Origin of the sequence: Kribbella sp. NPDC051620 (assembly GCF_044453825.1) — a bacterium.
GTDB lineage: Bacteria > Actinomycetota > Actinomycetes > Propionibacteriales > Kribbellaceae > Kribbella.
Genome location: NZ_JBITDB010000001.1, coordinates 1,430,520 through 1,487,739, shown reverse-complemented (window position 1 = coordinate 1,487,739; position 57,220 = coordinate 1,430,520). Strand labels below are relative to the sequence as shown.

Annotated in this window: 51 protein-coding genes and 1 pseudogene (2 of these 52 only partly in view); 24 read left to right on the top strand and 28 right to left on the bottom strand. The window is 68.3% G+C overall.

Annotated features, from left to right (window positions below):
* The 3 genes in view from ACIA12_RS06540 to ACIA12_RS06530 are tightly spaced (at most 22 nt apart) and all read left to right on the top strand, a layout consistent with a single transcriptional unit that may run on beyond the window.
* Positions 1-761 carry the 3' portion of a sugar phosphate isomerase/epimerase family protein gene (locus ACIA12_RS06540; RefSeq protein ID WP_396365780.1) on the top strand. 22 nt of this gene lie to the left of the window's left edge, so 761 of the gene's 783 nt are visible here — the last part of the coding sequence; its start codon lies beyond the left edge, outside the window; its stop codon occupies positions 759-761.
* Between the two features lie 4 nt (positions 762-765).
* The gene (locus tag ACIA12_RS06535; RefSeq protein WP_396365779.1) at positions 766-1,212 is read left to right on the top strand and encodes a carboxymuconolactone decarboxylase family protein; all 447 of its coding nucleotides are present in this window, start codon (positions 766-768) and stop codon (positions 1,210-1,212) included.
* 22 nt (positions 1,213-1,234) lie between these two features.
* Positions 1,235-1,585, top strand: a complete 351-nt coding sequence (locus ACIA12_RS06530) for a YciI family protein (protein WP_396365777.1) — start codon at positions 1,235-1,237, stop codon at positions 1,583-1,585.
* 125 nt (positions 1,586-1,710) lie between these two features.
* Here the strand turns inward: ACIA12_RS06530 and ACIA12_RS06525 are convergent, their stop codons facing one another.
* The 3 genes from ACIA12_RS06525 to ACIA12_RS06515 form a co-directional block, all read right to left on the bottom strand.
* A complete protein-coding gene (locus ACIA12_RS06525; protein WP_396365776.1) occupies positions 1,711-2,022 on the bottom strand; it encodes a hypothetical protein in 312 nt (103 codons plus the stop codon).
* Between the two features lie 274 nt (positions 2,023-2,296).
* Positions 2,297-3,346, bottom strand: coding sequence for a LacI family DNA-binding transcriptional regulator (locus tag ACIA12_RS06520; protein ID WP_396365774.1), 1,050 nt, complete (start codon positions 3,344-3,346; stop codon positions 2,297-2,299).
* A 71-nt stretch (positions 3,347-3,417) separates the two neighbouring features.
* Positions 3,418-4,140: an SDR family NAD(P)-dependent oxidoreductase gene (locus ACIA12_RS06515; protein ID WP_396365773.1), complete on the bottom strand. Its 723-nt coding sequence runs from the start codon at positions 4,138-4,140 to the stop codon at positions 3,418-3,420.
* A gap of 52 nt (positions 4,141-4,192) precedes the next feature.
* On the opposite strand from ACIA12_RS06515, the gene ACIA12_RS06510 reads away from it, so the two are divergent.
* A complete protein-coding gene (locus ACIA12_RS06510) occupies positions 4,193-4,732 on the top strand; it encodes a MarR family winged helix-turn-helix transcriptional regulator (protein ID WP_396365772.1) in 540 nt (179 codons plus the stop codon).
* A 3-nt stretch (positions 4,733-4,735) separates the two neighbouring features.
* Here ACIA12_RS06510 and ACIA12_RS06505 read toward each other — a convergent pair whose 3' ends face one another.
* Positions 4,736-6,193 carry an MFS transporter gene (locus tag ACIA12_RS06505; RefSeq protein WP_396365771.1) on the bottom strand — a complete coding sequence of 486 codons (1,458 nt, stop codon included), beginning with the start codon at positions 6,191-6,193 and terminating at the stop codon, positions 4,736-4,738.
* A gap of 117 nt (positions 6,194-6,310) precedes the next feature.
* On the opposite strand from ACIA12_RS06505, the gene ACIA12_RS06500 reads away from it, so the two are divergent.
* Positions 6,311-6,961, top strand: a complete 651-nt coding sequence (locus ACIA12_RS06500; RefSeq protein ID WP_396365770.1) for a TetR family transcriptional regulator — start codon at positions 6,311-6,313, stop codon at positions 6,959-6,961.
* A gap of 114 nt (positions 6,962-7,075) precedes the next feature.
* Positions 7,076-9,360: pseudogene (locus ACIA12_RS06495) on the top strand (excinuclease ABC subunit UvrA).
* Positions 9,361-9,459: 99 nt separating this feature from the next.
* On the opposite strand, the gene ACIA12_RS06490 reads toward ACIA12_RS06495, so the two are convergent.
* Together ACIA12_RS06490 and ACIA12_RS06485 are read right to left on the bottom strand one after the other, a co-directional pair.
* Positions 9,460-11,772: a M4 family metallopeptidase gene (locus tag ACIA12_RS06490; protein WP_396365769.1), complete on the bottom strand. Its 2,313-nt coding sequence runs from the start codon at positions 11,770-11,772 to the stop codon at positions 9,460-9,462.
* A 98-nt stretch (positions 11,773-11,870) separates the two neighbouring features.
* Complete coding sequence (locus tag ACIA12_RS06485) at positions 11,871-12,656, bottom strand: SGNH/GDSL hydrolase family protein (protein WP_396365768.1); 786 nt, start codon at positions 12,654-12,656, stop codon at positions 11,871-11,873.
* A 395-nt stretch (positions 12,657-13,051) separates the two neighbouring features.
* Here ACIA12_RS06485 and ACIA12_RS06480 point away from each other — a divergent pair, with 395 nt between their 5' ends.
* Positions 13,052-14,023 (top strand): alpha/beta hydrolase, encoded by a 972-nt coding sequence (locus tag ACIA12_RS06480; protein ID WP_396365767.1) that lies wholly within the window; start codon positions 13,052-13,054, stop codon positions 14,021-14,023.
* 2 nt (positions 14,024-14,025) lie between these two features.
* Here ACIA12_RS06480 and ACIA12_RS06475 read toward each other — a convergent pair whose 3' ends face one another.
* The 4 genes from ACIA12_RS06475 to ACIA12_RS06460 form a co-directional block, all read right to left on the bottom strand.
* Positions 14,026-14,796, bottom strand: coding sequence for an energy-coupling factor ABC transporter ATP-binding protein (locus tag ACIA12_RS06475; protein WP_396365766.1), 771 nt, complete (start codon positions 14,794-14,796; stop codon positions 14,026-14,028).
* Entirely contained in the window at positions 14,793-15,560 is a 768-nt protein-coding gene (gene cbiQ, locus ACIA12_RS06470; protein ID WP_396365765.1) for a cobalt ECF transporter T component CbiQ, read from the bottom strand. The genes ACIA12_RS06475 and cbiQ overlap by 4 nt, the downstream gene beginning before the upstream one ends.
* 129 nt (positions 15,561-15,689) lie before the next feature.
* Positions 15,690-16,721 carry an energy-coupling factor ABC transporter permease gene (locus ACIA12_RS06465; protein ID WP_396365764.1) on the bottom strand — a complete coding sequence of 344 codons (1,032 nt, stop codon included), beginning with the start codon at positions 16,719-16,721 and terminating at the stop codon, positions 15,690-15,692.
* A gap of 43 nt (positions 16,722-16,764) precedes the next feature.
* Positions 16,765-18,123, bottom strand: a complete 1,359-nt coding sequence (locus ACIA12_RS06460; protein ID WP_396365763.1) for a dihydrolipoyl dehydrogenase family protein — start codon at positions 18,121-18,123, stop codon at positions 16,765-16,767.
* A gap of 124 nt (positions 18,124-18,247) precedes the next feature.
* Here ACIA12_RS06460 and ACIA12_RS06455 point away from each other — a divergent pair, with 124 nt between their 5' ends.
* Both ACIA12_RS06455 and ACIA12_RS06450 read left to right on the top strand, forming a co-directional pair.
* Positions 18,248-18,532, top strand: coding sequence for a hypothetical protein (locus tag ACIA12_RS06455; protein WP_396365762.1), 285 nt, complete (start codon positions 18,248-18,250; stop codon positions 18,530-18,532).
* A gap of 21 nt (positions 18,533-18,553) precedes the next feature.
* Positions 18,554-19,561: a PstS family phosphate ABC transporter substrate-binding protein gene (locus ACIA12_RS06450; protein ID WP_396365761.1), complete on the top strand. Its 1,008-nt coding sequence runs from the start codon at positions 18,554-18,556 to the stop codon at positions 19,559-19,561.
* On the opposite strand, the gene ACIA12_RS06445 is transcribed toward ACIA12_RS06450, so the two are convergent.
* Positions 19,544-20,155 (bottom strand): TetR/AcrR family transcriptional regulator, encoded by a 612-nt coding sequence (locus ACIA12_RS06445; protein WP_396365760.1) that lies wholly within the window; start codon positions 20,153-20,155, stop codon positions 19,544-19,546. The genes ACIA12_RS06450 and ACIA12_RS06445 overlap by 18 nt on opposite strands.
* A gap of 93 nt (positions 20,156-20,248) precedes the next feature.
* Here ACIA12_RS06445 and ACIA12_RS06440 point away from each other — a divergent pair, with 93 nt between their 5' ends.
* Together ACIA12_RS06440 and ACIA12_RS06435 are read left to right on the top strand one after the other, a co-directional pair.
* Positions 20,249-20,986, top strand: coding sequence for an SDR family NAD(P)-dependent oxidoreductase (locus tag ACIA12_RS06440; protein WP_396365759.1), 738 nt, complete (start codon positions 20,249-20,251; stop codon positions 20,984-20,986).
* Positions 20,987-21,015: 29 nt separating this feature from the next.
* On the top strand, positions 21,016-21,780 hold the full coding sequence (locus tag ACIA12_RS06435) for a metallophosphoesterase (RefSeq protein ID WP_396365758.1): 765 nt from the start codon (positions 21,016-21,018) through the stop codon (positions 21,778-21,780).
* On the opposite strand, the gene ACIA12_RS06430 is transcribed toward ACIA12_RS06435, so the two are convergent.
* Positions 21,772-22,224, bottom strand: coding sequence for a group II truncated hemoglobin (locus ACIA12_RS06430; RefSeq protein WP_396365757.1), 453 nt, complete (start codon positions 22,222-22,224; stop codon positions 21,772-21,774). The genes ACIA12_RS06435 and ACIA12_RS06430 overlap by 9 nt on opposite strands.
* A 46-nt stretch (positions 22,225-22,270) precedes the next feature.
* Between ACIA12_RS06430 and tsaA the strand changes: the two genes are divergently transcribed.
* On the top strand, positions 22,271-22,672 hold the full coding sequence (gene tsaA / locus ACIA12_RS06425; RefSeq protein ID WP_396365756.1) for a tRNA (N6-threonylcarbamoyladenosine(37)-N6)-methyltransferase TrmO: 402 nt from the start codon (positions 22,271-22,273) through the stop codon (positions 22,670-22,672).
* 52 nt (positions 22,673-22,724) lie between these two features.
* On the opposite strand, the gene lpdA is transcribed toward tsaA, so the two are convergent.
* Positions 22,725-24,122, bottom strand: coding sequence for a dihydrolipoyl dehydrogenase (lpdA, locus tag ACIA12_RS06420; protein WP_396365755.1), 1,398 nt, complete (start codon positions 24,120-24,122; stop codon positions 22,725-22,727).
* 227 nt (positions 24,123-24,349) lie between these two features.
* On the opposite strand from lpdA, the gene ACIA12_RS06415 reads away from it, so the two are divergent.
* Genes ACIA12_RS06415 through ACIA12_RS06405 form a run of 3 tightly spaced genes read left to right on the top strand, consistent with a single transcriptional unit; the run spans position 24,350 to position 27,481 of the window.
* Complete coding sequence (locus tag ACIA12_RS06415) at positions 24,350-26,476, top strand: peptidoglycan DD-metalloendopeptidase family protein (RefSeq protein ID WP_396365754.1); 2,127 nt, start codon at positions 24,350-24,352, stop codon at positions 26,474-26,476.
* Positions 26,469-27,005, top strand: coding sequence for a M15 family metallopeptidase (locus ACIA12_RS06410; RefSeq protein ID WP_396365753.1), 537 nt, complete (start codon positions 26,469-26,471; stop codon positions 27,003-27,005). Before ACIA12_RS06415 ends, ACIA12_RS06410 begins: the two co-directional genes overlap by 8 nt.
* Positions 27,006-27,022: 17 nt before the next feature.
* The gene (locus tag ACIA12_RS06405) at positions 27,023-27,481 is read left to right on the top strand and encodes a PGPGW domain-containing protein (RefSeq protein ID WP_396365752.1); all 459 of its coding nucleotides are present in this window, start codon (positions 27,023-27,025) and stop codon (positions 27,479-27,481) included.
* Here the strand turns inward: ACIA12_RS06405 and ACIA12_RS06400 are convergent.
* Positions 27,400-28,629, bottom strand: a complete 1,230-nt coding sequence (locus ACIA12_RS06400; RefSeq protein WP_396365751.1) for an FAD-dependent monooxygenase — start codon at positions 28,627-28,629, stop codon at positions 27,400-27,402. The genes ACIA12_RS06405 and ACIA12_RS06400 overlap by 82 nt on opposite strands.
* Positions 28,630-28,729: 100 nt before the next feature.
* Here ACIA12_RS06400 and ACIA12_RS06395 point away from each other — a divergent pair, with 100 nt between their 5' ends.
* Positions 28,730-29,413, top strand: a complete 684-nt coding sequence (locus tag ACIA12_RS06395; protein WP_396365750.1) for a TetR/AcrR family transcriptional regulator — start codon at positions 28,730-28,732, stop codon at positions 29,411-29,413.
* Here the strand turns inward: ACIA12_RS06395 and ACIA12_RS06390 are convergent.
* Positions 29,400-30,278 (bottom strand): AraC family transcriptional regulator, encoded by an 879-nt coding sequence (locus ACIA12_RS06390; RefSeq protein ID WP_396365749.1) that lies wholly within the window; start codon positions 30,276-30,278, stop codon positions 29,400-29,402. The genes ACIA12_RS06395 and ACIA12_RS06390 overlap by 14 nt on opposite strands.
* 125 nt (positions 30,279-30,403) lie before the next feature.
* Here ACIA12_RS06390 and ACIA12_RS06385 point away from each other — a divergent pair, with 125 nt between their 5' ends.
* Genes ACIA12_RS06385 through ACIA12_RS06370 form a run of 4 tightly spaced genes read left to right on the top strand, consistent with a single transcriptional unit; the run spans position 30,404 to position 36,312 of the window.
* A complete protein-coding gene (locus tag ACIA12_RS06385) occupies positions 30,404-33,199 on the top strand; it encodes a family 78 glycoside hydrolase catalytic domain (RefSeq protein ID WP_396365748.1) in 2,796 nt (931 codons plus the stop codon).
* Between the two features lie 15 nt (positions 33,200-33,214).
* A complete protein-coding gene (locus ACIA12_RS06380; protein WP_396365747.1) occupies positions 33,215-34,537 on the top strand; it encodes an ABC transporter substrate-binding protein in 1,323 nt (440 codons plus the stop codon).
* A gap of 3 nt (positions 34,538-34,540) precedes the next feature.
* Positions 34,541-35,464, top strand: coding sequence for a carbohydrate ABC transporter permease (locus ACIA12_RS06375; RefSeq protein WP_396365746.1), 924 nt, complete (start codon positions 34,541-34,543; stop codon positions 35,462-35,464).
* A complete protein-coding gene (locus ACIA12_RS06370; protein ID WP_396365745.1) occupies positions 35,461-36,312 on the top strand; it encodes a carbohydrate ABC transporter permease in 852 nt (283 codons plus the stop codon). The genes ACIA12_RS06375 and ACIA12_RS06370 overlap by 4 nt, the downstream gene beginning before the upstream one ends.
* Positions 36,313-36,317: 5 nt before the next feature.
* Here the strand turns inward: ACIA12_RS06370 and ACIA12_RS06365 are convergent, their stop codons facing one another.
* Together ACIA12_RS06365 and ACIA12_RS06360 are read right to left on the bottom strand one after the other, a co-directional pair.
* On the bottom strand, positions 36,318-37,175 hold the full coding sequence (locus tag ACIA12_RS06365; protein ID WP_396365744.1) for an NAD(P)-dependent oxidoreductase: 858 nt from the start codon (positions 37,173-37,175) through the stop codon (positions 36,318-36,320).
* Between the two features lie 89 nt (positions 37,176-37,264).
* On the bottom strand, positions 37,265-38,404 hold the full coding sequence (locus tag ACIA12_RS06360; protein WP_396365743.1) for an aminotransferase class V-fold PLP-dependent enzyme: 1,140 nt from the start codon (positions 38,402-38,404) through the stop codon (positions 37,265-37,267).
* Between the two features lie 26 nt (positions 38,405-38,430).
* Here ACIA12_RS06360 and ACIA12_RS06355 point away from each other — a divergent pair, with 26 nt between their 5' ends.
* Both ACIA12_RS06355 and ACIA12_RS06350 read left to right on the top strand, forming a co-directional pair.
* Positions 38,431-39,189: a glycerophosphodiester phosphodiesterase gene (locus tag ACIA12_RS06355; RefSeq protein ID WP_396365742.1), complete on the top strand. Its 759-nt coding sequence runs from the start codon at positions 38,431-38,433 to the stop codon at positions 39,187-39,189.
* A 21-nt stretch (positions 39,190-39,210) separates the two neighbouring features.
* Positions 39,211-40,587, top strand: a complete 1,377-nt coding sequence (locus ACIA12_RS06350) for an MFS transporter (protein WP_396365741.1) — start codon at positions 39,211-39,213, stop codon at positions 40,585-40,587.
* Positions 40,588-40,804: 217 nt separating this feature from the next.
* Here the strand turns inward: ACIA12_RS06350 and ACIA12_RS06345 are convergent, their stop codons facing one another.
* The 11 genes from ACIA12_RS06345 to ACIA12_RS06295 all read right to left on the bottom strand — a co-directional run bounded on the left by ACIA12_RS06345 (position 40,805) and on the right by ACIA12_RS06295 (position 53,014).
* A complete protein-coding gene (locus tag ACIA12_RS06345; RefSeq protein ID WP_396365740.1) occupies positions 40,805-42,232 on the bottom strand; it encodes a polysaccharide lyase 6 family protein in 1,428 nt (475 codons plus the stop codon).
* 11 nt (positions 42,233-42,243) lie between these two features.
* On the bottom strand, positions 42,244-43,092 hold the full coding sequence (locus ACIA12_RS06340) for an AraC family transcriptional regulator (protein ID WP_396365739.1): 849 nt from the start codon (positions 43,090-43,092) through the stop codon (positions 42,244-42,246).
* Positions 43,092-44,522, bottom strand: a complete 1,431-nt coding sequence (locus tag ACIA12_RS06335) for a polysaccharide lyase 6 family protein (RefSeq protein WP_396365738.1) — start codon at positions 44,520-44,522, stop codon at positions 43,092-43,094. Before ACIA12_RS06335 ends, ACIA12_RS06340 begins: the two co-directional genes overlap by 1 nt.
* A complete protein-coding gene (locus ACIA12_RS06330; protein ID WP_396365737.1) occupies positions 44,519-45,802 on the bottom strand; it encodes an alpha-L-fucosidase in 1,284 nt (427 codons plus the stop codon). The genes ACIA12_RS06335 and ACIA12_RS06330 overlap by 4 nt, the downstream gene beginning before the upstream one ends.
* A 6-nt stretch (positions 45,803-45,808) precedes the next feature.
* Complete coding sequence (locus ACIA12_RS06325) at positions 45,809-46,675, bottom strand: carbohydrate ABC transporter permease (protein ID WP_396365736.1); 867 nt, start codon at positions 46,673-46,675, stop codon at positions 45,809-45,811.
* Positions 46,672-47,607 carry a carbohydrate ABC transporter permease gene (locus tag ACIA12_RS06320; protein WP_396365735.1) on the bottom strand — a complete coding sequence of 312 codons (936 nt, stop codon included), beginning with the start codon at positions 47,605-47,607 and terminating at the stop codon, positions 46,672-46,674. The genes ACIA12_RS06325 and ACIA12_RS06320 overlap by 4 nt, the downstream gene beginning before the upstream one ends.
* On the bottom strand, positions 47,604-48,929 hold the full coding sequence (locus ACIA12_RS06315) for an ABC transporter substrate-binding protein (RefSeq protein ID WP_396365734.1): 1,326 nt from the start codon (positions 48,927-48,929) through the stop codon (positions 47,604-47,606). The genes ACIA12_RS06320 and ACIA12_RS06315 overlap by 4 nt, the downstream gene beginning before the upstream one ends.
* 218 nt (positions 48,930-49,147) lie before the next feature.
* Complete coding sequence (locus ACIA12_RS06310; protein WP_396365733.1) at positions 49,148-49,690, bottom strand: hypothetical protein; 543 nt, start codon at positions 49,688-49,690, stop codon at positions 49,148-49,150.
* 12 nt (positions 49,691-49,702) lie between these two features.
* Positions 49,703-50,935, bottom strand: a complete 1,233-nt coding sequence (locus tag ACIA12_RS06305) for an ABC transporter permease (protein ID WP_396365732.1) — start codon at positions 50,933-50,935, stop codon at positions 49,703-49,705.
* A complete protein-coding gene (locus ACIA12_RS06300) occupies positions 50,935-51,627 on the bottom strand; it encodes an ABC transporter ATP-binding protein (protein ID WP_396365731.1) in 693 nt (230 codons plus the stop codon). Before ACIA12_RS06300 ends, ACIA12_RS06305 begins: the two co-directional genes overlap by 1 nt.
* A complete protein-coding gene (locus ACIA12_RS06295; RefSeq protein WP_396365730.1) occupies positions 51,617-53,014 on the bottom strand; it encodes an efflux RND transporter periplasmic adaptor subunit in 1,398 nt (465 codons plus the stop codon). The genes ACIA12_RS06300 and ACIA12_RS06295 overlap by 11 nt, the downstream gene beginning before the upstream one ends.
* Positions 53,015-53,250: 236 nt before the next feature.
* Here ACIA12_RS06295 and ACIA12_RS06290 point away from each other — a divergent pair, with 236 nt between their 5' ends.
* Together ACIA12_RS06290 and ACIA12_RS06285 are read left to right on the top strand one after the other, a co-directional pair.
* Positions 53,251-53,637 carry an RNA polymerase-binding protein RbpA gene (locus tag ACIA12_RS06290; protein WP_328323489.1) on the top strand — a complete coding sequence of 129 codons (387 nt, stop codon included), beginning with the start codon at positions 53,251-53,253 and terminating at the stop codon, positions 53,635-53,637.
* Between the two features lie 162 nt (positions 53,638-53,799).
* Positions 53,800-57,220: the 5' portion of a family 78 glycoside hydrolase catalytic domain gene (locus ACIA12_RS06285; protein ID WP_396365729.1), read on the top strand. The gene runs 515 nt beyond the window's last position; the window shows 3,421 of its 3,936 coding nt (coding positions 1-3,421); its start codon is at positions 53,800-53,802; its stop codon lies off the right edge, out of view.

Genomic DNA, 57,220 nt, shown 5'->3' with positions numbered 1-57,220 from the left:
TCACCAAACCCTGGTCCGGCCTGCCCGGCGACGAGCTGGGCAGGCTCGTCGCCGGCCTCGGCTTCACCGGCGCCGAGATCCCCGTCCGCGACACCGCCTTCGTCACCCCGGCCACCGCCGAGTCCGGCCTGCCGCCCTTCGTCGAGCAGCTTCGCGCCGCGGGCGTCGAGCCGATCAGCATCGCGAGCGACCTCTCGGAGAGCGCGTTCTCGGCGGCGGCCAAGGCCGGCGTCCCGATGATCCGCCTCATGGCCCCGATCGGTCCGGACGGTTATGCGGCGTCGGTACGCCGAATCCGTCAAGAGCTCGAGGACGCCGCGGCACTCGTCACGCAGTACGGCGTACAGGTCGGTGTGCAGCAGCATCACGGCAAGTTCGTCACCTCGTCGCTCGGTGTGCTGCAGTTGCTGGACGGCCTCCCCGACGAGTTCAAGGTCGTCTGGGACGCGGCCCACGACGCCCTCGCCGGCGACGACCCCGCCATCACCCTTCCCTTGGTCAAGCACCGCCTGGGCATCGTCAACCTGAAGAATGCCAAGTACATCCCGACCGGCGAAGGCTGGAAGACCTGGTTCGGCCAGGCCGACGAAGGCCTCGCCGACTGGACCGCCGTCTTCGCCAACCTCCACGACTACACCGGCCCGATCTGTCTCACCGGCCAGTACTCGGATGCTTCCGTGCCGGTGGAGGAACGACTCGTCAGAGATCTGCGCACCGCTGTCACATCTTCGGCGGCCGCTCCGTCAGGGGAGTATGACTGAACGGATGAAGAACCCGGCCGTGATCCTGCCGGACGCGATGACCGGGATCCAGAACATCTACAAGGCGATGTACAAGGGCGGCGTCCCCGCCACCACCCTCGAACTCGTCCACCTGCGAGCGAGCCAGATCAACGGCTGCTCGGCCTGTATCCACGGCGGGATCCACAGCGCCAAGAAGAACGGCGAGACCGACGAGCGGCTGCACCAGGTCGTCGCCTGGCGTGAGTCCGAGCTGTTCACCGACGCCGAGCGGGCGGCGCTGGCGATGGCCGAGGCCGCCACCCGGCTGGCCGACCGGCCGGACGCGGTGACGGATGAGATCTGGGCCGAGGCCGCCAGCCATTTCGACGAGACACAGCTCGCGGCGATCGTGTTGATGATCAGCCTGACCAACCTGTTCAACCGGCTCAACACCACCGTCCGCGCGCCCGCAGGCGCCACCTGGGCCTGACCGCTCCTGCCATCATGGCCTGATGAAGTACATCTTGCTGATCTACGGGAACACGGAGACGTGGGACGCGCTCGACGCGGACGGGATCGAGGCGGTGTACGAGGTGCATCGGGAGATCGTGGCCGAGACTCGGGCCAGGGGTGAGTTGCTGGCCTCCGACGGGCTGACCAGCGACAATGCGCGGGTGGTCCGGGTCTCGGACGGGGTGGCGGCTGTCACTGACGGGCCGTTCACGGAGGCGAAGGAAGTGCTGGCCGGGTACTACCTGCTCGAGTGCACGCTGGAGCGCGCGACGGAACTCGCGGCGCGGCTACCCGAGGCCCGGTACTCCCCGATCGAGGTCCGCGCGCTGACCGAACCGATCGAGGAATAGCTTCCGGCGGTCCAGGGACTTGCCGGTCTCAGCTCGGCGTTGACCTGAGACCGGCGAGCCACTGATTCGGCCGGTGTCCCCAGCCGCAGGCTGGGGGTTCATCCGGTCTGCTCAGCCCAGCTCGTTCAGCTGGGGCAGCTCGGCGCCAGGGTGACCCCACCTGAGGCGGGCTGATCACCCATCCCCCGGCCACCCCGGACGAACAGTGTCGCGCCCCGCTCGGGCGCCGGAGCACCGTCGTCGAGACGCAGTGTGGTGGTGAGGCCGTTACTGAGCCTCAGCACCGCCACGCGGCGCGGCTGCCCGGGCAGAATCGACGAGTTCACCTCGTGGACGCCGGTACAGACCGCCGGTTGAACAGCAGCCCGGCCGAGTTGCGAAGTACCGTGACTCCTCACACCACGGCACTGCTCGGCGAGCTTTATCAACGCTGACACACATCCCCCTCTCTTTGTTCCCCCGAGGAACAGTTGTTGACGGGACAACTGCGGTCCTGCGGTTTCTGCCGCTTGAACGGAGCAGCAGTTGCCACAATTCCGGGCCTGACGGGGCACGGAAGTGATCCCGGCAGCCTTGCTCACGGTGACGGTCTTTTCAAGGGATGACCGCGGGAATCCCGCCTGCCGGAACTGTTGTCCACGAACTGCTGCCCACTGAAACCGCTGACAACGATTCCAACGGCGATCCGCCTTGGAAAAAAGGGGAAACGAGTCAGCGCGACGTACTCGCGCGGGTGATGATCCGGTGCGGAATCATCACCCGCCGGGGGGTTGCGTCCTTGTCCGCCATCCGTTCGGCGAGCAGGTCCAGCGCCGATTCGACGAACCGGCGGCGGTCGAAATCGACCGTTGTCAGCGGCGGAACCGTGTACCGGCTTTCGCCGATGTTGTCGAAACCGGCGACCCCGCAATCGCCCGGTACCGCGACGCCCGCCGACCACAGCGCCGACAATGCGCCGACCGCGATCGTGTCGGTGAAACAGAAGAACGCGTCGGGTAATTCGTGACTGTCGATGTACCGCCCGACGACCGCCGCGGCACCCTCGGGGCTCCAGCGGTCGAGGCCGATCTCCAGCTCGGAGTCGGGCCCGATGCCGGCTTCGGCGAGGACCTCGCGATAGCCCTGGGTGCGTAGCCGCGCTGCCGCCGTACCGGGCGCATCCGTCGAGCCGCCGATCCGGCCGGTGCCACTGGAACCACTCGGGATCTCCGGCGTCCCGACCGCCGCGATCCGCCGGTAGCCCTGGTCGAGCAGATGCCGGGTCATGTCGCGTGCGGCGGCGACGTTGTCGATCGCGACCTGGCTGACCATGTCCTGGTCCACGTCACCGATCAGCACGACCGCCGGCAACGGACCGGCCGTCATCACCGCGCTGTCGTCGAGGTTGACCGGATTCAGGATCAGCCCGTCGACCAGATGCGCCCGCGCCTTGGAGAGCAACTCGAACTCACGCTTCGGCTCGGCGGCCGTCTGCTCGATCTGCACACCCCAGCCGCGCCGGTGGGCCAGCTCGACGACCAGGTGGGTGATCTCCGCGGAGTACGGCCGGAGCAGGTCGGGCAGCGCGAGCCCGATCATCCCGGACCGGCCGTTGCGCAGTCCGCGGGCGCTCATGTTGGGCACGTAGTCGAGCTCGGCCAGCGCCTGCTCGACCCGTTCCCGCGTCTCCGGCCGGACGAACACGACGCCGTTGATCACGTTCGACACCGTCTTGGGTGAGACCCCGGCCAGCTTGGCTACATCCTTGACCGTGGCGCGCATGGACCCATTGTCACCGACCCCTCGTGATTCCGTGCGATGCCTACGTTGTCAGTACTTCGACGCGCCGCGGCTCAGCGCGTGGTGAGCGCGCCGCCGTTGACGTGCAGGGTCTGGCCGCTGATGTACCGCGCGGCCGGCGAGGCGAGGAAATGGATCGCGGCCGCGATGTCGCCGACCTCGCCGTGCCGTTTGACGGTGGTTGCCGCCAGCAACTGCTGGCGCCGCTCGTCGGTCAGCCGGTCCTGGAAGAACTCGGTGCCGGTGGTGAAGCCCGGGGCCACGACGTTCGACGTGATGCCGCGCGAACCCAGCTCCGCGGCAACGTCCTGGTTCCAGGTCGCCAGGGCCGACTTGGCCGCGCCGTACGAGCCTGAGCCGCGAGTGCCGGCGATCGAGCCGATGTGGACGACCGCTCCCCCGGCGGCGAGCCTGGGTGCGAGGGCGGTGGTCATCAGGACGGCGGTCAGGACGTTGGCGTCGTAGTTGGCGAGCCAGTTGCTCTTCAGGATCGCGAGGTCGCCCTCGTCGCCGGGCGCGCCGAAGTCGGTGTTGCCGCCGGCATTGTTGACGAGCGCGTGCACCTCCCCCGGCAACTGGTCGACCAGCCGGCGTACCTGTTCGGGATCGGTCCCGTCGCAGACGAACGCCCGCGCGCCGAGTTCCGCCGCGGCCTTCTCCAGTACGTCGGCCCGCCGTCCCGTGATCACCACCTGATCGCCGTCCGCGCGGAATCGCTCCGCCGCCGCCTTGCCGATTCCCGTCCCACCGCCGGTCACCACGATCGTCCTGGACACGCCGTCTCCTCGTTTAGGTCTAAATGTTTAGCTCTAAACGTAGCATGGATTCGTGGACGCCTACCCTCTCGATACGCCGAGCCCGTACCCGCCGGCCGCCATCGCCGCAGCCTGGCAGCGCGAGCGGCCGGGCACCCCGACCGATTCGATCGGCATCGTCACTCCGCTGTGGCGGCTGGCCAAGCTCTTCGCCGACGACCGGCGCCGGCTGCTCAACGACCTCGGCGTCGACCCCGCCACGCTCGACCTGCTCAGCACGCTGCGCCGAGCCGGTACGCCGTACGAACTGACGACCCGCCAACTCGTCGAGCAGACGCTGGTGACGGCCGGCGCGATCTCGCAGCGGGTCGGCCGTGCCGAGCAGGCGGGACTGGTGGTACGGCGGGCCGAAACCGATGGCTCCCGCGCCGTCGTCGTCTCCCTCACGCAAGCCGGCCACGCCCTGATCGAGCAGACCGTCGACCAGGTGCTCACCCGGGAGTCAGACCTGGTCTCGTCGCTGACCGCGGACGAGCGCGAACTGCTCGCGAGCAAACTCCAGACCTTGCTCGATGACGTGAGCGACCGTCTGCGTCAGTTGCCGAAGCGGTGAGGGTCAGTTGACGGTGGCGGTCTCCGGGGTGGCGAGGTCGGGGGTCGTGGCCGGGCGGCGGGTGGGGATGAAGGCGGCGATGAAGAAGGCGATCAGGGCCGCGGCCGAGCCGATGGCGAGGATCACCCGGAAGCCGTCCTTGGACGGGACGCTGACCGGGCCGAGGCTGATCGTGAGGTGGGCGAGGATGACGCCGGCGACCGCGCTCGAGATCGACGTACCGATCGAGCGGCTCAGCGTGTTGAGGCTGTTCGCGGCGGCCGTCTCCGAGACCGGGACGGCGCCCATGATGAGGGCCGGCATCGCGCCGTACGCGAAACCGATGCCGGCGCCGATCACGGCCGAGACGATGATCAGGTGCCAGACCGCGCCCATCGCGACGATGCCGAGCGCATAGCCGGCCGCGACGATCAGGGCGCCGATCATCAGCGTCACCTTCGGACCGCGGGCCTTCGAGACGGAGGCGGAGATCGGTGCCGTCGCCATCATCACCAGACCGGATGGGCCCATCACCAGGCCGGCGGTCAGCATCGACTGGCCGAGGCCATAGCCGGTTGCCTTGGGCAACTGCAGGAGCGTCGGCAGGACCAGCGACATCGCGAACATCGCAAAGCCGAAGACCGCCGACGCGATGTTGGTCAGCAGTACCTGCGGCCGGGCGGTCGTCCGGAGATCGACGAGCGGCTGCGAGGACCGCAGCTCGAACCAGCCCCAGACGAGGAACACCACAACAGCCGCCGCGAGCAGACCGAGTGTGGAGGCAGAACCCCAGCCCCAGTCGGCACCCTTGGAAATCGCGAGCAACAGGCAGATCAGCCCCGCCGAGAGCCCGGCCGCGCCGACCAAGTCGAACCGGCCGCCGGTACGGACCGCAGATTCAGGGACGAACGTCAGTACCAGCGCAAGCACGACGACACCGAGGCCGGCCGAGGTCCAGAAGAGCACATGCCAGTCCGCGCGATCCGCCAGGAACGCCGCGGCAGGCAGACCGAGCGCGCCACCGACACCGAGCGAGGCGCTCATCTGCGCGGTCGCGGAGCCGAGCCGGTCGGCCGGCAACTCGTCGCGCATGATGCTGATACCGAGCGGGATGACCGCCGAGGCCATCCCCTGCAGGATCCGGCCGATGAGCATCGGCGTGAGCGAGTCACTCAGCGCCGCGATGACCGAGCCGGTGATGAGCAGTCCGAGGCTGACCAGGAGCATCCGGCGCTTGCCGTACATGTCGCCCAGGCGGCCGACCACGGGTACCGCGACTGCCGCGGCGAGCAGTGTTGCGGTGATGACCCACGCCGTACCGGACGCCTTGGCGTGCAGCAGCTTGGGAAGTTCGGGGATCAGCGGGATGACGAGGGTCTGCATCAGCGAGACCACGATGCCGCCGAAGGCGAGGACCGCCACGACGGCGGTGGGCTTCGGCGACTGGGACACCTCGGCCGAATCGGCAGGGGCAGTGGGCACGAGGGCCTCCGGGGTGGGCGATTCGCAGGATTGGGCTTGGAATGACGTTAAGTCAGTCAGTTGACTTAAGCAAGTGAGCTGACAGACTGGTCGCAGGACGAGGCGAGAGGTGCATCGATGACGGCGGCCGAGAAGACCGCGCGGGCCGACCGGGCCGGCGCGACCCGTGACGTGATCCTGGCGACCGCGGAGCGGTTGTTCGCCGAGCACGGCGTCTTCGCGGTCTCCAACCGGCAGATCAGCGAGGCCGCCGGGCAGGGCAACAACGCCGCGGTCGGCTACCACTTCGGCACCAAGACCGACCTGGTCCGCGCGATCGTGCGCCGGCACACCGACCAGATCGAGCAACTGCGGGTGCGGATGCTGGCCGAGCTCGGTCCTGAGCCGGATGTCCGCGACTGGCTGGGCGCGCTGATCCGCCCGCAGACCGAGCATCTCGCCGAGATCGGGCCGCCGACCTGGTTCGCGCGGTTCAGCGCGCAGTTGATGACGGATCCCGGGTTGCGCCAGATCATGGTCGAGGAATCTCTGACCTCACCGTCGCTGCAGCAGGTCGTCAACGGGCTCAGGAGCGGCCTGCCCGACCTCGCTCCCCCGGTACGGCGTGAGCGCGGCGACATGGCGCGGCTGCTGATGGTGCACCTGCTCGCCGAGTACGAACGCGATCTCGCCGTCGGCGCACCGGTCGCGCGGGCGACCTGGCAGCAGACGGCGACTGGCCTGATCGACGCCCTGGTCGGCCTCTGGACCGCCCCGACAACGGTCTGACCCGGTACCGCCGCCTTCACCCTCCCATAGAAGGTTGGCGCCGGACCTACGCGTGGCGGCGGAGCGTAGTACGGGAAAAGTCTCTACAGGTGGGTCAATGAGAGACTGGAATGCATGCCTGCCACGATTTTCGCCGACAGCCACGACGTCATCCAGGTCCGCGGAGCGCGGGAGAACAACCTCGGCGGGGTCTCCGTCGACATCCCCAAGCGCCGGCTGACCGTCTTCACCGGAGTCTCCGGCTCCGGCAAGTCCTCCCTCGTCTTCGACACCATCGCCGCGGAGTCCCAGCGGCTGATCAACGAGACCTACACGGCCTTCGTGCAGAACTTCATGCCGAGCCTGGCCCGCCCGGACGTCGACGCGCTGCGCAACCTGAGCGCCGCGATCATCGTCGACCAGGAACGGATCGGCGCCAACGCGCGCTCGACGGTCGGTACCGCGACCGACGCGCACACGATGCTGCGGATCCTGTTCAGCCGCCTCGGCAAGCCGTCCGCCGGACCGCCGTCGGCGTTCAGCTTCAACCGGGCCGAAGGGATGTGCCCGACCTGCGAAGGGCTCGGCAAGGCCTCCGAGATCGACCTGGACGAGTTCGTCGACCGGTCGCTGAGCCTGAACCAGGGTGCGGTGAAGGTGCCCGGCTACAACGTCGGTACCTGGTACTGGCAACTGATGGCCAAGTCCGGGCTGTTCGACCCGGACCTGCCGCTGCAGGACTATCCGGCCGAGGTGTGGGAGCAGTTCCTGTACCAGCCGGCCACGAAGGTGAAGGTCGGGACCAGCAACCTCACCTTCGAAGGCCTGGTCAGCAAGGTGAAACGCAATCTGCTCGCCAAGGACCGCGAGTCGATGCAGAACCACGTCCGGGTGTTCGCCGACCGGGCGGTGAAGCTGGTCCGGTGCCCGTCCTGCGACGGCGCGCGGCTGAACGCGGCGGCGCTGGCGGCGCGGATCGACGGGGTCGGGATCGCCGAGTGCTCGCGGATGCAGATCAGCGAGCTGGCCCAGTTCATCGGCGGAATCAAGGATCCGTCGGTCGGGCCGATGCTCGAGGGACTGCACGCGACACTGGAGTCGATGGTCGAGATCGGGCTCGGCTACCTCAGCCTCGATCGGGAGTCGTCGACGCTGTCCGGTGGCGAGGCGCAGCGGGTGAAGCTGGTCCGGCATCTCGGTTCGTCGCTCACCGATGTCACCTACGTCTTCGACGAGCCGACGGTCGGGCTGCATCCGCATGACATCGCGCGGATGAACGAGTTGCTGCTCCAGCTGCGCGAGAAGGGCAACACGGTGCTCGTCGTCGAGCACAAACCGGAGACGATCCAGATCGCCGACTACGTGGTCGACCTCGGGCCTGGCGCAGGTCAGGCGGGAGGGCGGCTTTGCTACGCAGGCGATCTGGCGGGGTTGAAGAAGTCCGGCACGCTGACCGGGCGGTACCTCGATCACCGGGTCGGCCTGCGCGATCAGGTGCGGCAGCCGACCGGTCAGCTGCGGATCGAGGGAGCGTCGCTGCACAACCTGCGGGACGTGACCGTCGACATCCCGCTCGGCGTGCTGACCGTGGTCACCGGGGTGGCGGGATCGGGGAAGAGCTCACTGATCCACGGGTCGCTCGCCGGGCGCGACGGGGTGATCGTCGCCGGGCAGGATCCGATCAGGGGTCGCGGCGGAGCAACCCGGCGACGTACACGGGTCTGCTGGATCCGATCCGGGCGGAGTTCGCGAAGGCGAACAAGGTGAAGCCGGGGTTGTTCAGCGCCAACTCGGTCGGCGCCTGCCCGACCTGCAAGGGCCTCGGGGTGGTCTACACCGACCTGGCGATGATGGCCGAGGTCGCGTCGGTCTGCGAGGACTGCAACGGGGCCCGGTTCACGCCCGAGGTACTCGGCTATCTGTTGCGCGGCAAGAACATCAGCCAGGTGCTGAACATGTCGGCGACCGAGGCGCGCTCCTTCTTCGACAAGGGCCCGGCCCGGGCGATTCTGGATCGGCTGGTCGCGGTCGGCCTCGGCTATCTGGGCCTTGGGCAACCACTCACCACTCTGTCGGGCGGCGAGCGCCAACGCCTGAAACTGGCGATCCACATGGGCCGCAACGGCTCGACCTACATCCTCGACGAACCGACCACCGGCCTGCATCTGGCCGACGTCGACCAGCTCCTCACTCTTCTCGACCAACTGGTCGACGAAGGCAACACACTCATCGTGATCGAACACCACCAAGCAGTGATGGCCCACGCCGACTGGCTGATCGACCTGGGCCCCGGCGCCGGCCATGACGGCGGCCAGATCGTCTTCACCGGCATCCCCGCCGATTTGATCGAAAGCAGCGCTTCCCTCACCGCCGAACACCTGCGCCGGTACGTCGGTGCGCCGGTGACCGTCGACGTGTAGCGCGGGCTGCTTGCCGCGTTGGCGGATGGTACGGGCCGGCGAACGGCCGTGGCCCCGGCGAATGGTTCGCCGGGGCCACGGGAGCGCAGTACTGGCTGACTAGCTGCAGGTGTAGATGGTGGCGTTGTCGAGCCACCAGTTGCCGGGGACCAGGTCGGAGAAGTCTCCGCCGACGCCGTTCCAGCGGAACTTCAGCAGCTTGCCGCTGAACTGTGAGACGTCCAGCCGGCTGGTCTCCCAGCCGCCGGAGTTGGCGTGCCACGAGGCCGGCTGGTCGGGGAAGTTCGGGTCCACGGTCGGACCGTTCTTCCACGGCAGCGCCGAGGTGTCGTGCCAAGTGGTGCCGTTGTCGTCGGAGTAGTCCATCGTCCCGGTGCCGGTCGGCAGCCAGAAGATGAAGAACACGTTGTAGAAGTTGTACGCGTGGGTGAAGCGCAGGTACGTCTTCTCGTTCTTGATCTTCATCGCGCTCTTGGTCTGCACGGTGATCGACGACGCCGGGTCGGTGATCTGGCCGTACAGCGAGTCGTCGCCGTCGGAGGAGTACGAGGTGTCGACCTGCGCGGTCGGGTCACCCTGCTGCTTGCCGAGCACCCAGCCCGGGCTGTGCGTGACGACGCCGTCCGGGTCGTTCTTGAAGCTGGTCGTGATCAGGTTCTTGACCTTCTCAGCGGCAGTGTCGCAGACCGGCGCCTTGGCGGGCTTGCCGATCCCGGGCGCCTGGTCCAGCTCGGTGGCCAGGATCGCCTTGTTGACCTCGGCGCAGTCGGCGTTGGTCATGTTCGCGACGTGGTGCTTCTGCAGCACGTTGCAGGTCGAGCGAAGGGCCTCGGCCAGGTCGCTGTAGTCGGCGCCGCTGGTCAGCACCTTCTGGGTCTCGTGCCACAGCGACTCCGACTTCGGCAGGCCGATGCCGGCCGGCGTCTGACCGTTGAACGAGCCGCCGTCGGCGATCAGGAACGCGGTCTTGTTGCCGACGCCGGAGTTGAAGTGCACGCCGCCGTTGTCCTGGAAGAACGTGTCGTCGAAGAAGTTCGGGCTGGACATCTTGTCCGGGTCGCCGAACTGCGGCGGGTTCTTCATCGAGCGGATCGCGCCGAGGCTGGAGCCCTCGCCCATCAGCCAGCGGTTGGCCGGGGTGTCGTCCGCGGACCCGTTGGTGAGGTCGACGAACTCGCCCATGATGTCGGACAGCGACTCGTTGATCGCGCCGGACTCCCACAGGTAGGCCAGGCCGGCCGTGTGCTGGGTGACACCGTGGGTCAGCTCGTGACCGGTGATGTCGTCGGTGCTGACACCTTCGCCGAAGGCCATCTGCTCGCCGTTCCAGAACGCGTTGGCGAACGGGCAGGAGCCGCTGACGCAGACCCGGACGGTGCCACGGATGGCCTTGCCGAGCCCGTCGCCGTAGTCGGCGCCGATCAGGTTCGTCAGGTCGGTACCGAGCCCGGCGTACAGGTTCGAGGTGTCACCGAAGAAGTCGAAGACCTGGTTGACGTCGCCGACCGAGGAGACCGGGCCGCCCTCGACCCGGGTCGGCGCGAAGACGCCGCCACCGCAGCGGGCGTCCTCGTTGCCGGTGACGATGTTGGTGTGGTTCGCGTCGCAGACGACGCGGTTGATGTGCTCGGCCAGGTCCCAGGCGAGCAGCGCCTTGCCGGCCGACGCGTGCACCATCGCCTGCCAGCGGACGTCACCCTGGCCGGTCACCTCGTACAGGTAGACCGGGATGGCGACGGAGCCGGGCTGGCGGGTGACGAGGCTCAGGTCGAACCAGCGCGGGCCGACCAGCTTCGCGGTCAGCGTCGAGCCGTCGACCTTGGCGCGGGTGGCGACCGACTGGACCGCGGCGTCCTGCGCCTTGGCCTTCGCGGCGTCGACCGCGCCGGCGGCCGGGAAGGCCCCGTACGTCGCGAGCGAGACCTCACCGTTGGCGGACTCCAGCGCGCCGGTCTTGTCCAGGTTGGTGACGATCTCGCCGCCGTAGACCTGGACACCGTCGATGGTCTGCTGGAACTTGACCTGCGAGCCGAGCGCACTGAGCGAGCTCGACTGAGCGACCAGGTCGGCCGGGCGGGCGCCGAAGTACGGCGCGACCGAGGCGACCTGCGCCTTGGCGACGGCGACCGCGTCGGGCTTGCTGGTAGCAGACCGGCCGGCCTTGGCGCCGACCGAGGCCGGAGCCTTCAGCGGGGTCGCCGGGCGGATCGAGTGGGCACGGCCGGTCTCGTCGCGCTTGGAGACCAGCCCCTTGCCGCCGGCCTTCGGAGCCGCGATGGTGCGGATGTCCGGGCTCTGGGCGGCCGTGGTGTCGGACGACGGGACGGGGGCGCTGTTGGCCAGCCCCGGTGCCGTCAGGCTGATGGAGACTGCGCCGACCGCGAGGCCGGCGAGCCAGGTACGAGCTTTCAAGATGTTCCTCCCCTTGCAGTTCTCACGCTGAGCGGGCGTGAGGCTGCAATGTGTCATAAACCTTTGGGGAGTGCTGGCACAGATGCGTCGCGGCACTGCTAGGTCAGCTGGTCGTCGACCAGGTTCGCGTACCCGGTGTGGCCGGTGGTGTTCGGGTGGTAGGACTCGCTGACCGGATTCGACAGCCCGTTGATCCACTCCGGGCTGCCACAGACGGCGTGACCGATGAAGGCCGAGGTCGGATTCACGAAGCTGTAGCCGGCCGCGCTCGCCGCGGCCGAGATCTTCGAGTTCAGCAGGTCAGCGGTCGCGTTCAGCTTGGTCATCTCGTCACCGCTGAAGAAGGTACCGGCGTTGCAGTCGGTGCCGTTGAACAGCCGCGGGTAGCCGACGATGATCACCTTCGCCGTCGTCGCCCGGCTGCGAACCGTCGCGTACAGGGTGTTCAGCCGGCCGGGGATGGTGTTGTTGATGGTCGCTTGCGCGGTGGCGATCGCGCCGTTGCAGTCGCCGAGCCAGGACGGCTTGGCGCACTCGGTGATCACCGACGAGAAGCCGGCGTCGTTGCCGCCGACCTGCAGGGTGACCCAGCGGACGCCGCTGTTCAGTGGCCCGAGCTGGTTGGCGGTGACGTCGGCGACCCGGGCGCCGGAGCACGCGACGAAGGTGAGCGCGGCGCCGACGCGGGCGGCGTCGAGGTACGGATAGGCCTTGGTCGAGCGCTGGCAGGAGCCGCTGTCGGCGATGTAGGTGCGGGTGCCGACGCCGGAGGCGTACGAGTCGCCGAGCGCGACGTAGACCGGGGCCGCGGCGTTCGCGGCGGTGGGGGTGAGCAGCGCAGTACCGAGGACTGCGGCTCCAACGAGTGCGGCGAGTTTCTTCATGGGCGGACCGCCTTCTGGTGTGGGGGGAACCGAGGCAGGGTGAACTCAGAGTCACCATCCTCTACCAGTGAGTAACGCGCAAGACCTCGGTAAGAAATTCACTGGAGTGTGCTGAATGCGGTAACCGCTGTTTGCCCGTCCACCCCTCGGTGGACCCTTGGCGCCGCCTGGATGGAGATCCGCCGGGATCCCGGTCCGGGTGGGCGGTCCGCTGTCACGGTGAAGACATGTGGACCCGACGAAGCTTCCTCACCTCGACCATCGCCCTGACGAGCCTGGCCGGAGCGCTGCCGGCTGCCTCGACCTCTACTTCACCCTCAACCACCGCCGACCTCACCTTGAGGTTGCCGGCTCCTACCGGACCTCATCGGCTCGGCGTCAGAACCCTGCACCTCATGGACAGGGGCAGAGTCGATCCGTGGAACGGGAGCCCGGATCGCGAGCTGGTGCTGAGCGTCTACTACCCGGCGCGGACGACCCACGGCTTCCGCCGCGCACCACAGATGACGGCAAGAGCCGCCGAGAACTTCAAAGGCTTCGCCGCGTACTACCACCACCTGCCCGCCGGCGTGGACTGGTCGGCGACCCTCACCCACTCGTACGCCGACGCGCCACCCGCACCCGGACGTCGACCGGTCCTCCTCTACTCCCCCGGCGGCACCGACCCCCGAACCCTCGGCACCGGCCTCGCAGAGGACCTCGCCAGTCACGGCTACGTGGTCGTCACCATCGACCATCCAGGTGAGACCAGCGAGGTCGACATCCCCGGCGGCGACCTGCGCACGATCCAGATCTCGCCGACCACCCCGACGGATCCGGTCCTCTCGCGCCTGATGATGGCGACGCGCTTCGCCGACCTCCGCTTCGTCCTCTCGCGACTCGAGACCCTCGGCCTGCCCCTCGACCTGCCCCTCGACCTGCGCAGAATCGGCATCTACGGCCACTCGGCTGGCGGCTCGACCGCAGCCCAGGCCCTGTACGAGCACCGCGAACTCAAGTCGGCCATCAACCTCGAGGGCTACCTCGACTACCTGCCCCTCCAGCCGGGCGAACCCAGCGAGCTCTACCCCATCGCCCAGCACGGCACCGACCGCCCGCTGCTCCTCGCCGGCACCGACGGCTTCCGCGACGCCCGCTTCGACAGCTCCTGGTCAGCTCTCCACGGCCCGGTACGGCGTACCGAAGTCACCAACGCCAACCACTGGGTCTTCACCGACCTGGGCGCGATGGCACCTCAACTCCAGGCGGCAGGACTGATGACAGCCGAAGCCCGCGCCAACCTCGTCGGCGCGGTCAACCCGTCAGTCTCGGTCCCGCTGATCCGCCGTACGGTCCGGGCATTCTTCGACCGCACCCTCAAGCACTGACCTCAGTGTTCCGGGCCGGGGACGGAGAGGGGGTCGAAGCCGTACGGGAGCTCCAGGCGGTGGGCTGTCATCAGGTCGGCGTCGCCCAGCAGGTCGCGGGTCTTGCCGTCGGCGACGATGCGGCCGGCGTCCATCAGCAGGCTGCGTTCGCAAAGCTGGAGGGCGTACGGGAGGTCGTGGGTGATCATCAGGAGGGTGACGTCGAGGCCGGAGAGGATGTCGGCGAGTTCGCGGCGGCTGGCCGGGTCCAGGTTGCTCGACGGCTCGTCCAGGACCAGTACTTCGGGCCGCATCGCAAGCACCGTCGCGACGGCGACCCGCCGGCGCTGGCCGTAGGACAAGTGGTGTGGCGCGATGTTCGCGTGGTCCTGCATGCCGACCTGGACCAGCGCCTCCTGCACGCGATCCTCCAGCTCCGAACCGCGGAGCCCGAGGTTGGCCGGACCGAAGGCGACGTCGTCGCGGACCGTCGGCATGAACAACTGGTCGTCAGGATCCTGGAAGACCAGACCGACCTTCCGCCGTACTTCGGGCAGGTGGTCCCGATGCAGATCCGTCCCACCGATCTGGATCCGCCCGCTGCCACTGCCACCCGCCACCGAACCGAGGATGCCGTTCAGGTGCAGTACCAGCGTCGTCTTGCCCGCCCCGTTGGGACCGAGCAACGCCACCCGCTCGCCACGCTGAATGGTGAAGTCGACGCCGTACAGGGCCTGCCGCCCATCGGGGTAGGCGAAGACCAGACGCTCGACGTGGATCGACGGACCGCTCACAAGCCAGCAACCCTAGCCGTCACCGCGATCAGCACCGCGAGCAGGGAGATCGCGAGCCCCTCGGCCCATTGGTTGCGCGCGGCACCCGAGGCGGCCAGCTGCGGCATCCGGCCGGTGTACCCGCGTGACTGCATCGCGAGGTGGACCCGCTCGCCGCGCTCGAAGCTGCGCACGAACAGTGCCCCTACTCCCCCGGCGACCGCCTTCAGGTGACCGACCCGGCCGCCGGCGTACCCGCGCGACTCACGGGCGATCCGCATCCGGTGCAGGTCGTCTGAGACGACGCTCAGGTACCGGACCATGAACGACAGGATCGCGACGAGCGTCGACGGCAACCGCAGCCGCTCCAGGCCGGCGAGCAACTCGCGTGGCGCGGTCGAGGCGGAGAGCACAATGGCCGCGATCACCCCGAGGGTGCCCTTGGCGAGGACGTTCCAGGAGCCGAGTACTCCGGACTCCGAGACCGACACTCCCAGCACGTCGACTTGGGGGCCGGTGGCAACGAACGGGAGGACCAGGGCGAAGACGATGAACGGCGTCTCGACCGCCAGCCGGCGCATCACCGTCGTCACCGGCAACTTCGCCAGGGCGACCGCGCCGGCCAGCAGAGCGGCGTACAGGGCGAAGGCCCAGAAGACGCCGGCCGGGGTGGAGACGACGGCCAGGACGAAGACGAAGAGCGCGACGATCTTGACCTGCGCGGGAAGCCGGTGGATCCGGCTGTCAACGGCAACCAGCAATCCGTCGCCCGCCGAGCCACTCACCGCCTGATCCCGACCGCGCCGTCCGGCGGCACCGCCTCGACCGAGCCGCTCATCGGGCCGCTGGCCAGGTGGCCCAGCCGGTCCAGTCGGTCCACTCGGCGGCGAGGAAGGTCTGGTCGTCGGAGCGCATCAGACAGCCTTGTCCGCGCGGGCCGACGAGCGCAGCGACGCGATCTTCGCGATCGCGAGTCCGACGACGATCGTCACCAGGACACCGATGATGCCGGCCAGTGCGCCGGACACCTGCGAGTTGCCGATCCCGCTCACGCCGTAGTCGGCCAGCGGGCTGCCGGCCACCGCCGAGTGCTTGGCCGCGCTCTCGAAGCCCAGTTTGGCGCCGACGAACTCCAGCCCGTCCGGATGCGCGCTCGCGAACAGGCTGACCACGCCCGCGATCAGCAGGGTGGCCGCGATTCCGACCCCGTACGACCGGCCGGCCGGCCTGGCCGCGATCGGCCTGTCCGGCGAGACGGTCGAACTGTTGCCATCGGCATCGACCAGGACGAGGTCGGCCCGCAGGTGGCGGGCGGCGTAGACGAGATCCGGCCGGGTCGCGACGACGGCGCTGAGCACGGCCGCAGTGATCACCGCCTCACCGAGACCGACCAGGATGTGCCAGCCGACCATCGCCGTCGCGAGCTTGCCCAGCGGGATGTCGACCGCGCCGCCGATCGCGTACAGGCCGGTGAAGCACAGGGCCGCGACCGGCACCGAGATGAGGGCGCCGACAGTCGTGGCCGGTACGACGCTGCCGACCCGCTTGGGCAGCGCCTTGAGGAGTGCCCGCGTCACGAAGTACCCGACCAGAACGGTCACGAGACCCATCAGCGTGATGTTGGTGCCGAGCGCGGTCAGGCCGCCGTCGGCGAAGAGCAGTCCCTGCACGAGCAGCACCGTCGACATCACCAGGACGGCCGACCACGGCCCGACCAGCGCCGCGGCGAGCGCACCGCCGAGCAGGTGGCCACTGGTCCCGGCGCCGACCGGGAAGTTCACCATCTGCACGGCGAAGACGAACGCGGCGGTCAGCCCGGCCAGCGCCGGACCCGTCTCACGGATCTCGCGGTTGGCGCGCTGGAGGCTGAAGCCGACGGCACCGGCGGCGATCAGGCCGGTGGCGATCGAAGTGGGCGCGTCGAAGAACCCGTCAGGAACATGCATGAGCACATTCTTGATCTACATGCGACCAGATCGCAACAAGCCCCTACAGATCGGCGAGTGCTGACTCGATCGCCCGGTGGATTGTCGGGTATGCGTAGATCATCTGTCGCAGCGTGTGAACGGGAACCCGTGCATGCACCGCCAGCGCGAGCGTCCCGAGCACCTCACCACCGGTCGGCCCCGCACTCGTCGCACCGACCAGCACGCCCTGCTCATTGTCCATGATCAGCTTGATGAAGCCCTCGTTGCCCGCCTTGTGGATCCAGCCCCGGGTCGAAGCCGGTACCTGGGTCAGGCCGGTCCGGACGTCGAGCCCCTGGTCGCGCGCCTGCTGCTCGGTCAGCCCGACCGCGCCGATCTCCGGATCGAGAAACGTCACCCGCGGCATCGCGTGATAGCTGGCCGTCGGCGCATCCTCCGCGCCGAGGATGTCCAGCACGGCGACATTGGCCTGGTACATCGCGTTGTGGGTGAAGACACCCACGCCGGTGACGTCACCGACCGCCCACACGCCGTCAGCGGCCCGGACATGCTCGTCGACCTCGATCCGGCGCGCGGCGGGATCGAGCCCCACCTGGTCCAGCCCGAGGTCCTTGATGTCCACCCGGCGCCCGGTTGCCACCAGCAACTTCTCGCCGGTGACCGTACCGCCGTCCTCGAGCGTCACCGTGAACGCGTCGCCGCTGTAGCTGACCGCCTTGGCGTGCACACCGGTCTTGAACTTCACTCCATCGCGTTCCAGTGCGAACCTGGCCAGCTCGCTCGACTCGGGCTCCTCCATCGCCAGCACCCGGTCCGTGCCCTCGATGACGGTCACCTGTACGCCGAACCGCGCGAACACCTGCGTCAGCTCCATCCCGATCGCACCGCCGCCGAGCACCAGCAACGACGCCGGCAGCGTCTCGAGCCGGATCGCGTCCTGGTTCGTCCAGAACGGCGTACCGGCCAGTCCTTCGATCGGTGGGACGACCGGGACCGTGCCGGTGGCGACGATGATGCCCCGGCTCGCCTCGAACTCGCGGTCGCCCGAGACCACCCGGCCCGGGCCGGTGATGGTGCCGCGGCCGCGGACGAAGGTGACGCCCTTGCCGACCAGCCGGTCGACGGCGACCTTGTCGTTCCAGTTGTCGGTGGCCTCGTCGCGGATCCGCCGGGCGACCGGCCCCCAGTCAGGAGTGACGGTGGCGGTGCCGGCCATTCCGTCGACGCGGCGGGTCTCGGCGATCAGGTCGCCGGCCCGGATCATCATCTTGCTCGGGATGCAGCCGTAGTACGGGCACTCGCCGCCGACCAGCCGCGGCTCGATCCCGACCACCTTCAGCCCCGCCTGCGCCAGCCGCCCGGAAGCCTCCTCGCCACCGACGCCCAGCCCGATCACGACCACATCCACCTGTTCAGCCATGCCGCCAATCTCGCAGACGGCGAGCCCCTCGCCAAGCCCCCCACGTGCGTGTCACCGGATGGTAAGAGGCTGATCGCTATCCGGCATTCAGGCGCCGTTCACCGCGGCTGACTAAGTTTCGGCTGTGGACTTTTCCGGTCTCGGGGACATCAATCTGGAGACCGTGATCGCGGCGATCGCGCTGATCGGCACGGTGATCGTCTGGCTGGTCGACCGGTACTTCCTGCGCCGCAAACGGCTCGTCTACCGGGTCCAGGTGGACGCGCCGATCGGCGTCTTCCCCAGCTCGCACATGGTCGACGTCGAGGTCCGGTACCAGGGTGCCGTCGTGCCCGATCCGAGCATCGTGCTGCTCCGGGTCGACAACGCAGGTGGCCCAGACCGGGGCGGTGGGGTGGGGCAGATTTGATACAGCATCGAGCCGCACCACATGCACGAGAAGGTGTCGTTCGCGTTCCCGGACCGCAAGATCGTCGGGCTCGAGGTGACACGGCCGCGCGGGCCTGGCCGGCGTACGTTGATGTTCGGGGCGTTGTCGCTGGTGCTCGTCGGCGCGCTGGTCGCGTTGTTCGTGGTCGATGTGCTGCAGCCGCCGGACAACTGCTCGTCGGGGCAACTGCAGATCATCGGGTCGACCGCCGTGGAGCCGACGATCCGTGAGCTGCGCAGCGCGTACGCGACCGAGTGCACCAGCGCGGACATCACGATCGCCGCCAACGGGAGCCGCAGCGGGACCCGCCAGCTCAACGAGACCGGTGCCAAGGATGCTGCTGCAGCGGAGAAACTGATCGCGATGTCGGACGGGCGGGCCGAGGCGGCACCGGACCTGCAGGGCAAAGCGGTCGCGATCGTGGTGTTCGCCGTGGTCGTGAACCGGTCGGCCGATGTCGCCGCGCTGTCGTCGGCGCAGCTGCGCGCGATCTACGCGGGCCGGGTGACGAACTGGAAGCAGCTCGGCGGGCGGGATCTGCCGATCCGGATGGTGTCGCGGGTCGGGCCGGACTCGGGTTCGCGGCGGACGTTCCGCGACAAGGTGCTCGGTGGCGACCAGGAGCTGGGGATCTCGTCCGACGACTGCCGCACCAAGGACGATCCGGTCGCCAGGCATCAGCGCTGCGAGGTCGGTACCACCGAAGAACTGCTCGCGCGCGTCAACGACATCGAGGGCGCGATCGGGTACGCCGAACTGGGCAGCTCGCGGAAGTTCCCGGCCATCACGGCGCTCGCGGTCGACGGCGTCGTACCGGAAGCGGCGAAGGTGGCGGACTCGTCGTACAAGTTCTGGGAGGTCGAGTACGCCTATACCTACAAGTCTCCCGCTGCCGGCTCGTTGCAGGCGGCCTTCCTCACCTACCTCACCTCACCACCGGCCAAGCCAGTGCTGGAGCGCGACGGCCTGGTCCCCTGCCCGGACCTGCCGTCATCCTTCTGCGGCTAGCGCTGACTGCAGGCTGCCCGGCAGTGGGTGCGGCAGCTTCGTCGCGTGCGCTGGGGCGAGGGCATCGAAGGTGAGGGCCAGGTAGCGGCGCCAGGCGTCGGGGTGGGCGTCCAGTACCGGAGCGGCGGTCTGCTGGATGCCGCCGAGCAAGAGGACGATGTCCGTGCCGGTCACGTCGTCGCGGATGGCACCTTGCTCTCGGGCCCGAGCCGTCAGCACCTCCACCAGGCCGGCGAAGCGCTCGATCGCGGCTCTGACCTCGGCGTTCTGCAAGGAGGGCTTGCCGACCACCTCACAGAACGCCTGGTCGGCAGCGAGCGCCTCGACGCCGGCCGTCATCAGCTCCCGGAGCGCTTGTCCCGCGTCGTCCGCATCCCGCAGGCGGTCCGCGGTCTCGATCAGCCGGTCGAGCAGTTCGAGCATGATCGCGGCGAGCAGGTCGTCCTTGCTGGCGAAGTGCCGGAACACCGTGCCCTTGGCGACACCGGCCCGCTGCGCGATCTCGCCGATCGACACCTCGACACCCGACTCCGCGAACGCCGAACGGGCCGCGTCGACCAGCAGGCCGCGGTTGCGCATCATGTCCGCCCTCATGGTGTGAACTCTACCACTCAAGATGACCGGCCGGTCAGGTTATGCCTATGCTTAAACCTGACCGCATGGTCACTTTAGAGTGGAAGGAATCACGTGAACAGCAATCTCGAAGGCAAGGTCGTTCTCGTCACCGGAGCCTCGTCGGGCATCGGCCAGGCAACCGCCCTGGCCCTGTCCGAGGCCGGCGCCAAGGTGGTGGTCGGCGCCCGGCGGACCGACCGGCTCAAGCTCCTCGCCGAGGATGCGCCCGGCGACGTCCTCGTGCTGGACTTGGACGTCACCGACCAGCAGGCCGTCCAGGACGCCGTCGCGGCAACCGTCCAGCGGTTCGGCCGGCTGGACGCTCTGGTGAACAACGCCGGCGTCATGCTCAACGGCCCGATCCTGGGCGCGGACACCACCGAGTGGACCCGGATGATCGAGACCAATCTGCTCGGCTCGATGTACGCGGTGCACGCCGCGCTGCCGCACCTGCTCGAATCCAAGGGCAGCGTCGTCCAGGTCTCGTCGACCTCCGGCCGGATCGCCTCGGCGGCGGCCGCCGCCTACTCGGCCAGCAAGTTCGGCATCACCGGCTTCATCGAGTCACTGCGGCAGGAGGTCACCACGCAGGGCGTGCGGGTGGTCGTCGTCGAGCCCGGCTTCGTCTCGACCGAGCTGATAACTCACGGCACCGACCCCGCGCTGCGGGCGATGGCTCAGCAGATGGCCGACTCGATGCGCACGCTGCAGCCGGAGGACATCGCCAACGCGGTCGTCTACGCCCTCGGCCAGCCCGACCATGTCTCGGTGAACCAGCTGCTAATTCGGCCGACAGATCAGGATCGCTAACGCTAGATTGGGCCTCTGTCATTAGACCGATGGAGGCCCGGATGTACGTGATCGCTCATCTCAGTGACCCGCACCTGGACGGCACCGCAGCCGCCCGAGATCGGCTGCGGAGGGTCGTGGACTATCTGCGGGCGTTCTCGCGACCGGTCGACGTGGTGCTGGTGACCGGGGATCTGGCCGACCACGGGCTCGCAGCGGAGTACGACGAGGTCGCGGCTGAGCTGGCGCTCGACGTACCGGTGCTGATGTTGCCGGGCAACCACGACGTCAGTGCGCCGTTGCGTGTGGGGCTGCAGGTCGAGTCGCCTGGTGAGGGGCATCCGGTTCATCAGGTTCAGGACGTCGGCGCGGCCCGTTTCGTGCTGCTCGACACGTCGGTGCCGGGTGAGGACCACGGGCTGCTCAGCGCGGAATCACTCGAGTGGCTGACGGGAGTACTGGCCGAGCCGGTGGACGGTCCGTTGTTCGTCGCCTTCCACCATCCGCCGAACAAGCTCCAGCACCCTGTACTCGACCAGTGGACCCTCCAGGACGCCGAGCCGTTCGCCGCTGTACTCCGCGGCAAGCCGATCACCGCGATCCTCACCGGTCACGTCCACAACGGGGTCTCGACAACCTTCGCCGGCCACCCACTGCTGGTTGCCCCCGGCATCCGATCGACCGCACCCCTGCCCTTCGAGCCGGCCGCCGCGAAGGGTCTGGTCGACGTCGAGGCTCCACCCGGCCTCGCCCTCCACATCGTGGCCGACGATCAACCTCTGGTCACGGTCTACCGAACCGTCACCTCAAGCTGACGTCGAGACCTGACCATCCCACGACCACCGTGGGATGGTCAGGTCTCGCGGCACGGCGTCCTTGGACCCGTGGTACCGCGCCATGCTGACGTTCGTCGCCCACGCGAAGTACTCGTAGAGCACCGACCGGACAGGATCGGTCAGACCGACATCGGTCAACGCCTGGTCGAAGCAGGCGATCGCGAGTCGGTCCATCTCTTCGTGCGGGCCGTTGCCGCTGTGCATCCAGACAACGGCACTCTCGGTGCCGTAGGAACCGGTGAAGGTGGGCGGACCGCCAAGCGCCTCGGCCCAGTAGGCAGCGAGGCGCTCGGTGTGTTGCGGATGAAACCCATGACTGAAGGCGTGACTCACCACCTCATCAGCCAGCACCCGCTCATGCCAGGCAGCCGCCAGCCTCAGCATTCCTTCTTCGCCACCCGCGGCCTCATACACACTCTCCATGCCCAGAGACTGGCACCGACGACCGACAGCAGCAAGGCTGGCCTTCATGAACTTCACGCTGCAGCCACTGGCCCGGGTCGAATCGTCCCTGACCACCAGAGCCGACGCACCACGCCAAGGCGACGAAGGAGCGCCCGACGCGTGGCTCGTCTTCGATCCGGAGTACGGCGAGGCGCTGCGCGACCTGACCGCCGGCGACGAGGTACTCCTGATCACCTGGTTCGACCGCGCTGACCGCTCGACGCAGATCGTCCGTCCGCGCGGCGACACCCAGCGTCCACCCACGGGCGTCTTCAGCACCCGTTCACCCGACCGCCCCAACCCCCTCGGCCTGCACCGGGTGACCGTCCTCGAGACCGACGGCCTGCGGATCAAGGTCAACAATCTCGAAGCCCTCGACGGCACTCCGATCGTCGACGTCAAGCCGGTCCTGACCGACGAGCGCTGAGCAACGCGAAGGGCCCCGGACCAGTGGTCCGGGGCCCTTCGTCACAGCCGGATCAGAAGTTGATCATGTGGCCTTCGAGGCCGTGGAAGGCCTCTTGCAGGGCCTCGCTCAGCGTGGGGTGGGCGTGGACGTTGCGGGCCAGTTCCTTGGTGGTCAGGTCCCACTTCTGGGCCAGCGTCAGCTCCGGGAGGAGCTCGGTGACCTCGGGGCCGATCAGGTGCGCGCCGAGCAGTTCGCCGTACTTCGCGTCGGCGATCACCTTGACGAAACCGTTCGGGTCGCCGAGGCCGTGCGCCTTGCCGTTGGCGGTGAAGGGGAACTTCGCGACCTTGACCTCGAAGCCCTCCAGCCGGGCCTGCTCCTCGGTCCAGCCGAAGCTGGCGATCTGCGGCTGGCAGAAGGTCGCCCGCGGGATCATCACGTAGTCGAGCTCCATCGTCTCGACCCCGGCGATGGTCTCGGCCGCGATCACGGCCTGCGCCTCGGCCGCATGCGCCAGCATCAGCTTGGCGTTCACGTCGCCGATGGCGAAGATGTTCGGCACGTTGGTGCGCAGGAAGCCGTCGACGCCGATCGCGCCGCGCTCGGTCAGCGCGACCCCGATCTTGTCCAGGCCGTAGCCGTCGACGCGCGGCTGGAAGCCGATCGCCTGCAGCACCTTGTCGGCCTCCAGCGTCTGCTGGGCGCCGTCCTTGCCGGTGACGGTCACCTTGACCTTGTCGCCGGAGTCGTCGATCGAGTCGACCCGGGTGCCGGTGAGCACGTCCACGCCGAGCTTCTTGTACGCCTTGGCGAGCTCCTTGGAGACCTCGATGTCCTCCAGCGGGACCATCCGGTCGAGGAACTCGACGATCGTCACCTTGACGCCGTAGTTGGCCAGCACATAGGCGAACTCGACGCCGATCGCGCCGGCGCCGGCGATCACGATGCTGCCCGGCAGCTCCTCGGTGAGGATCTGCTCCTCGTACGTGACGACCCGGTCGCTCAGCTGGGTGCCCGGCAGCAGCTTGGTGGTGGCGCCGGTGGCGATGATGCAGTTGTCGAAGGTGACGGTCTCGGAGTTCCCGTCGTTCAGCGAGACGTCCAGCGTGTTCGCGTCGACGAAGGAACCCCACCCGTCGAACTCGGTGATGTTGTTCTTCTTCATCAGGAAGTGCACGCCCTTGACGCGGCCGTCGGCCACCTTGCGGCTGCGCTGCACGGCCGTCGGGAAGTCGAAGCTCACCTCGCCGCTGATGCCGAAGGTCTTCGCCTCCTTGCGGAAGATGTGCGCCAGCTCGGCGTTGCGCAGCAGCGCCTTGGACGGGATGCAGCCCACGTTCAGGCAGACACCGCCCCAGTACTTCTTCTCGATGATGGCGGTTTTGAGCCCGAGCTGGGCGGCGCGGATCGCCGCGACATACCCACCCGGTCCGGCGCCGAGGACAACAACGTCAAAGTGCGAGGCCATGACTCAAATCCTAGTCGCTGGCACCAGCCGATCCTGCCTCGGGCCAGCGGGCGTGACCACGGTCACGATCGGGCAGTGTGTCCTGCCTCATCGTCACGGACGGTGAGGCGGGGTTCCGTCAGGACCGTACGACGCCTACGCTGGGGCACGCATGGGGGATGTCCTCCTTCCGTGCGCGCGTGAGGCGCCCTGTGGCAGGGATACGGAAAACGAGGACTGGGGGCTCGATGCTGGGCAACGGCCGGAGACTGCGGCTCGCCGCACTCGGCGCGGTGATGGCAGTCGTAGCGCTGCCGACGTATGCCGCGTTCGCCGACCAGACCCCACCTCCACCGGCCTCCGTGACGGACGTGAACCGGTCGCTGGAGCAGCTCCAGGCCGAGGCCGCCGAGATCCAGCTCGACGTCGCCAAGGCCACCGTCGCCTACACGAACGCGCTGAAGACCGCGCAGACCGCCGAGGCCGCGGCCAAGAAGGCAGAGGCGTTCGCGAACAACACCAAGAACAAGTCACAGGACGAGCGCCGCCGCCTCGGCCTGCTGACCGCCCAGGCGTACCAGCTCGGCATCCCGACGGTCCTGGGCACCGAGTCGATGCTCTGGTCGCTCGCGCCGGTCGCGGAGAACCTGCAGGAGATCGCCGACCGCCAGACCGCCATCCGGCAACTCGGCAGCACCCAGGTCGCGCAGTACAACGCAGCCACGGCAGCAGAGTCCACTGCCGGCACTGCAGCCGCTGACGCGGCGACCAAGCGCGCTGCGGCCGACCAGGCCAACAAGAAGGCCACCGAGCTCGGCAAGACCGTCCGCGAGAAGGCAGCCAGCGCAGCAATGGCCATGGAAGGCCAACTCGCCGACCTGGCCGGTGCGACCGAGCTGTCCAAGCAACTGCAGGCCACCCGCAACCAGCAGGCACTGGCCAACTGGCAGACCTACCTGGCCGAGTTGACCGCAGCGAAGGTGAAGGCGCCGGCCGCTGCCGCGATCAGGAGCCCGTTCGACCTCCCGACCGGCCTGCTGCAGTACAAGGTCGCCAAGGCGCCTGTGCCCGGTGTGGCCGCTGTCGTCAGCAGTGGGCGTCCGCTGCGGGTGCTGTCGGCCGAGACGATCCGCGCGGTCAACCAGGCCTTCTCGCTGATGGGCAAGCCGTACGGCGTCGGCGCAACCGGCCCCGACAAGTACGGATGTCTCGGCGCGGCACGAGCCGCCTGGCGGCCGTACACGACCCTCGCCGGGCTGGCGACCAGCGTTTACGCGAACTACCAGAAGGTGCCGGCCAGCCAGATCCAGCCTGGCGACATCCTGCTGATGGGCAGCAGGTCCGTGGGCCTGTTCCACGTCGGTATCGCGCTCGACAACGCCGAGATGATCGCCGCCGACGAGGCCAAGGGCTCAGTAGCGGTCAGCTCGATCCCCGACAGCATGTACGCCGCGCTGCGGCCTACCCTCGGCAAGCCGCTCAAGGCCCAGGTCGCCCCGGCCACCACGCCCGCCGCCGCGACCTTCCGCTGCGGCAACACGGCGACCACGGTCGACGTCGGCACCGGCGGCTGGACCTGGCCGCTGGCCGAGGGCACCTACGAGATCGGCACACCGTTCGGGCAGGCCGGCCCGATGTGGTCCAGCGGCTTCCACACCGGTCAGGACTTCGTGGCACCGATCGGGACGAATGTCCGGGCCGTCACCGCAGGCACCGTGCGGATCGAGCACCCGGCCTGGGCCGGCAACCTGGTTCGCATCGACCACGGCAACGGGCTCGAGACGCTCTACGCGCACCTGAGCCGCATCGACGTCGCCGACGGCGCGCACGTGACAGCCGGACAGCAGATCGGTGCCGTGGGCACCGAAGGCAACTCGACCGGGCCGCACCTGCACTTCGAAGTACGGCTCGGTGGTGACGCGGTGAACCCGATGCCGTTCCTCGCCACTGGTGGCACGAGCACCGGCTGGGGTGGCTACAGCAACGGGCTGATCCCGCAGTCGCAGCTCTGCGGTCTGGGCAACGGACACATGCTCCGCTGCGACGCCGCAGCGGCGTACCAGCAGCTGTCCGCCGCGTTCCGCCAGTCCTTCGGCAAGAACCTCTGCATCACCGACTCCTACCGCTCGTACTCCGCCCAGGTCGACCTGTACGGCCGCAAGCCATCCCTGGCCGCTCTGCCCGGCACGTCCAACCACGGCTGGGGTGTAGCCGTCGACCTGTGCGGCGGCATCGACAAGTTCGGCACTGCGCAGTACGAGTGGATGAGCAACCACGCCGCGGCTTACGGCTGGGTCCACCCCGACTGGGCCCGCCAAGGCGGCAACCGCGAAGAACCCTGGCACTGGGAGTTCGGCAAACCACGCAGTGCGTAGCCGTCTCCTCCCCTGGCTCCGCAAACACCGCTGGTCGACGGCTGCCTGCTCCGTATTGCTGGCGGCGATCCTCGGAGTCGTAGCAACGCCGTACCTGTCTGCGTTCGCCACAGCAGACGGTTGGCGGGGCTACGGCAACGGCAAGATGCCAGCTGACAAGCTCTGCCGCGTAGGGCCCGGCCAGAAGCTGCGGTGCGATGCGGCAGCGGCGTACGGGGAGCTTGCCGCGGCCTACAAGGTCCACTTTCACAAGGAGCTGTGCATCACCGACTCCTATCGGCCCTACCGTGCACAGGTCGACCTGCTGCGCCGCAAGCCGACGCTGGGCGCCTTTCCTGGTACGTCGAACCATGGCTGGGGACTGGCCGTTGACCTGTGTGACGGCGTCAACGACTTCGGGACTCCGCAGTACGAGTGGATGAGCGCGCACGCTGCGGCCTACGGATGGGTGCACCCGGAGTGGGCGCGCGAAGGGGGCTCGCGGCAAGAGCCGTGGCATTGGGAATTCGCCGGGGATTCGGTCCGGTGACCACGTAGGCTGGGGTTGTGGCCGAGCAGACCAGTCCCGACCGCACGGACGACAACATCACGCTGGACGCCCAGGACGACCGCTGGGAGTGGCGGCGCAAGATCCGTGCGAACCCGCGCAAGCTCCTGATCTACCGGATCGGGATCGGGGTGCTGGGCGGCATCCTGATCATCGCGGCGCCGCTCACCGGGTGGCTGCCCGGGCCGGGCGGGATCCCGCTGTTCATTGCCGGTCTGGCCGTGCTCGCCAGCGAGTTCGAGTGGGCACAGCGGCTGCTCTATCGGGTCAAGGACTGGGTCAAGGCGCTCACCACCTGGACCGGCAAGCAGCCGGCCTGGCTCAAGGCGCTCGGCACGGTCGCGCTCTTCGTCTGCGTGCTCGTCGCGATCTGGCTCTACCTGGCAGTGCTCGGCGTACCGGGCTGGCTGCCCGACTCATGGGAGTCCTTCCTGCACAAGCTGCCACTGCTCGGGTAGTCGCGGATCGCGAAGTCGCTGCTGACCTTCTCGCCGAGCCGCAGCATCTGGTTGAGCAGGAAGGGCGTGCCGAGTAGCCGGTTGCGGGCAGCGATTCCGAAGCGAGTCCTGGGCGCCAGGAACTTCCCCGTCCGACCGCCACCGTCCTGGCAGGCCTGCACCGGCTTGCGCAGTTGACTCTCGTACGCGGCGAAGGCCGCCGGATGGTCGCCGCCGGCCGCCGCCAACTCGCCGGCAAGCACATAGGCCGCGACGATCGCAGTACCAGTCCCCATGCCGCCCACTGTCGCGCCGTAGCCGGCGTCCCCCACCAGCGCGATCCGGCCGTCCGACCAGCGGTCGACGTCCACGCGGCTGATCGAATCGAAGTACAGGTCGGTGCAGTCGTCGAGTCCATCGAGGAGGGCGGGCACCTTCCAGCCGAGGCCGGCGTAGGCGGAGCGCAGAATCTCCTTCTGCTGTTGGGGATCGCGGCGATCGTAGGTCAGCTCGGGCGAGGCGAAGACGAACATCGTGCCCGCCTTGTCCGGGTCCCGGTGATCCATCCCGACACTGGCCAGCTTGCCGGGCACGTTGTACATCAGCCCGTCCCGCTCGATCCCGAACGTGTTCGGCAGATCCCACCCGGCGATGTAGTAGCCGCCGTGCGTCACGTGATCGCCGCCGAACACCAGCCGGCGCACGACGGAATGCATCCCGTCCGCGCCGAACACCAGGTCGTACGTCGACGTCGCGCCGCTCTCGAACGTCACGTCCACCCCGCCGCCGTGCTGCTCCAACGACGCGATCGAGTCACCGAACCTGTACTCCGCCGCCGCGCGACTGTGCTCGTACAGCACCTGGGTCAGGTCGGACCGAAGCACCTCGAGCTCTCCCCCGGCGAACTCCGGTGGCAGCCGCAGCACCTGCCGGTCCTGCTCGTCGACGAACCGCATCGCCGTACCACCCGTCTGCCGCGCGCGCAGCTCGTCGAGGACGCCCATCCGCTCGAGCACGACTTTGTTCGCGCTCCCCCGGAAGTCGACGGCATAGCCGCCCTGGCGCAACGCTGGCGCCAGCTCCACCACGGTCACCTGATGGCCGTACCGCCCCAGCCAGTACGCCAAAGCCGGACCGGCGACGCTTGCCCCCGAGATCAGAACCTTCATCCCATACCCCTTTGTGTTGAACTGTGTCCACCAGACACTGTTTTGATAATGTGTATGGTAGACACAGTTCAATCGGAACCACAAGCCAGGAGTCGCCGCGATGATCAACCTGCTCTGGGGTGACCCGCCGCCACCCACCCGCGGCCCCAAGCCGGCGATGACCGTCGAGGGCATCACCAAGGCCGCGATCGCGATCGCCGACGCCGACGGCCTGGACGCCGTCTCGATGCAGCGGGTCGCGGCCGACCTGTCGTTCACGAAGATGGCGCTCTACCGCTACGTCGGCGGCAAGGCCGAACTGGTCTCGCTGATGACGGATCGCGCGATCGGTCTGCCGCCGCATCACCCGCCGCGGCCATGGCGGCAGGCGCTGATGGACTGGGCTCTCGATCTGTACGCCGCGTTCGAGCGGCACCCCTGGCTGCTGCTGTCGACGGTCGGCCGGCGTGCCCTGGGGCCGAACGAGCTGACCTGGATGGACTTCGGCATCCGGGCGCTGACGGACACCGGGCTCACCGGCGGCCAGCAGCTGGACACGCTGCTGACGATCGCCGGTCAGGTCCGGACGATCGCTCATCAGACCCTCACCCTGCCCGGTGGCACGATCGGCATCTCCGAGGAGAACCTCACCTCGGCGCTGGCCGAGATCCTGGCGACTCAGCCCGATCGCTTCCCGGGGCTGACGGCCGCGATGCGGTCGGTCGCGGGCGGCGAGAACCAGGGGCTGGTCTTCGGGCTCGAGCGGTTCCTGGACGGGCTCGAAGTACTGATCAAGCGCGGGTGAAGCGGGCCCGATAGGTGGTCGCGCTCAACCCGAAGTGGGACCTGAAGCGGCGGGCGAAGTAGTTCTGGTCCGGCCAGCCGACCGCCTCACCGATCCGGTTGATCGGCTCGTCGGTGTGCACCAGGCGATCGGCCGCCAGCTCGACGCGATGGCGGGACAGGTACGCCATCGGCGGCAGTCCCGTCGACGATTTGAACAAGCGGACCAGATAGCCGGACGCCAGGTGCAGCTCCGTGGCGAGCTCGGTCAGGGTCCAGTGGTGGGCCGGATCGGACTCCATCAACCGCATCGCCGTCAGTACCGCCGGATGTGCCGGCATGGTCGAGCCGCTCAGTTCGCCCGCAAGGGCACGAGCCAGGCAGCTCAGAAACAGTGACAGCCGGCCGATGACGTCACCGCGATGCAGGTCGAGCGGCCGGGCGCGCAGATCCTCCAGATGCTCCAGCTGACTGATGCACTCCTCCAGCGGAATCTCGTCGAGGTGTCCCATCAGCACTCCGCGCCGGCGGGCCGAGTTCGGGCCGGTCCAGAGCAAGTAGCCGAGCAGTGCGTCCTCACGGGTCCAGGCCAGCTCGTGCTGCAGCAGGTCGGCGGAGAAGCAGCAGTTGAACACGTCCAGGCCGTCGCAGCCGTCGTACCCGTGCCAGACGCCCGGACGGAGCAGGAGGACGTCGCCGACGCCCAGCTGCTGATAGCCGGCCGGGCTGTGGTGCACGCCGGTGCCGGCCGTCACCACGGCCACCTCGAAGAAGCTGTGCGTGTGCACGGCATGCGAACGCTCGTGGATGTGGTGGCCCGAGTAGGCATACGCGCCGTCGACGAAATGCAGCAGCGTCCCGGCGTTCTCGATCGGCAGCTCGGCCATGGTCCAACATACGGGCCGAGGTGCATTTCGTGCTACCTCCGGTGCACTCCGGACTATCGGCTGCCCAGCCCGCGTCGCAGGATCGATGAAACATCGAATGAATCGTTTCACGCGTTGGGAGCACAATGACCCGTCCTGCTGCCGCACCCGTGTCCGTCCGCTTCGAGCACCGCATCGGTACTGGTCCGGTCCTCGGCCTCGGTACGGCCTCGCCCCGCCTCTCGTGGCAAGTCCCGTCCGCAGCCGACGACTACCACCAGGTCGCCTACGAGATAGAGCTCGCCGTCGCCGGCAGCTCCCCCGAAGTCCACACCATCGAGTCCGCAGAGCAGGTACTGGTCCCATGGCCCGGTACGCCGTTGTCCTCCCGCCAGCGCGCATCCGTGCGAGTCAGAGTCAGCGACGGTGTCGGGTGGAGCGACTGGAGTGAGCCAGCAGTCGTCGAGGCCGGCTTGCTCGCTCCTGACGACTGGGCTGCGCGCTTCATCAGCCCACGTGAGATCGGCGCGCACGGTCAACCTGCCCCGATCGTCAGCGGCACCACCACGCTGCCGGACGGCATAGTCAGTGCCCGCCTCTATGCGACTGCACATGGCGTCTACCTGCCCTCGCTCAACGGCAGCCGGGTAGGCGACGAGGAGCTGGCGCCTGGCTGGACGGCGTACCAGTACCGGCTTCGCTACCAGTCGTACGACGTCACCGACCTGGTACGACCAGGCGAGAACACCCTGGACTTCCTGCTGGGCAACGGCTGGTACCGAGGCCGCCTCGGCTTCCAGGGCCAGCAGGCCGTGTACGGAGACCGCCTGGCGGTACTCGCGCAACTGGAGGTCACCACTGCCGACGGCGAGACCCATGTGTTCGCCAGCGATGACACCTGGACCGCCCGCGAGAGCCAGATCCTCGCCGACGACCTCTACGACGGCCAGCGCACCGACTTCACCTACACAGTGGCCGACCCGACGCCGGTCGACGTACTGGACGCCGACCTCGGCCTGCTGGTCGCCCCCGACGGCCCGCCGGTCCGGATCACCGAGGTACTGCCAGCCGTGGAGATCACCACCTCACCCACAGGCAAGACGCTCGTCGACTTCGGCCAGAACCTCGTCGGCCGGGTCCGCCTCCGGGTCCGCGGCGGCAGTCGTGGCGACGAGGTCGTACTACGCCACGCCGAAGTACTCGAGAACGACGAACTCGGCGTCCGCCCCCTCCGCACCGCCAAAGCCACCGACACGTACGTACTGCCCGGCCCCGGCGAGCTGACCCTCGAGTCGCCCCTCACCTTCCACGGCTTCCGGTACGCCGAGGTCACCGGCGTCGGCAACCTCGCCAAGGAGGACCTCGAAGCCGTCGTCGTCGGCTCCGATCTGGAACGCACCGGCTGGTTCGAGTCGTCGAACGAGCTGCTCAACCGCTTCCACGAGAACGTCGTCTGGGGAATGCGCGGCAACTTCCTCGACGTCCCCACCGACTGCCCGCAGCGCGACGAGCGACTCGGCTGGACCGGCGACATCCAGGTCTTCTCCCCCACCGCGACCTTCCTCTACGACAGCGCCGGCTTCCTCACCAGCTGGTTGGCCGACCTGGCCGCCGAACAGCACAAGGACGGCTCGGTCCCCTTCGTCATCCCCGATGTCCTCCGCGATGCCGGCCCAGCGACCGCGGCCTGGGGTGACGCGGCGACAGTCGTCCCCTGGGTGCTCTACCAACGCACTGGCGACCGGGACCTCCTCATTCGGCAACTGCCGAGCATGCGGGCCTGGGTCGACCGGATGACCGACCTTGCCGGTGAGGACCTGCTCTGGTCGGGCGGCTTCCAGTTCGGCGACTGGCTGGACCCGACTGCTCCACCGGACAACCCGTTCCGCGCCAAGGTCGACCCGGACGTCCTCGCCACGGCACACCTCGCCCGCTCGGCGGAGATCGTCGGCTGGGCGGCTGACCTGGCCGGTGACGCCGACCTGGCCCGCCAGTACACCGACCTCGCAGCGAAGGTGCGCGCGGCCTTCGCAGCGGAGTACACGACCGAGGGCGGCCGGGTGCTCAGCGACTCGACCACGGCGTACGCGATGGCTCTGCAGTGGGCGCTGCTACCGACAGACGAGCAGCGCAAGCGCGCTGGTCAGCGACTGGCCGACTTGGTCCGCGTTGCCGGCTTCCGGATCAGCACTGGCTTCGTCGGTACGCCGCTGATGACCGATGCGCTGTCCGACGCGGGCGAGCCCGACCTGGCGTACAGGCTGCTGCTGCAGACTGACTGCCCGTCCTGGCTCTATGCGGTCACCATGGGCGCCACCACGGTCTGGGAGCGGTACGACAGCATGCTGCCCGACGGGAGCATCAACCCCGGCGAGATGACGTCGTTCAACCACTACGCCCTGGGCGCTGTCGCCGACTGGATGCACCGACGAGTCGCCGGCCTAGCCGCAAGCTCACCTGGCTATCAAGCTCTGGAAGTTCACCCGCTGCCTGCAGCGCAGCTCACCCGAGCAGCAGCCCGCCACCTGACGCCGTACGGCGAGGCAAGTGTCGCGTGGACCCGCAGCGACGGCAGCTTCCACCTCACGGCCGTCATCCCGGTCGGTGCGACCGCGACGGTTCACCTGCCCGACGGCAGCGAGCCTGTCGAAGTACGGCATGGAAAACACGAATGGACCACCACAGACCCGTACGCCGATGTACCGGCGCTCGGTGCCGACGCGACCACCCGGCAGCTCATCGATCACGAGCCGAGCTGGCAGGCGATCGTGAGCAGCGTGGTCGAGGCCGGTGTCGCCGCCGACGAGGCCCAGCTCGCCGGCCGGCTGGAACGCTACCTCGACGCCCCGGCGACCAAGCTCGTCGACCTTGCCGGCGGCAACTTCTCGCCCGCGGCCGAGGCCGTGCGGATGCGTCTCGACTCCTTGCTCAACCCGCAGTGAACCGGAGGTCTCACCATGATCCGCTCACGTACGACCGCACTGGCCACCCTGGCCGTGACCGCGCTCGCGCTGACCGCCTGCAGCGCAGGCAGCCTCGGCTCCAGCGACTCTGGCGGTGGCGGCGACGCCGTCACCCTCAACTTCCTCGTCGACAACGGGGAGCAGACGGTCAAGACCGCCGAGCAACTCGGCAAGGACTTCAGCGCCGCGAACTCCGGTATCACCGTCAAGGTCGAGACCCGTCCGGCCGGCAGTGAGGGTGACAACATCGTCAAGACCCGGCTGTCCACCGGCGACATGAGCGACGTGTTCATGTACAACTCGGGCTCGCTGTTCCAGGCGATCGCGCCGAAGAAGAACCTCGTCCCGATGGGCGACCAGCCCTGGGGCGCCGGGCTGGACGACAACTTCAAGAGCACCGTCACCGCCGACGGGCAGATCTACGGCGCGCCGTACGGCGGCTTCATGGGTGGCGCGATCCTCTACAACAAGCCCGTCTACGCCAGGCTCGGCCTGCAGATCCCGAAGACGTGGGCCGAGTTCATGGCCAACAACGCCAAGATCAAGGCGGCCGGGATCGCGCCGGTGATCCAGACCTACGGCGAGACCTGGACGTCGCAGCTGTTCGTGCTCGGTGACTTCCACAACGTCGCGGCGGCCGAGCCGGACTTCGCCGACAAGTACACCAAGAACCAGGCGAAGTACGGCACCTCGGCCGCGGCCCGGAAGGGCTTCGAGCACCTCCAGCAGGTGCACGACCTCGGCTACGAGAACAAGGACTTCGCCTCGGCCAAACTGCCGGACGGACTCAAGTTGCTTGCCCAGGGCAAGGGTGCGCACTACCCGATCCTGTCCGCGGTGGTCAGCGACCTGGCCGCCACCTACCCGGCGTCGACGAAGGATGTCGGCCTGTTCGCCATCCCCGGTGACGACGCCGCGAAGAACGGCCTGACCGTCTGGGCCCCGGCCGGCGTCTACGTCCCGACCAGTACGACCGGCGCCAAGCTCGACGCCGCCAAGAAGTTCCTGGCCTTCATCGCCAGCAAGGAGGGCTGTGACTCGCAGGCCAAGGCCGGTGCGGTGACCGGACCGTTCGCGGTCAAGGACTGCAAGCTGCCTGCCGACGTACCGCAGGTCGTTCAGGACATGCAGCCCTACATCGACAAGGAAGGCTCGTCGAGCCTCGCGCTGGAGTTCCTGTCGCCGGTGAAGGGACCCTCGCTGGAGCAGATCACGGTCGAGGTCGGCTCAGGCATCCGCAAGGCCGCGGCCGGCGCCTCCCTCTACGACGAGGACGTCAAGAAGCAGGCCCAGCAGCTCGGCCTGGCGGGCTGGTGAGCCGTGGCCACGACGTCGATCGACACGCCCACGAAGACGCGCGCAGCCGTCGCCGGACCCGATCGTGGCCGGCTGCGCAGCCCGTACTCGACCTGGTTCTACCTGCCGGCGGCGGTCGTCTACGGAGTGCTGTTCGCGATCCCGACCTTCGCCTCGTTCTACTTCAGCCTGACCCGCTGGAGCATCTTCGAGTCGAGGTTCATCGGGTTCGGCAACTTCGCCACGTTCTTCTCCGAGCCAGCCCTGGTGAAGGGCTTCACCAACACGCTGATCTATGCGGTCGTCACGTCCGGTACGAAGGTGGTCCTCGGGTTGTTGCTGGCGGTCCTGCTCACCTCGCAGATCGTCGCCCGCGGCTACCTGCGGTCGGTGGTCTTCTTCCCGGTGCTGGTCTCCACGATCGGCGTCGGCCTGACCTTCACCGTGTTGATGAACCCCGAGCGCGGGCTGATCAACAGCGCGTTGTCGGTGCTCGGGATCGACGGGCCGGGGTGGCTCACCGATCCGAAGTACGCGCTGTTGTCGGTGGCTCTCGTCGACGTGTGGAAGGGCGTCGGGCTGGCGACGCTGATCTACATCGCCGGGATCGTGTCGATTCCGGCGGAGTACCTGGAGGCGGCGAAGGTCGACGGGGCGACCGCCTGGCAGAGCTTCCGGCGGATCGTGCTGCCACTGGCCCGGCCGGCCACCGTGACGGTGATCATCTTGTCGCTGATCGGCGGGCTGCGATCGTTCGATCTGATCTGGGCGATGACGCGGGGCGGGCCCGGCTTCACCTCGGACGTGATCGCGTCGGTGATCTACAAGCAGTACCAGGCCGGGTTCTACGGCTTGTCGACCGCGGGCAACGTGGTGTTGTTCGTCGTGGTGACGGCGATCGTGCTGCCGTTGTCGCGGTTCCTCAACCGTAGGGAGGTGGACCTGTGAGCACCGCAGCCGTCGCCGGGCCCCGGCCACAGAAGAACTACCTGCTCAGCGTGGTGGCGATCCTGGTCTCGATCGTCGTCTTCCTGGTGCCGTTCGCGTTCATCGTGCTGACCGCGGTCAAAGACCGCCAGCAAGCCTCCCTGCTGGACTTCTCCTGGCCGCACCAGTTCCAGTTCGTCCAGAACTTCGTCGACGTGGTGCAGGCCCGCGACTACATGCTGATCATCGCGTTCATCAACAGCTCGATCCTGACGGTCGCCAGCGTGGCCGGGATGGTCGTGCTGGCCGCGATGGCGGCCTTCGTCCTGCAACGCAAGGCGAGCCGCTGGAACGGCCTGATCAACTTCCTGGTCCTGGCCGGGCTGATCATCCCGCCCGCGGTGGTGCCGACCATCTGGGTGCTGCAGCGGATCGGCCTGTTCCGGACGATGCCCGGCCTGATCCTGGTCGAGATCGCCTTCGGCCTGTCCTTCTGCGTCCTGCTCTTCCGGGCCTTCGTCGCCACCATCCCGCGCGAACTCGACGAGGCCGCCATCATCGACGGCGCCGGACCGCTCCGGCTGTTCTTCCAGGTGATCTTCCCGCTGCTGCGCTCGGTCATCGTGACGGTCGTGGTGGTCCAGTCGGTCGTCGTCTTCAACGACTTCGTCAACCCGCTGTACTTCCTGCCCGGCGACAAGAACGCCACCGTCCAGCTGACCCTCTACAACTTCTCCAGCCAGTTCACCACCCAGTACAACCTGCTGTTCATGAACATCCTGCTGATCACCATCCCGCCGCTGGTGATGTTCCTCTTCTTCAACCGCCAGATCGTCGCCGGCATGACCGCCGGCGCCGTCAAGGGCTGACGGGCTCAGCGGGGCTCTCTCCGTGCGTGGGTCTCGACCTGGGTGGCCAGGTGCTGGGCCAGGAGGCCCGCGACGGGGAGTGCGATCGAGCGTTCCCTGGCCGCGGCGACGACGTCCCAGAGATCCTTGCTCCACGGACGGTCGCGGAGCGGCGTACCGGCGGTGTCGTAGGCGGCGGCGATCCGGTCGAAGAAACCCCAGTTGCGGGTGACCCACGAATCGCCGGTGCAGGTCGCGACGGCGGCCAGCACCACCTGCTCCGGTACGTCGTACGCCGCGGTGAGGTCGAGCGCCTCCTGTACTCCGGCCAAGGCCGCGAACATCATCAACTGATTCGCCAACTTCACGGCCGCGCCGGCACCCGCTGGACCGGCGTGGATCACGTCGGCTGCCACCGAGTCGAGAACCGGGCGGACGTGCTCGAGCAGCTCGGCCCGCCCGCCGGCCATCACGGTCAGCGTCCCCGTCTGCGCACGCTCCGACCCACCGCTGACCGGGACGTCCAGGAAGCCGAGACCGTGGGCTCCCAACAGGCTCGCCAGCCGTTGTGCCGTGCCGGGCAGGATCGTGCTGTGCACCAGAACGGCTGTGCCCGGCACCAGTGCCGGGATCAACTCGTCCAGGAGCTGACTCACCGCCTCGTCGTCGGGCACGGCGATCGCGATCACCGCACAACCGGCCAGCCCTTTCGGCTTGCCGACGACCTCCGCCGCCAGATCGTCGGCCCTGGCAGGGTCACGGTCGTACACCGACAAGGTCCAGCCGTCCCGGATCAACGCCTGGCTCATCGGCCTGCCGAGGTTGCCCAGACCGGCGAAGCCGATCCGGTCGGAACGAGTCACCGCTGCGGGGGAAGGGGCCATGAGGAGCCTCCAGTTCACCTGACCGAGATGTCTGTGCTCTATCCCTCGACAATAGGCCGTCCAGCTGGGGAGCTCCCGGCGAGCGACCTTCAGAGCACGGTGGGCAACCGGCCGGCCAAGACCTCGTAGTTCTGCAGGCTGTTGTAGGCGTGCGCCGAGAGGCGGATGAACGGACGGCCGTCGAACGCCGTCAGGGTGATCTCGGCCTTCAGCTCTGCCGACACTCTCGCCTTGAGGGCCTCCCCCGCCTCCACACTGGGAATCCCGGCATAGGGCAGCTCTACCAGGCGCATGGTCGCCGCCGGATGGGCGACGTCGGCCACCGAGGTGCCGAGCGCCTTGGCGAGAACCTTTGCGCCCTCGTCGATCATCGTCGACAGCTCGGACCGGCGGCGCGGCCACTCCAGCTCTTCCAGCACCCGCAGGGACTCCGGCGCGGCGATCCACGAGGCGTAGTCGGCCGTGCCTTGCTGGTCGAAGCGTTCGGGGAGGCGTTCGTCGTACTCCGACCAGCTCACGATCAGCGGCAGGGTTCTGGTCCGCCACTGCTCGGCCACGACGAGACCGGCAGTCGCTCGCGGCGCGGCCGGCCATTTGTGGAAGTTGCCGGTCCAGAAGTCGGCGCCGTCCTCCGCGGGTGCGTCGAGCAGCGCCGGTGCGTGTGCTCCGTCGACGATCGACGGGATGCCCAGGGACCGGCACAACGCGGCGAGGCGCCGGATCGGGAAGACCATCGCGGTCGCCGAGCTGATCTGGTCGACGATGAGCGCTGCGGTCCGCTCGTCCAGCACGGCCTCGACGGCTGCGACCACGGCGTCGTCATCGGCCTCCAAGGGCACGTCGACGACGACTACCTCAGCCTGGTTGGCCTTGGCGAAGCGCTCGGCGGCGTACAGGACCGCGCCGTACGCGTGGTTGGTCAGCACGAGCTTGCTGCCTGCCGGGATCGGGATCGCGTTGAGCGCGGCGGTCACGCCCGCGCTGGCGTTGGGGACGAGCGCGAAGCCCGCCGGGTCGGTCTGCAGGTAGGCGGCCAATTTCAGCCGGCTGGCCGTCAGACGCTCCGGGACCGAGCGGAACCAGCGCATCGGGTTCGCCTCGGCCTCGGCGCGCAGCAAGGCCAGCAGCTCCTGCGTACGCCGCGGCACGGCGCCGAACGAGCCGTGATTGAGATGCAGCACGTCGGGGTCGAGGGTCCACAGGTCGGGGCGGGGGCTGAGTACCGTCACCAGCCAAACGGTACATACTTCTCGGCGTGTATCCCTATCTCGAGCACGACGGGCCGATCGCGATGGCCCACCGCGGCGGCGCTCTGCACCCGGACAACGTCGGCTACGAGAACTCGCTGCACGCCTTCGAGCAGGCGGTCGGGCTCGGCTACTCCTACATCGAAACGGACCTGCACGCGACGAGCGACGGTGTCGTGGTCGCCTTCCACGACCACCGGCTCGACCGTGTCACCGACCGCACCGGCGTGATCGCCGAGCTGCCGTGGTCCGAGGTGCGGCAGGCGAAGATCAACGGGCACGAGCCGATCCCGCTGCTGTCCGAAGTACTCGAGCACTTCCCCAAGACCCGCTTCAACCTCGACATCAAGGCCGACAACGGTGTCCAGGCGACCGCTCGGGTACTGCGCGAGCACGACGCGATCGACCGGGTCTGCGTCTCCTCCTTCTCCCAGGCCCGCGTCGACCTGATCCGCCGCGAACTGGGCGAGCGCCTGGCCACCGGTTTCGGGCAGCGCGAGATCGCCAGGCTTCGCTTCGCGCCGTACCGGATGGTCTCGCGCGGAGCCTGCCTGCAGATCCCCGAGTACTACGGACGCCTCCGCGTACTCACCCCTGGCCTGCTCCGGCGAGCACATGCCATCGGCAAGCAGGTGCACGTGTGGACAGTGGACGACCCGGCCGCGATGCACCGGCTCCTCGACGCCGGTGTCGACGGGCTGATCACCGACCGCACCGACCTGCTCCGCGACGTACTGATCGAGCGAGGGCAGTGGGTTAGCGGCTGAACACCTGCCACACTCCTCCGCATGGGAATTCTCTCGGCGCCGGCGAGTGTCGACAAAGGTGAGTACTGGGGCTTCAGCCTGTACGACTGGGCCAACTCCGGCTACGTCACGACGGTCGGCACGGTGCTCTTCGCGCCGTACCTGACCTCGGTCGCCGAGACAGCCGCCTGCGGCCGGGTCGGCACGACGGACGACCCGTGCACCACCAACCTGCACGTGCTCGGGCTCGGTATCTCGCCCGGCTCGCTCGCGTTCTACGTCGTCACGGTCGCGACGCTGCTCTCGGCGCTCATCCTGCCGATCGTCGGCGCGATCGCGGACCGGTCGGCGCGCAAGAAGCTGCTGATGTGCGGCTTCGCCTGGGCCGGTGCGCTCGCCGCCTGCTGCATGGTCTTCGTCACCGACGGGCGGTGGGCGCTCGGCGCGTTGCTGCTGTTCCTCGGCAACCTGTGTCTCGGGTCGTCGCTGGTGGTCTACGACTCGATCCTGATCGACATCGCCGGGCCTGACGACCGCGACGACGTGTCCTCGCGCGCGTGGGCGTTCGGGTATCTCGGCGGGTTCATCCTGCTGGCGCTCAACCTCGGCGTCGTCACCGCGCACGACGCGCTCGGCATGGACAAGGCGACCGCCGTCCGGCTGAGTCTGCTCAGTGCGGGGCTCTGGTGGGGGCTGTTCACCTTCATCCCGTACCGCAAGCTCAAGAACCGGCCGCCGGCGAACGTCGTACCGGTGGGTGGCGGGAGCCTGATCCGGCAGAGCTTCGGGCAGCTGTTCGCGACGCTGAAGCACGTGCGGACGTACCCGATGACGTTGCTGTTCCTGGTCGCGTACCTGTTCTTCAACGACGGCATCCAAACTGTCATCTCGGTCTCGTCGACGTACGGCGAGAAGCAGCTCGGGTTCGAGACGCAGATCCTGATCATGACGATCCTGCTGGTCCAGTTCATCGCGTTCTTCGGGGCGCTGGCCTTTGGGCGGTTCGCCCGGAAGTACGGGACAAAGAACACGATCATGGGCGGGCTGGTGGTCTGGATGGTGATCGTGATCGCCGGCTTCCTGCTGCCGGCGCACCAGATCGCGCCGTTCCTGGCCATGGGCGCCGCGATCGGGATCGTGCTCGGCGGAACGCAGGCGCTGTCCCGGTCAGCCTTCAGCCAGCTGATCCCCCGCGGGCGTGAGGCGGAGTACTTCAGCCTGTACCAAGCGGGCGAACGCGGTACGTCGTGGCTCGGCACGCTCGTCTTCGGCCTGGTCCACCAGATCACCGGCTCCTACCGGCCGGCGATCGTCGCCCTCGGACTCTTCTTCGTCATCGGCCTGGTCCTGCTCGCCCGCGTCGACATCCGCCGCGGCATCACCGAAGCCGGCAACACCCAACCGACCGTACTGGTCTAAGTGGGCAGCGGCCGGACGTCGACGATCTACTTCATCACCAACGTCGAACTCACCCGCTGCACCCCGGCAGACCGATCGCCAATGCACTACGCCCAGCCCAACCAGCGCCACGCGATCCACGGCCAGGGGTCAACCTCTGACCGCGGGGTTAGCCCACCGTCAGACCAATGGGCGAACCCCCCAAGGCGAAGTCAACCCCTGCTCCGAACCGGCGGCGTCAGGGGGCGGTTGGCCCTACGTCGGCGGGGTTGAGGGGGCGTCGTACCGGCTGGGTGGTGGAGTATTCGTCGGCGCCTACGTCGTACGGGGCGGTGCGGGGGTGGCCGTCCAGGTCGTCGGGGACCTCGCTGGTGTGGTTGACGGTTGCTGCGTTGATGGCGGCGCTGCCTGAGCCCAGGCGGTAGATGCCGTCAGTGCCGGCGGTCAGCTTGGGGTCGGCTCGGGTGTAGCCGGTGGTGGGGAGGTTGCCGTTGGAGGCTGTGCCCCAGAGGATGTTGCCGGACCAGGTGATGCCTTGCTGATAGGGCATGTCGGTGAGAGAGCCGGACGAGCCGACCAGGAGGTTGTCGGTGATCTTGCAGGCCAGCGGCGGGATGGTGCGTTGGCTTTCGCCGGCGATCGCGCCGTTGTTGTTGCGCAGCGTGTTGAGAGTGATAGTCACCCGGTCCGGAGCGTCGTTGCCCTTGCGAGAGGTGTCCGACTCACCGGGGGTGTGGTCGCGTTCCGAGCCGCTGCCCAAGACGATGCCGGCACTCCCGACATCGCCTACGTAGTTGTTGATGATGAGGTGATCGTTGCCGTAGATCCGGATCCCGTTCTCGCCGGACAGCAGATAGTTGCTCTCCACCCGGTTCGCGTTCCCGTGCCGCAGGACGATGCCGCCCTTGGACGAGCGCACCGTGTTGTACCGGATCTTGCTGCCCGACGACTTCACCGAGATCGCCTCGGGATCGCCGTTCACCCGCTCGAACAGGTTGTACTCGACTGTCGCGTCGGCGGTGGCCAGCGCGCGACTGCTGACCCCGAGCCGGATCGGCTCGCCACCGTTGTCGCCGGTGAACGAGTGGTCCCGGAAGTGGTTGCGCAGGACGTACGTCCGCTGCGCGATCACATCGTCGCCGGACGGGCCGTCTATCACCAGGTAGCAGCCTGCCGTGGACTTGTCGTGGAACACGTTCCGGTCGACCTTCACGTCGTTGCCGCGGACGACGACCGAGTGGCCGGCCGTCGAGGCGAGCTGGAAGTCGTTGCGGGTCAGCCGGAGCCGGGAACTGTTCGCCGCCAGGTCCAGGGTGACGCTCTGCCGGAAGTTGAAGCCGCTGATCGTGACGTACGACGAGTTGGCGAAGACGAAGGTCTGGCTGCCGGTCAGCGTCACCTCGCCCCTGGTCTCGGCCTGGATGGTGATCGGGGCGGAGCTGGTTCCGTTCCGTCCGGTGATCGTGATCGGCGAGTTCACGGCGTACGTCCCGTTGGCCAGCGTGATCGTCGTACCGGCGGTCGCGGAGTTGATGGCGGACTGGAGCTGGGACAGGGAAGTGACCAGGGCAGTCGCCTGGGCGCCTGCCGATCTCGGTCTGGGTAGCTCGACGGCGGCGACCGCTGCGACAGCGGCACCGCCGATCAGAAAGGCACGACGATCCATGGCAAGTCTCCTCAACCGTTGGGGCGGTACAGCTTGCGGTACTCGCTCGGCGTCACCGAGCTGACTTGACGGAACACCTTGGAGAAGTACGACTGGTCCATCCCGACCTCGGCCGCGATCTCCTCCATCGGCCGGGTCGTCGAGGCGAGCTCGCGTTGCGCCCACTCGATCCGAACCCGTTTGATGTACTGCTTCGGCGACAACCCGAACTCCGTGCGGAAGCGCCGGACGAACGTCGCCAGGTCCTGCCCGAAGTGCGCGGCCAGCTCCTCGACCGACAACGCGGTGCCCAGGTTCTGCTGGATGTACTGGACGACGCTGGTCTCCTCGGTCTGCTGCTGCGCCAGCCGCACCGACCCGGCCGGCGCGCTGTCCAGGTAGTGCGCGAACAGCGCGGTCAACGCGGACCGCAACCGCAACGGCGTCGCCAGACTCGGCGGATCACGGTCGGCCGCGCCGACCTGCTCGAACAGCACCGCCGCCTCTTCCGGCGCCTTGCTCGGCACGATGTAAGGCAAGGACAGCAGCTCACCGATGTCCCGGTCGCCGATCAGCGCGGAGAAGTGCAGCCAGTGCTTGCGGAAGACGTCGTCGCTGATCGTCTCGTACGAGACCGGTACGTCGGCCGGCAGATAGCAGAGCTCCCCCGGCTTCGGGTACAGCTCCTGCTCCCCCACGACCAGCCGGCCCTCGCCTTCGAGGATCAGGTACAGCCGCGAGAACGGATCGGGCTGCAACGGGCGTGACCATTCGCGGTGCACCTTGGTGATCCTCGCGGCGACGACGAGATCCAGCCGGAGCCGGTCCAGATGCGTCCGGATCAACTCGTCCTCCCGCCGGGTGCTGACTTGGGTCTTCATCACGCGAGCGGCCCGACCTCGGCGGCGGTCAGCGGGCGCAGTACCGGACGCCGCCGCGAGTACTCGTCTGCCCCGACATCGACCCGGCCGGTACGCCGGTCGCCGTCCAGGTCGAAGTCGACATCGCGGTACCGCCGGCTGGCGGCGTTGATCGCCGGGCTGCCCGCGGTGAGCCGGCGAATCCCGTCCACTCCCGCCGCCAGCTTCGGATCCGCCCGGAAGAAGCTGCCCGCCGGAGCGTTCCCGTCCGTCGCCGCGCCCCAGTGCAGGTTGCCCGCCCAGCTGATGCCCTCCTGGAAGGGCATGTTCACGTGTTGCCCGTTGTCAGCCACCAGGAGATTGTCGGTGATGATGCAACCGAGCGGCGGCAGCGTCCGGTGGCTCTCGCCACTGATCGCGGTCGTGCTGTCCAGGACGGTGTTCAGCGCGATCAGCACATTGTCCGGCGCGTCGTTGCCGCGCCGGGACTGCGGCGTCTCGCCCGGCAGGTGGTCGCGCACGCTGCCGCTGCCGAGCACGATGCCCGAGCCGGCGATCCGCTCGAGATAGTTGTTCACGACGTAGTGGTCGTTGCCGTAGATCCTGATCCCGTTCCTGCCCGCCAGCAGGTAGTTGCCCTCGACCCAGTTCGCGTTGCCGTGCCGCAGCACGATCCCGCCGAGGCTGTCGCGGATCGTGTTGTGCCGGATGATGTTGCCGGTCGACTTCACCGAGATCGCCTCCGGGTCGCCGTTGGCGCGCTCGAACAGGTTGAACTCGACCAGCGCGCCGGCCTTCGACAACGCCCGCGGGCTGACCCCGAGCCGGATCGGCTCGCCGCCGTTGTCGCCGGGGAAGCTGTGGTCGCTGAAGTGGTTGCGACAGATGTGCACCCCGGTCGCCATCTCGTCGGTCCCGGCGCCCTCGACGCCGAGGAAGATGCCCAGCGTCGTCTTGCCGTGGAACGCGTTGTGGTCGATCGTCGAGTGGTCGGCGCGGACCATCACCCAGTGCAGGCCCTCGATGTCGGCCAGCTGGAAGTCGTTGCGGGTGAGCCGGATCCGACGGCAGTCCGGCGGGAGGTCCAGCGTCGTGCTCTGCCGGAACCCGAACCCGCTGAGCGTGATGTCCGACGACCCGGTCAGCACGAAACTCTGCTCGCCGGTCAGCACCACCCCGCCCGGCGACTCGGCCCTGATGGTGATCGGCCGTTCGGGCGCGCCGCGCTTGCCGGTAATCGCGATCGGCGCCCCGGCCGGTACGGGATAGTGGCCGTCGGCAACGGTGATGACCGTGCCCGGTACGGCGGTGGCGAGCGCACGGCGCAATTCGTCGAGCGTCCGGACGTACCGGCGATCGCGGCGATCGGCGGCGGCGGGCAACGTGGCGGTCATGGCGACACCTGCCAATCCGGCGGCTGTGCCGGCGGCGAGAAAGGTACGGCGGTTCATGGGTTCTCCCCAGAGGCGGTTGGTGAGAGGAACAGTTCGATGACCGGTACTGCGACCTCGGGGCGGCGTACCGGAAGTTCGAGAGTCAGCGTCCCGGGCGGCTGGGCGCCGGGCTGGGTGTTCTCCGCGACGCGACTCGGGTCGGGCTCGATCAGGTGGATCTCCGAGGCGTCCGAGAGCAGTTGCGCGTAGGCGACCCGGCCGGCCAGGTCAGGCAGGTGCACGTGCTTGAAGGGCCAGCTGAACAGGTGCAGGTAGAGCCGCTCGCCGTTCTGGGTGTAGCGGGCATCGGGCGGAGCGACGAACTGCGAAGCCCCCGCGCCGCGGATCGACCGCTCGTGCAACCGCATCCAGTCGCCGATCGCGGCGAGTGTTCCCTCGGCGATCGGATCGATCAGCCCGCGGCCGGTCGGGCCGACGTTGAGCAACAGGTTACCGTCCTTCGAGACGCCGTCGATCAGCATCCGGACGAGCAGATCGGGACTCTTGTAGTCGAAGTTGTCCCGGTCGTAACCCCAGCTCCCATTGAGGGTCTGGCACGCCTCCCAGGCGATCGGCCCGTCCGGCCCCTCCATCGGTCCGGCCGGCTGGTATTGCTCCGGCGTCACGAAGTCACCAGGCAGCCCGGTCCGGTCGTTGACCAGGATGTCCGGCTGCAACTCGCGAACCATCGTGAGCAGCTCCTCGGAGCCCCAGTCCGCCGCGCCCTTGCCGCCCCACCACAGGTCCGAGCGGCCGGCGTACGAGAAGTCGAAGAAGAGATAGTCGATCTGCCCGAAGTCGGTCAGCAGTTCCCTGACCTGACCGTGCAGGTACTTCCGGTACTCCGCGATGTCGCGAGGCTGCCGCTTCGCGTCCTCGTCATCGCGCTGCGGGTGCACCCCGTCGATCGGGAACGACGGGTGATGCCAGTCGATCAGCGAGTGGTAGAAGCCGACCTTGAGCCCCTCGGCCCGGCACGCGTCGACGAACGGCTGGAGAAGGTCCCGGCCGTACGGGGTGTTCGTGACCTTGTACTCCGTCAACGCGCTGTCCCACAGACAGAACCCGTCGTGGTGCTTCGTCGTCAGCACGACGTACCGCATCCCCGCGCGTCGGGCCGACCTCGCCCACTCGCGCGGGTCGTACAGGTCGGGGTCGAAGCGTTCGAAGTACCGGTCGTACTGCGCATCCGTCATCCGCTCGCGGTTCTTGACCCACTCGTGCCGGGCCGGCAGCGCGTACAGGCCCCAGTGGATGAACATGCCGAACCGGTCGTGCCGGAACCACGCCTTGGACATCGGGCATCAGCCTTTCAGGGCGCCGGCGGTCAGGCCGCGGGCGAAGGAGCGCTGGAAGAAGAGGAACACCGTCACCGATGGAAGCAGCGCGAGCAAGGACGCCGCCATCACCACGCCGGGCGTGACGACCGGGTCGATCCGGAGCGTCCGCAGCGCGAGCGGAAGGGTGTAGGCGTTCGAGTTGGTTGCCACCAGCAACGGCAGCAGGTACTGGTCCCAGATCATCGTGAAGCCGAACACCCCGATCACGCCCAGCGCCGGCTTGCACAGCGGCAGGATGATCTGGGCGAAGATCCGGAACTCGCCGGCCCCGTCGATCCGGGCCGCCTCCTCCAGCTCACGCGGCACGTCCTTCATGAACTCGGTCATCACCAGGATCGAGAACGCCCACGCGCCGAGCGGCACGATCATCCCGGCGAGCGTGCCCATCAGGTTGAGATGCACGAGCGGCAGATCGGCCAGCACGAGCGTCAGCGGCAGCGCGAGGATCTCCTCGGGCAGCATCATGGTGGCCAGGATCGCGACCATCACCAGCGTCATGAAGCGGAACCTCTTGCGGGCCAGGGCGTAGCCCGCAAGAACGGAGACCGCGACCTGCAGCAGCAGCCCGAAGCCGACGACGAAGAACGAGTTCGCCAGATAGCGCAGCACGCCGTGGTCGAACGCGACCCGGAAGTTGTCCAGCGTCGGGCTCTTCGGCAGGATGCTCAGCTGGGTCGGGTCGGAGACGTGGTTGAACGAGCTGACCAGCAGCGCGAGCAACGGCCCGGCGAAGACCACGAACAGTCCCGTGTAGACGACGAACTTGATCGCGCGAGCAACAGGACCCTTCTGCTCGGTCAGGCCGAGGGCGGTCTCGGTGGCGGCGCTCATGCGGTTCTCCTTCTCCGGAGCAGTTGCACGCACACGGTCAGCACGAGCGTGGCGATGAACAGCAGCACGGCGCCGGCCGAGCCCACACCGAGCCGGTTCTGTTCCAGCCCCAGCTTGTAGATCAGCGTCATCACGACCTCGGTCGAGCCGTTCGGGCCGCCGTTGGTCAGCAGGAAGACCTCGGTGAAACTGCGGAACCCACGGACCGCCGCGAGTACGAACAGGATCGCGAACACCGGCCGCAGACCGGGCAGCGTGACATGCAGGATCCGCTGCCTCGTCGACGCACCATCAACCGTCGCAGCCTCGTACAGGCCGCGGTCGATCCCCGCCAGCCCGGCCAGGAAGATCATCATGTCGTACGGCGCGCCACGCCAGATCCCCGTGACCGCGATGGAGGCGAGCGAGGTGTCCGGGTCGTTGATGAACCCGGACGGACCCAGCCCGATCAGGCCGAGCAGCTGGTTGAGCAGGCCGTCACTCGTCGGGTGGTACATGATCCGCCAGAGCTCGGCGACCACGGCGATCGGCACGACGACCGGCAGAAACGCCGCCGACCGGATGAAGGTGAGCTTGCGGGTCTGGCCCTCCACCAGCAGGGCCAGCCCGAAACCGAGCACCATCGAACCGAACGTCTGGCCGATCGCCAGCACGACCGTGTTGCCGATCGCCGAGTGGAAGCTGTCCGACGACAGGATCTCGCTGTAGTTCGCCGTCCCGGCCCAGGTGTTGCCAAGGTACGGCCGGACCTCCTGCACCGACATCGAGACGGCCTGCGCCATCGGGATGAACTTGAAGTACAGGAAGAGGATCAGCGCCGGGGCGAGGAACAGCCACGGGATCCACCACTGGCCGCCTCTTCTGCGGGGCCTGGTGGTCTGTTTGTGCGGCCGGGGTGCTGCTCTCGGTGGAGCGGCTTCCTGCACGCTCACGATGCCGCGATGCCTTGCTTGCTGAGGGCCGCGGCGAGCTTGCCGTCGAGGGTGGACATCTCGGTCTCGAGGTTCAGGCCGCAGTCGGCGATCAGGGCGTTGATGGTGTCGGCCGAGTCCTGCCGGATCGGGGTCCAGTTCGGGATCGACGGCGCGTACCGGGCGTGGTCGCGGTAGACGTCGGCGTACACCTTCCAGCGCGGGTCACTGCGGACCGTGGTGACGTCGACGCTCTTGTTGACCGGCAGTTGCACGTTGAAGGCCTTCTCGCCCTGCATGCCGACCTTCTGCCCCTCGGCGGAGATCACGTAGGAGGCGAACGCGTCCTGCGCAGCCTGGTTGGCCGAGCCGGCCATCAGGTAGACGCTGCCGCCCTCGGCGAGCACGGTCGAGTCCTTCGCGCCCTTGGGAACCGGTACGACCTCGTACTTGTCCTTGCCGAGCGATTTGTCGAAGCGCGGCATCAGGTACGGCCCGACGACGTACATGCCGGTCTTGCCGGCCTCGAACGTCTCGTTGGTCGGAGGCGTGTCCATCGTCGCCGCGCCCGGCTGGATGACCCGGTCGGTGCACGCGAGGTCGCGGAACCACTTCACCGCGGCGGTCGACTCCGGCGTCGACATCGCCGGTTTGTAGTGCCCGTCGGCCTGCTTCACGATGAAGTCGCCACCGGCGCCCCAGAGGAAGTTGGAGAAGTACCAGGACGCGTACCCACGCTTGGTGGACCCGGGAACGGCCAGCCCGTACGTGTCGTTCTTGCCGTTGCCGTCCGGGTCCTGCGTGGTGAACGCCTTCGCCAGGGCGGTGAACTGGTCCAAGGTCTTCGGCACGGGCAGCCCGGTCTTGGCCCGCCAGTCCTTGCGGATCAGCAGGGCGCTCGCCTGCGCGGAGTACGGGACGCCGTAGACCTTGCCGTCGCCGGCCGTCGCGGACGCCAGCGCCGAGGCGAGCAGCTGGTCGGTCCCCGGCACCTTGCTCAGGTCGACCTCGCGGACGATCCCCTGGCTGACCATCGTGCCGAGCTGGGAGGAGTCGTTCATGACGATGTCCGGCAGGTCCTTCTGCGCGGCCCGCTGCGACAGCTTCGTCTCGAAGTCGTCGAAGATCGCGGTCACCGTCACCTTGCGCCCGGTCTTCGCCTCGAACGCGGCGGCGATCTTCTTCATCCCCTTCTCGCCATCCCCGCCCGGCGTCGTCCGCGTCCACAGCTCCAGCGCGGCATTCGGATCCTGCTTCACCTCAGCCGCCCCGCTGGTGCCGCAACCACCGACGGCCAGCACCGCTCCCAACCCCAGAGCAACCCATGTCAACGCCTTGCCCATGCCGTCTTCTCCTGTCGACGAAGAGGCGATTTGTACTTTTTGCGCCTCATTTCGTCGGAAGATAGCGCTTTCCAAGCCAGCCCGTCAATGATCCGAGCCCCCGCCGCCGGTGAGAGCGCGACCACCGGGTGCGGCGCCGGCACCGCCTCGGTTGGCGCGTCGAGGACGGCGCCAGCGCCATTGCGCTGGTGGGGTGGGGGCGGCGCCCGCGCGTTCGGCTAGCGGCTTGAGGGGGTGGTGTTGGGGTTGCGGCCGAAGCCGGTTTCGCCTTCGCGGACGGTGCGGGCGGTGAGGGTGCCGTCCGCCGTCTCACCGCTGACGATGACCTGCTGACCGGCCTTGAGGTCGGCGGCCGAACCCTGCGTGGTCGTGGTGATCGCGGTGTCGCCGGTGAGCTTGACCGTGACGTCGCCGTTCTGCGTCTTCACGACCAGCTGGGAACTGGAGGCCGACACCACCGTACCGATCGCGGCACTCCCCTGGCCGCCACCAGGTAGTTGCCCTTGGCCACCACCACGGAAGCCGCCATAGCCGCCGGCACCACGCCCACCACCCGGACCGGCCGCGGCCGGCTTCGTGTCCTTGGCGAAGGCGGCGTGCAGTCCGGCGCCCCCGGCCAGGCCGATCGCCAGGACGACCACGCCGGCCAGCACGGCCGTTGCCGCCGGCAAGTTCAGCGTCTTCTTCGGTTTCAGCGCTTCGCCGACCTCTTCGTCGGTACCGATCTGCGCGAACTCGTCATCGGGGTGCTGCGTGCTCATGGCTGGTCCTTCTTACTCGTGGCGGAGTGCATCGATGGGACGGAGACCGGCAGCCCGATGGGCGGGCATGCTGCCGAAGAACAGGCCGACGGCAGCGGAGACGCCGAAGGCGAGAGCGATCGAAGATGGCACCAGCACGGGCTGTACGCCGGCCAACTGGAACCGGCTGACGATCAGCGCGGCGACCACGCCGACCGCACCGCCGATCAGGCTGAGCAGCGTCGCCTCGATCAGGAACTGGCCGAGGATCGTCCGCCGCCGGGCGCCGAGCGCCTTGCGGATGCCGATCTCGCGAGTCCGCTCCGTGACGGTGACGAGCATGATGTTGGTGACGCCGATCCCGCCGACGATCAAGCTGATCGCTGCCACCGTCGCCAGCAGCGCGGTGAACGTCGCGGCCGTGTCCTGGCTGGTCTGCAGGATCTGCGCGGAGTTCTGGATCCGGAACGGCGAGGTCGTCGTGGCCGGCACCTGATGCCGCGCGGTCAGCAACTGGGTGACCTCGGCCTGCGCGGTGTCGACCCGTTCCTTGCTGGTCGCCTGGACGACGATCTGCGACAGCGGGCCGTACCCGGCCTGCGTCTCGCGCAGCGTGCTGATCGGCACGATCACGGTCGCGTTCGGATCGGTGAACCCGGCCGCGTCCTTGGCCGCCAGCACGCCCAGTACGTCGAACTCGACCGCGCCGAGTTCGATCGTCTGCCCGACCGCCGAGTTGGCCCGGCCGAACAACTCGGTCGCTGCCGTCTGTCCGAGCAGCACGACCCGCTGCGAGCTGTCCACGTCCTGCTTGGTGAACGCCCGGCCGACCCCGACCGGTGTGTTCGTCGCCGGCAGGTACTCCGGGGTCGTACCGATCAACTGGCTGACGGAGTAGCTGACATCGCCGTTGGTCGCCGTCCCACCGGAAGCCGTCATCACCGGCGCGACGGCTGCCACGTCGGGAGCGAGCCGGTCATCGGACAGCGCGTCGGCATCGGCCATGGTCAGGCTGTACTGCTGCGCCGACGGGCCGGCCTGCCCACGTGCGAAGCCACCACCTCCCCCGGTCGTCGACACGGTCAACAGGTTGGTACCCAGCGCTTCGAGCCGGTTCTGCACCGCCTTCCCCGAGCCGTTGCCGACAGCAACCAGCACGATGACGGCACCGACGCCGATGGCCACACCGAGCACGGTGAGCAGCGAGCGGAGTTTGTTCGCGCCGAGACCGCGCAGGGCGGCCCCGAGCAGGTCGCGAGGTGACATCAGCCGGTCACCTCATCGGCGACGATCCGCCCGTCCGCGACCCGGATCAGCCGCCGAGCCCGCCGCGCCACCTCGTCCTCGTGGGTAATCACCACGACGGTCCGGCCCTCGGCGTTCAGCTCGTCGAACATACCCAGTACTTCGTCTGTCGACTGTGCGTCCAGGTTGCCGGTCGGCTCGTCGGCGAGCAGGATCCGCGGCCCGGTCGCCAGCGCCCGCGCGATCGCCACCCGCTGCTGCTGACCACCGGACAGCTGGTTCGGCCGATGGTCCTCGCGATCCGACAGCCCGACCAGCTCCAGCGCCCGCCGCGCACGCCGGCGCCGCTCGGCCTTCTTCAGGTGCGCGTAGGTCAGCGGCAGCTCCACGTTCGCCAGCGCCGAGGTCCGCGGGATCAGGTTGAACGACTGGAAGATGAACCCGATCTTGCGTCCACGAACGAGCGCCTGCTGGTCCTCCGACAGCCGGGCCACCTCGGTCCCGTCCAGCCAGTACTCGCCCCGGCTCGGTACGTCGAGGCAGCCGAGGATGTTCATCAAGGTCGACTTTCCGGACCCGGACGAGCCCATCACCGCGACGTACTCGCCGGCATCCACCCGCAGCGACACCCCGCGCAGCGCGTGCACGGCGGTCTCCCCCATGCCGTAGGTCTTGGTGACGCCCCGGATCTCGATCAGGCCATCAGCGGCCACGATTCGCCCCCGCACCAGTACCTGCGCCTGGGAACTGCCCGCTACCGCCACCTGGGAACTGCCCGGTACCACCGCCAGGGAACTGTCCCGTGCCGCCGGCTCCATTCCGTCCCTGCCCCTGCCCGGTCCCAGTCGCACCGATCGCGCCCTGGATCAGCTCGATCGAGTCGCCTTCGTCGAGCCCCGAGGTGATCTGCGTGAAGCTTCCGCCCTGGACGCCGATCTGCACCTCGCGGCTGCCGGATCCGTTGGCCATCGTCACCGTGTGCGTGGTCCCGTTCGTCACGATCGAGGTCGTCGGCACGTAGAGGACGTTGGTCGCCTTCGCCGTCTGCACGGTCACGTTCGCGGTCTGCCCGATCCGCGCCGACGCCGGCACCTTGGCCAGCGTGAACGTCGCCGAGTACGAGACCACGCCGTTCGTCGTCGTGGGAGTCGGCGAGACCGAGGTCAGCGTCGCCGTGAGCGTGCTGCCCGGCTCGGCGTTGAGGGTGACCGTGGCAGCCTGCTTGGCCTTGATCTTGACCGCGTCCGCCTCGGGGAAGGACGCGACCACCTGCAGCGTCTTGAGGTCGGCGATGTCCACGAAGCCGGTACCGGCCGCGCTGCTCGTCGTGGCGCTCGAACCGCCACCAGTCGAGCCCTGCCCAGTCGTACCGGTACCTGTCGAACCCGTAGAACCCGACCCGCTCGAGCCACCCGCGACAGAGCCGACGGAGCCGTTGATCGCGGTGATGGTGCCCGCGATCGGCGCCTTCAACGTGGTGTTGGTGACGTCGGACTGGGCGGCCTCGAGGTTCTGGTCGGCCTGTTCCTTGTCCGCCTTCGCGCGGGCCAGGCTCGCCTCGGCGTTGGAGACGGCGACCTCAGGACTCTGCCCTTGGCTCTGCGTCTGGGTCTGCGTCTGCTGCCCAGGGGTCGGCGTGGGGGTCGGCTCGGCCGCTGCCTCGTCAGCCGCTTCCTTCGCGTCCTCCGCGTCGTCCAGGCTCTCCTGGGCCGCGGTCACGGAGTTCGCCGCCGCGATCTGGTTCTGCTCGGCGATCCGCACTTCGCGCTCCGCGGCCGCCGGATCGATCCGCGCGATCGCCGCGCCCTTGGCCACCACCTGGCCCACCTTCACCAGGACGGCCGTCACCGTGCCCGACGTCGCGAACTGCGGGGACGCCGTCTGCGAACTCTGCAGGGTCCCGCTCGAACTCACCCCCGCGGTCACGTCGCCGCGGGCGACGGTCACCGTCGGCCGGGTGGTACCGGCCGCTTCCGACTCGCCGCGGAAGAAAAGCAGATAGGCGGCTGTTGCAACAGCCAGAACGATGGCCACCAGGGCAACGTTCAGCATGCTGAGCCCACGGAGTTTGTGCCGTGGGAGGAGACTGACTTTGGTCACGGACGCAGACGCTAGGGCTCGTTACTGAGGAATGGATCGGGCCTTCCTGGCAACTGGCTGTGAAGATCAGGCGGCACGGGCACTGTGGTCTGCGACACACAGTGATTTGTGAACACCTGATGACAGGGCGTGATGACGGTGCTGTCAGGTGCGTACCTGGAGCTCGGGCATGCCAAAATGGGAATGATCCGGGTCGGCCGACCGTTGTCTCGGATGACGAATCTCGGAGGTTTGACATGTCTAATCGCGTTCTGCGTGGTTCGGGGCTGGGTGGGGTCAGCTTCGAGGATGACCGCGGCGTCGAGTTCGCGCCGCGTCAGATGATCACTTACGACTGCCCCCGCGGGCACGTGGTCGAGGTAACCATGGCGCACGACGCCGAGGTGCCGGCGATCTGGGAGTGCCCGCACTGCGGCAGCGAGGCCGCCCGCTCGACCGGTGAGAAGCCGGAGCCGAAGCAGGAGAAGCCGGCCCGGACGCACTGGGACATGCTGCGCGAGCGTCGCAGCATCTCCGAATTGGAGGAGCTGCTCGCCGAGCGCGTGGCGTTGCTCCGGTCCGGCGAGATCGGCCCGGCGCACCTGCACCGCGCCCCTCGTGCGACCGGCAAGCGCAGCGCCTGAAACAAACTCCAGAACGGGCCGTCACCACTGTGGTGACGGCCCGTTCGGTGTGTCCGGCCCGGTTGGCCGCATTCGGCCAGTCCGCCGCGACGTCTTGTTGCCGCAGAGAGTGGCCCTCTACCTTCTGAAACGATTCATGCGACTCGTTGACGGAGGACTCACATGGTTGCCAAGGTCATCGCCACGGTGTGCACGTGGGCTCTGTTGACGTTCGGGTTGGCGGTTCCGGCCACCGCGGAGACTCTCGCCACGGCATCGCCGCCCACGGCATTGCGAGTGGCAGGGCAGACGGCCGACGCGCTCGTCGACGCCGAGCACCCGACGCTGTCCTGGGTGGTCAACGACTCTGGTCGAGGGCAGGCTCAGACCGCGTACCAAGTGAGGCTGTCCGACGTACCAAGTGACCGTGGCAGCGACCGGCCGCTGATCTGGGACTCGGGACAAGTCGACTCCGCCGAATCGACCGGTGTCCTCTACGCCGGCCCCGCGCTCAAGGCAGACCACACGTACGAGTGGGTAGTGCGCACCTGGAACCGGAACGGCCAGGCCTCCCCCTGGTCAGGTGCCAGCCGCTTCGACGTCGGCCCGATGACGGTGCGCGACTGGACCGGCTCCTGGCTCAAGGCGCCCTCCGGCTCACTGCTCCGCCGGTCCTTCGAGCTGGCCAAGCCGATCGCCCGCGCACGCCTGTACGTCGGTGCGCAGGGACTCGTCGAGCCACACCTCAACGGATCCCTGGTCGAGCCGAAGCAACTGCTCGACTCCTCCGTCACCGACTACGCGAAGCGGGTCGCGTACCGCGCCTTCGACGTCACCAATCACCTTCACCAAGGTCGCAACGCGCTGGCCGTCATGCTGGGCAACGGTCAGCACCCGGGTCAGCCGGCCTTCGTCGCCCAGCTCTCGGTGACCTTCACCGACGGCACCCGGACGACGATCGCCGGCGATGCGGCTTGGCGCACTGCCGCCGGGCCGGTCACCCGGGACGACTTCTACTTCGGCGAGAGCTGGGACAACCGCAAGCTCCCCAAGGGCTGGGACAGCGCGGCGTACGACGACAGTTCGTGGGCTCTCGTGCCGGTGTACTCGCCGATCTCCGGCCCGGTCAGTCTCGCCTTGCACCAGCCGGTGACCGCGTCGGACGAGACCGCGTGCTGCGGCTGGTCCCGGACGAACCTTGTGGACGGCATCACCACCTCCGTCGCCGGGAGCGAAGGCTTCCACTCGGCCATCGCGACCAGCGCGGACACGGCCAAATCGGTGCAGGTGGATCTTGGCAGCAGCCAGCCGATCGCCGGTGTCACGCTGTATCCGGCGAGGCCGACCAACGACCCCGCCGGTGACTTCCCCGGCGCAGGCTTCCCGGTCCGGTACAAGGTCGAGGTCAGCGACGACCCGGCCTTCGCCACGGCGACGACTGTTGCCGACCGCACCGATTCCGACCAGCCGAACCCCGGTACTGCTCCGGTCTCCCTCAGCACGACGGCCACCGGGCGCTATCTGCGCGTCACGGCGACCAAGCTGGCGTGCCGCGACACGAGTTGCACCTTCCGGCTGGCTGAGCTCAGTGTCTTCGGACCACACCCCGAGCTGTCGTGGGCGCTGGCCGGGCTCGAGGCCGACACCACTCCCCCGACCCGGATCATCACCACCGTCGGTCCGAAGAAGATCACCACACCGGCCACGGGAGTACAGGTCTACGACTTCGGCCAGAACTACTCGGGTCAGGTGACGCTGCGCGCCGACGCCCCGGCCGGTACCAAGGTCACCATCACCAAGGGCGAACTGCTCGACGCGAGCGGCCGGGTGAGCACGGCCAACATCAGCTTCTACCCCACCGACACCGGCCGCCAGGTCGACGACTACACCTTCGACGGCTCCGGCAGCCAGACCTGGATGCCCCGGTTCAACTACGCCGGCTTCCGGTACGCCGAAGTGTCCGGCCTCCCAGCCGGCACCAAGGCCGACGTTCTCGCCCAGGTCATCCACAACGACGTCGCCACGACCGGCTCGTTCAGCACGTCGAACCCGCTGCTCAACCAGATCCAGAACGCCCTGGTCCGGACCCAGCTCAACAACCTCCAGGGCATGCCGCTCGACTGCCCGACCCGTGAGAAGCGCGGCTGGCTGGGCGACGCCGGTGACAGCGACGCCGAGGCGATGGCGAACCTCGACCTGCAGTCGTTCTACGCCAAGTGGTCCGGCGACATCCGGACGAGCATCAATCCCGATGGCAGCGTGCCGTCGGTGTCGCCCGATCAGGGCGAGGGGCCCGGCCGGTTCTTCACCGACCCGGCGTGGGGCACGGCGTACCCGCAGGTCGTCTGGGACAGCTACACGCAGTACGGCGATACGAGTGTGCTCCGGGACAACTACGCCCATCTCAAGGGCTGGGTCGACTATCTCGCCACCATCAGCAACGACCGGCACATCGTCACGAACGCTCCCGGCTCGTGGGGCGACGACTGGCTGTCGACGGTGAGCACCCAGCACGTCTACTTCCAGACGCTCTTCTACATGATCGACAGCCGCATCCTCCGCGACACCGCCGAGGTCCTGGGCAACTCGGCCGACGCGGCGAAGTACCGGCAGCTGGCCGAGGCGATCCAGGCCAGCTTCACCGCCGAGTACTTCGATGCTGCGACGAACAAGTACGCCCCGAACACCCAACTGGCCTACGCGATGCCACTGGCCCTCGGGATCGTCCCGGCCGGGCATGAGCAAGCAGTGCTGGACCGCCTGGTCGCGGATCTGGCCGGCCACGGCAACCACGTGACCACCGGCTTCGTCGGCACGAAGTACGTGTACCAGGCGCTCGGCAAATACGACCGCAACGATGTCGCGCTGGCCATCTCCGAGCGCGTCGACTTCCCGAGCTTCGGCTACATGCTGAAGAACGGTCCCGGCACCATCTGGGAGAGCTGGGTGAACTCGTCGGCTCCCAACGGCACCTCGTCCAAGGACCACATCGGCCTCGCCGGCTCGATCGGCCAGTGGTACTACGAGCAACTGGCGGGCATCCAGCCCGGCACACCGGGCTGGCGCTCGTTCACCCTCGCGCCGAGCGTGGTCGGTGACCTCACCCACGTGACCTCTTCACAGCAGACCGTCCGTGGACTGGTGGAGAGCTCCTGGCAACGCTCGGGCAGCAACCTCACGTACCACGCCGTCGTCCCCGTAGGCAGCACGGCGACGATCGAGCTGCCACTGCTCGGCGGCTCTTCCTCGACAGTCCGCGAAGGCGATCAGACTCTCTGGTCGGCTGGACATCCGGCCGGCCAGGTCGCCGGACTGACCGTTGGCTCCGCCACCGAGAAGTCGCTGCGCCTCACCGCGGGCTCAGGCGACTACACGTTCACCGTGACAGCGCCGGGTACGCCGATCACCGCCCTCACGATCACCTCCGGCGGGAACCCGGCGCCGATCGTCGCCGGGCAGAGCGGCGACGTCAACCTGCTCGTCGAAGGGCGTTCGACCAGCGGCGGTACGGCACGAATCACCACCGACGCGCCGGCGGGCTGGACTGTCCAGGCACCGGCGATTCCCCTGACACCCGCCCAGACGGCCACTCTTGCGACGCTGC

Coding starts and splice junctions, on each gene's coding strand:
- ACIA12_RS06535 (WP_396365779.1), top strand. CDS start 766: ATGAAGAACCCGGCCGTGATCCTGCCGGACGCGATGACCGGGATCCAG.
- ACIA12_RS06530 (WP_396365777.1), top strand. CDS start 1,235: ATGAAGTACATCTTGCTGATCTACGGGAACACGGAGACGTGGGACGCG.
- ACIA12_RS06520 (WP_396365774.1), bottom strand. CDS start 3,346: ATGCGCGCCACGGTCAAGGATGTAGCCAAGCTGGCCGGGGTCTCACCC.
- ACIA12_RS06500 (WP_396365770.1), top strand. CDS start 6,311: ATGACGGCGGCCGAGAAGACCGCGCGGGCCGACCGGGCCGGCGCGACC.
- ACIA12_RS06485 (WP_396365768.1), bottom strand. CDS start 12,656: ATGAAGAAACTCGCCGCACTCGTTGGAGCCGCAGTCCTCGGTACTGCG.
- ACIA12_RS06480 (WP_396365767.1), top strand. CDS start 13,052: ATGGACAGGGGCAGAGTCGATCCGTGGAACGGGAGCCCGGATCGCGAG.
- ACIA12_RS06465 (WP_396365764.1), bottom strand. CDS start 16,721: ATGCATGTTCCTGACGGGTTCTTCGACGCGCCCACTTCGATCGCCACC.
- ACIA12_RS06460 (WP_396365763.1), bottom strand. CDS start 18,123: ATGGCTGAACAGGTGGATGTGGTCGTGATCGGGCTGGGCGTCGGTGGC.
- ACIA12_RS06450 (WP_396365761.1), top strand. CDS start 18,554: ATGCACGAGAAGGTGTCGTTCGCGTTCCCGGACCGCAAGATCGTCGGG.
- ACIA12_RS06445 (WP_396365760.1), bottom strand. CDS start 20,155: ATGAGGGCGGACATGATGCGCAACCGCGGCCTGCTGGTCGACGCGGCC.
- ACIA12_RS06435 (WP_396365758.1), top strand. CDS start 21,016: ATGGAGGCCCGGATGTACGTGATCGCTCATCTCAGTGACCCGCACCTG.
- ACIA12_RS06430 (WP_396365757.1), bottom strand. CDS start 22,224: ATGGAGAGTGTGTATGAGGCCGCGGGTGGCGAAGAAGGAATGCTGAGG.
- tsaA (WP_396365756.1), top strand. CDS start 22,271: ATGAACTTCACGCTGCAGCCACTGGCCCGGGTCGAATCGTCCCTGACC.
- lpdA (WP_396365755.1), bottom strand. CDS start 24,122: ATGGCCTCGCACTTTGACGTTGTTGTCCTCGGCGCCGGACCGGGTGGG.
- ACIA12_RS06415 (WP_396365754.1), top strand. CDS start 24,350: ATGCTGGGCAACGGCCGGAGACTGCGGCTCGCCGCACTCGGCGCGGTG.
- ACIA12_RS06400 (WP_396365751.1), bottom strand. CDS start 28,629: ATGAAGGTTCTGATCTCGGGGGCAAGCGTCGCCGGTCCGGCTTTGGCG.
- ACIA12_RS06395 (WP_396365750.1), top strand. CDS start 28,730: ATGATCAACCTGCTCTGGGGTGACCCGCCGCCACCCACCCGCGGCCCC.
- ACIA12_RS06390 (WP_396365749.1), bottom strand. CDS start 30,278: ATGGCCGAGCTGCCGATCGAGAACGCCGGGACGCTGCTGCATTTCGTC.
- ACIA12_RS06385 (WP_396365748.1), top strand. CDS start 30,404: ATGACCCGTCCTGCTGCCGCACCCGTGTCCGTCCGCTTCGAGCACCGC.
- ACIA12_RS06380 (WP_396365747.1), top strand. CDS start 33,215: ATGATCCGCTCACGTACGACCGCACTGGCCACCCTGGCCGTGACCGCG.
- ACIA12_RS06365 (WP_396365744.1), bottom strand. CDS start 37,175: ATGGCCCCTTCCCCCGCAGCGGTGACTCGTTCCGACCGGATCGGCTTC.
- ACIA12_RS06350 (WP_396365741.1), top strand. CDS start 39,211: ATGGGAATTCTCTCGGCGCCGGCGAGTGTCGACAAAGGTGAGTACTGG.
- ACIA12_RS06345 (WP_396365740.1), bottom strand. CDS start 42,232: ATGGATCGTCGTGCCTTTCTGATCGGCGGTGCCGCTGTCGCAGCGGTC.
- ACIA12_RS06340 (WP_396365739.1), bottom strand. CDS start 43,092: ATGAAGACCCAAGTCAGCACCCGGCGGGAGGACGAGTTGATCCGGACG.
- ACIA12_RS06335 (WP_396365738.1), bottom strand. CDS start 44,522: ATGAACCGCCGTACCTTTCTCGCCGCCGGCACAGCCGCCGGATTGGCA.
- ACIA12_RS06330 (WP_396365737.1), bottom strand. CDS start 45,802: ATGTCCAAGGCGTGGTTCCGGCACGACCGGTTCGGCATGTTCATCCAC.
- ACIA12_RS06325 (WP_396365736.1), bottom strand. CDS start 46,675: ATGAGCGCCGCCACCGAGACCGCCCTCGGCCTGACCGAGCAGAAGGGT.
- ACIA12_RS06315 (WP_396365734.1), bottom strand. CDS start 48,929: ATGGGCAAGGCGTTGACATGGGTTGCTCTGGGGTTGGGAGCGGTGCTG.
- ACIA12_RS06310 (WP_396365733.1), bottom strand. CDS start 49,690: ATGAGCACGCAGCACCCCGATGACGAGTTCGCGCAGATCGGTACCGAC.
- ACIA12_RS06305 (WP_396365732.1), bottom strand. CDS start 50,935: ATGTCACCTCGCGACCTGCTCGGGGCCGCCCTGCGCGGTCTCGGCGCG.
- ACIA12_RS06290 (WP_328323489.1), top strand. CDS start 53,251: ATGTCTAATCGCGTTCTGCGTGGTTCGGGGCTGGGTGGGGTCAGCTTC.